This is a genomic window from Rhizobium sp. 01N424 (assembly GCF_056399485.1).
This window is the reverse complement of record NZ_JBFTRK010000017.1, coordinates 1-56049: the sequence shown is the minus strand read 5'-3', so window position 1 is coordinate 56049 and position 56049 is coordinate 1. Positions and strand designations below refer to the sequence as shown.

At 62.1% G+C, this 56049-nt stretch carries 53 protein-coding genes, 1 pseudogene and 1 riboswitch; of the genes and pseudogenes, 32 read left to right on the top strand and 22 right to left on the bottom strand.

The features are described 5' to 3' along the window. Window positions 1-260 precede the first annotated feature (260 nt). From AC1DNK_RS27715 to AC1DNK_RS27685, 7 genes are all read left to right on the top strand, one after another. Window positions 261-1163, top strand: a complete 903-nt coding sequence (locus tag AC1DNK_RS27715; RefSeq protein WP_112390410.1) for a branched-chain amino acid ABC transporter permease — start codon at window positions 261-263, stop codon at window positions 1161-1163. 5 nt (window positions 1164-1168) lie between these two features. Further along, entirely contained in the window at window positions 1169-2560 is a 1392-nt protein-coding gene (gene livM, locus AC1DNK_RS27710) for a high-affinity branched-chain amino acid ABC transporter permease LivM (protein ID WP_112516336.1), read from the top strand. Further along, entirely contained in the window at window positions 2560-3423 is an 864-nt protein-coding gene (locus tag AC1DNK_RS27705) for an ABC transporter ATP-binding protein (RefSeq protein WP_112390412.1), read from the top strand. Before livM ends, AC1DNK_RS27705 begins: the two co-directional genes overlap by 1 nt. Further along, window positions 3423-4151: an ABC transporter ATP-binding protein gene (locus tag AC1DNK_RS27700; RefSeq protein ID WP_112390413.1), complete on the top strand. Its 729-nt coding sequence runs from the start codon at window positions 3423-3425 to the stop codon at window positions 4149-4151. The genes AC1DNK_RS27705 and AC1DNK_RS27700 overlap by 1 nt, the downstream gene beginning before the upstream one ends. A gap of 24 nt (window positions 4152-4175) precedes the next feature. After that, entirely contained in the window at window positions 4176-4529 is a 354-nt protein-coding gene (locus AC1DNK_RS27695) for a DUF6867 family protein (RefSeq protein ID WP_112390414.1), read from the top strand. A gap of 229 nt (window positions 4530-4758) precedes the next feature. Further along, window positions 4759-5883 carry a branched-chain amino acid ABC transporter substrate-binding protein gene (locus tag AC1DNK_RS27690; protein WP_112390415.1) on the top strand — a complete coding sequence of 375 codons (1125 nt, stop codon included), beginning with the start codon at window positions 4759-4761 and terminating at the stop codon, window positions 5881-5883. 154 nt (window positions 5884-6037) lie between these two features. Further along, entirely contained in the window at window positions 6038-7006 is a 969-nt protein-coding gene (locus tag AC1DNK_RS27685; protein WP_477944275.1) for a 2-hydroxyacid dehydrogenase, read from the top strand. Between the two features lie 244 nt (window positions 7007-7250). Here AC1DNK_RS27685 and AC1DNK_RS27680 read toward each other — a convergent pair whose 3' ends face one another. Together AC1DNK_RS27680 and AC1DNK_RS27675 are read right to left on the bottom strand one after the other, a co-directional pair. Beyond that, on the bottom strand, window positions 7251-8168 hold the full coding sequence (locus AC1DNK_RS27680; protein ID WP_477944274.1) for a response regulator: 918 nt from the start codon (window positions 8166-8168) through the stop codon (window positions 7251-7253). Then, complete coding sequence (locus tag AC1DNK_RS27675) at window positions 8161-11547, bottom strand: hybrid sensor histidine kinase/response regulator (protein ID WP_477944273.1); 3387 nt, start codon at window positions 11545-11547, stop codon at window positions 8161-8163. Before AC1DNK_RS27675 ends, AC1DNK_RS27680 begins: the two co-directional genes overlap by 8 nt. A 216-nt stretch (window positions 11548-11763) precedes the next feature. On the opposite strand from AC1DNK_RS27675, the gene urtA reads away from it, so the two are divergent. The 16 genes from urtA (at window position 11764) to ureG (ending at window position 25491) form a co-directional block, all read left to right on the top strand. Then, window positions 11764-13056 carry an urea ABC transporter substrate-binding protein gene (urtA, locus tag AC1DNK_RS27670; protein ID WP_112538920.1) on the top strand — a complete coding sequence of 431 codons (1293 nt, stop codon included), beginning with the start codon at window positions 11764-11766 and terminating at the stop codon, window positions 13054-13056. A gap of 118 nt (window positions 13057-13174) precedes the next feature. After that, window positions 13175-14794 (top strand): urea ABC transporter permease subunit UrtB, encoded by a 1620-nt coding sequence (gene urtB, locus AC1DNK_RS27665; protein ID WP_477944272.1) that lies wholly within the window; start codon window positions 13175-13177, stop codon window positions 14792-14794. After that, complete coding sequence (gene urtC, locus AC1DNK_RS27660) at window positions 14791-15951, top strand: urea ABC transporter permease subunit UrtC (protein ID WP_477944271.1); 1161 nt, start codon at window positions 14791-14793, stop codon at window positions 15949-15951. Before urtB ends, urtC begins: the two co-directional genes overlap by 4 nt. A 6-nt stretch (window positions 15952-15957) precedes the next feature. Next, entirely contained in the window at window positions 15958-16713 is a 756-nt protein-coding gene (gene urtD, locus AC1DNK_RS27655; protein WP_112390421.1) for an urea ABC transporter ATP-binding protein UrtD, read from the top strand. Between the two features lie 215 nt (window positions 16714-16928). Then, complete coding sequence (urtE, locus tag AC1DNK_RS27650) at window positions 16929-17624, top strand: urea ABC transporter ATP-binding subunit UrtE (RefSeq protein WP_112390422.1); 696 nt, start codon at window positions 16929-16931, stop codon at window positions 17622-17624. 159 nt (window positions 17625-17783) lie between these two features. Beyond that, window positions 17784-18605 (top strand): urease accessory protein UreD, encoded by an 822-nt coding sequence (locus tag AC1DNK_RS27645; protein WP_477944270.1) that lies wholly within the window; start codon window positions 17784-17786, stop codon window positions 18603-18605. Between the two features lie 21 nt (window positions 18606-18626). Beyond that, window positions 18627-18929, top strand: coding sequence for an urease subunit gamma (locus AC1DNK_RS27640; protein WP_477944269.1), 303 nt, complete (start codon window positions 18627-18629; stop codon window positions 18927-18929). A gap of 10 nt (window positions 18930-18939) precedes the next feature. After that, window positions 18940-19194, top strand: a complete 255-nt coding sequence (locus tag AC1DNK_RS27635) for a DUF1272 domain-containing protein (RefSeq protein ID WP_477944268.1) — start codon at window positions 18940-18942, stop codon at window positions 19192-19194. A 10-nt stretch (window positions 19195-19204) separates the two neighbouring features. Further along, window positions 19205-19510: an urease subunit beta gene (locus tag AC1DNK_RS27630; RefSeq protein WP_477944267.1), complete on the top strand. Its 306-nt coding sequence runs from the start codon at window positions 19205-19207 to the stop codon at window positions 19508-19510. A gap of 33 nt (window positions 19511-19543) precedes the next feature. Continuing rightward, window positions 19544-19960, top strand: coding sequence for a lysozyme inhibitor LprI family protein (locus AC1DNK_RS27625; RefSeq protein WP_112390427.1), 417 nt, complete (start codon window positions 19544-19546; stop codon window positions 19958-19960). A 16-nt stretch (window positions 19961-19976) separates the two neighbouring features. Beyond that, window positions 19977-20600: a Urease operon accessory protein gene (locus AC1DNK_RS27620; protein WP_477944266.1), complete on the top strand. Its 624-nt coding sequence runs from the start codon at window positions 19977-19979 to the stop codon at window positions 20598-20600. A gap of 3 nt (window positions 20601-20603) precedes the next feature. Continuing rightward, window positions 20604-22313, top strand: a complete 1710-nt coding sequence (gene ureC, locus AC1DNK_RS27615) for an urease subunit alpha (RefSeq protein ID WP_477944265.1) — start codon at window positions 20604-20606, stop codon at window positions 22311-22313. A 315-nt stretch (window positions 22314-22628) separates the two neighbouring features. After that, the gene (locus AC1DNK_RS27610) at window positions 22629-23498 is read left to right on the top strand and encodes a GGDEF domain-containing protein (protein ID WP_477944264.1); all 870 of its coding nucleotides are present in this window, start codon (window positions 22629-22631) and stop codon (window positions 23496-23498) included. 81 nt (window positions 23499-23579) lie between these two features. Further along, a complete protein-coding gene (locus AC1DNK_RS27605; RefSeq protein ID WP_477944263.1) occupies window positions 23580-24125 on the top strand; it encodes an urease accessory protein UreE in 546 nt (181 codons plus the stop codon). A 6-nt stretch (window positions 24126-24131) separates the two neighbouring features. Then, window positions 24132-24803: an urease accessory protein UreF gene (locus tag AC1DNK_RS27600; RefSeq protein ID WP_477944262.1), complete on the top strand. Its 672-nt coding sequence runs from the start codon at window positions 24132-24134 to the stop codon at window positions 24801-24803. A gap of 76 nt (window positions 24804-24879) precedes the next feature. After that, window positions 24880-25491: an urease accessory protein UreG gene (ureG, locus tag AC1DNK_RS27595; protein ID WP_112390432.1), complete on the top strand. Its 612-nt coding sequence runs from the start codon at window positions 24880-24882 to the stop codon at window positions 25489-25491. A gap of 10 nt (window positions 25492-25501) precedes the next feature. Here the strand turns inward: ureG and AC1DNK_RS27590 are convergent, their stop codons facing one another. After that, window positions 25502-26443, bottom strand: a complete 942-nt coding sequence (locus tag AC1DNK_RS27590) for a LysR family transcriptional regulator (RefSeq protein ID WP_477944261.1) — start codon at window positions 26441-26443, stop codon at window positions 25502-25504. 111 nt (window positions 26444-26554) lie between these two features. On the opposite strand from AC1DNK_RS27590, the gene AC1DNK_RS27585 reads away from it, so the two are divergent. Continuing rightward, the gene (locus AC1DNK_RS27585; RefSeq protein WP_477944260.1) at window positions 26555-27307 is read left to right on the top strand and encodes an SDR family oxidoreductase; all 753 of its coding nucleotides are present in this window, start codon (window positions 26555-26557) and stop codon (window positions 27305-27307) included. A gap of 104 nt (window positions 27308-27411) precedes the next feature. After that, window positions 27412-27474, top strand: a riboswitch (Fluoride riboswitch). A 52-nt stretch (window positions 27475-27526) separates the two neighbouring features. Further along, window positions 27527-27958 (top strand): fluoride efflux transporter CrcB, encoded by a 432-nt coding sequence (gene crcB / locus AC1DNK_RS27580; protein WP_477944259.1) that lies wholly within the window; start codon window positions 27527-27529, stop codon window positions 27956-27958. A 130-nt stretch (window positions 27959-28088) separates the two neighbouring features. On the opposite strand, the gene AC1DNK_RS27575 is transcribed toward crcB, so the two are convergent. From AC1DNK_RS27575 to AC1DNK_RS27550, 6 genes are all read right to left on the bottom strand, one after another. Then, window positions 28089-31394: an efflux RND transporter permease subunit gene (locus AC1DNK_RS27575; protein WP_112445868.1), complete on the bottom strand. Its 3306-nt coding sequence runs from the start codon at window positions 31392-31394 to the stop codon at window positions 28089-28091. Between the two features lie 11 nt (window positions 31395-31405). Further along, complete coding sequence (locus tag AC1DNK_RS27570; protein WP_112516354.1) at window positions 31406-32599, bottom strand: efflux RND transporter periplasmic adaptor subunit; 1194 nt, start codon at window positions 32597-32599, stop codon at window positions 31406-31408. A gap of 420 nt (window positions 32600-33019) precedes the next feature. Continuing rightward, entirely contained in the window at window positions 33020-33991 is a 972-nt protein-coding gene (locus AC1DNK_RS27565; protein WP_477944258.1) for an ABC transporter substrate-binding protein, read from the bottom strand. A gap of 57 nt (window positions 33992-34048) precedes the next feature. After that, entirely contained in the window at window positions 34049-35176 is a 1128-nt protein-coding gene (locus AC1DNK_RS27560) for an ABC transporter permease (protein ID WP_477944257.1), read from the bottom strand. Continuing rightward, complete coding sequence (locus tag AC1DNK_RS27555) at window positions 35173-36057, bottom strand: ABC transporter permease (protein WP_477944256.1); 885 nt, start codon at window positions 36055-36057, stop codon at window positions 35173-35175. The genes AC1DNK_RS27560 and AC1DNK_RS27555 overlap by 4 nt, the downstream gene beginning before the upstream one ends. Window positions 36058-36261: 204 nt before the next feature. Continuing rightward, the gene (locus AC1DNK_RS27550) at window positions 36262-37044 is read right to left on the bottom strand and encodes an ABC transporter ATP-binding protein (protein ID WP_477944255.1); all 783 of its coding nucleotides are present in this window, start codon (window positions 37042-37044) and stop codon (window positions 36262-36264) included. Between the two features lie 99 nt (window positions 37045-37143). On the opposite strand from AC1DNK_RS27550, the gene AC1DNK_RS27545 reads away from it, so the two are divergent. Beyond that, complete coding sequence (locus AC1DNK_RS27545; RefSeq protein WP_477944254.1) at window positions 37144-37557, top strand: cupin domain-containing protein; 414 nt, start codon at window positions 37144-37146, stop codon at window positions 37555-37557. A gap of 2 nt (window positions 37558-37559) precedes the next feature. On the opposite strand, the gene AC1DNK_RS27540 is transcribed toward AC1DNK_RS27545, so the two are convergent. The 4 genes from AC1DNK_RS27540 to AC1DNK_RS27525 all read right to left on the bottom strand — a co-directional run bounded on the left by AC1DNK_RS27540 (window position 37560) and on the right by AC1DNK_RS27525 (window position 41003). Continuing rightward, complete coding sequence (locus AC1DNK_RS27540; RefSeq protein WP_477944253.1) at window positions 37560-37937, bottom strand: hypothetical protein; 378 nt, start codon at window positions 37935-37937, stop codon at window positions 37560-37562. A 5-nt stretch (window positions 37938-37942) separates the two neighbouring features. Further along, window positions 37943-39397 carry a dihydropyrimidinase gene (gene hydA, locus AC1DNK_RS27535; RefSeq protein WP_477944252.1) on the bottom strand — a complete coding sequence of 485 codons (1455 nt, stop codon included), beginning with the start codon at window positions 39395-39397 and terminating at the stop codon, window positions 37943-37945. Between the two features lie 102 nt (window positions 39398-39499). Further along, window positions 39500-39697 carry a hypothetical protein gene (locus AC1DNK_RS27530; RefSeq protein ID WP_477944251.1) on the bottom strand — a complete coding sequence of 66 codons (198 nt, stop codon included), beginning with the start codon at window positions 39695-39697 and terminating at the stop codon, window positions 39500-39502. A 52-nt stretch (window positions 39698-39749) separates the two neighbouring features. Continuing rightward, on the bottom strand, window positions 39750-41003 hold the full coding sequence (locus AC1DNK_RS27525) for a Zn-dependent hydrolase (protein WP_477944250.1): 1254 nt from the start codon (window positions 41001-41003) through the stop codon (window positions 39750-39752). 281 nt (window positions 41004-41284) lie between these two features. Between AC1DNK_RS27525 and AC1DNK_RS27520 the strand changes: the two genes are divergently transcribed. Next, on the top strand, window positions 41285-41929 hold the full coding sequence (locus AC1DNK_RS27520) for a TetR family transcriptional regulator C-terminal domain-containing protein (RefSeq protein WP_112390446.1): 645 nt from the start codon (window positions 41285-41287) through the stop codon (window positions 41927-41929). 3 nt (window positions 41930-41932) lie between these two features. Here the strand turns inward: AC1DNK_RS27520 and AC1DNK_RS27515 are convergent, their stop codons facing one another. The 3 genes from AC1DNK_RS27515 to AC1DNK_RS27505 form a co-directional block, all read right to left on the bottom strand. Beyond that, a complete protein-coding gene (locus tag AC1DNK_RS27515; protein WP_477944249.1) occupies window positions 41933-44500 on the bottom strand; it encodes an HWE histidine kinase domain-containing protein in 2568 nt (855 codons plus the stop codon). Further along, on the bottom strand, window positions 44497-45033 hold the full coding sequence (locus AC1DNK_RS27510) for a biliverdin-producing heme oxygenase (protein ID WP_477944248.1): 537 nt from the start codon (window positions 45031-45033) through the stop codon (window positions 44497-44499). The genes AC1DNK_RS27515 and AC1DNK_RS27510 overlap by 4 nt, the downstream gene beginning before the upstream one ends. Before the next feature lie 143 nt (window positions 45034-45176). Continuing rightward, on the bottom strand, window positions 45177-46076 hold the full coding sequence (locus AC1DNK_RS27505) for a LysR family transcriptional regulator (RefSeq protein ID WP_112538947.1): 900 nt from the start codon (window positions 46074-46076) through the stop codon (window positions 45177-45179). Window positions 46077-46183: 107 nt separating this feature from the next. Here AC1DNK_RS27505 and AC1DNK_RS27500 point away from each other — a divergent pair, with 107 nt between their 5' ends. Continuing rightward, a complete protein-coding gene (locus AC1DNK_RS27500) occupies window positions 46184-47197 on the top strand; it encodes a zinc-dependent alcohol dehydrogenase family protein (protein ID WP_310294025.1) in 1014 nt (337 codons plus the stop codon). Between the two features lie 37 nt (window positions 47198-47234). On the opposite strand, the gene AC1DNK_RS27495 is transcribed toward AC1DNK_RS27500, so the two are convergent. After that, window positions 47235-47642, bottom strand: coding sequence for a rhodanese-like domain-containing protein (locus AC1DNK_RS27495; RefSeq protein WP_310294027.1), 408 nt, complete (start codon window positions 47640-47642; stop codon window positions 47235-47237). Window positions 47643-47710: 68 nt separating this feature from the next. On the opposite strand from AC1DNK_RS27495, the gene ftrA reads away from it, so the two are divergent. Continuing rightward, the gene (gene ftrA / locus AC1DNK_RS27490; protein WP_477944247.1) at window positions 47711-48691 is read left to right on the top strand and encodes a transcriptional regulator FtrA; all 981 of its coding nucleotides are present in this window, start codon (window positions 47711-47713) and stop codon (window positions 48689-48691) included. Between the two features lie 221 nt (window positions 48692-48912). Here the strand turns inward: ftrA and preA are convergent, their stop codons facing one another. The 4 genes from preA to AC1DNK_RS27470 form a co-directional block, all read right to left on the bottom strand. Next, window positions 48913-50226, bottom strand: a complete 1314-nt coding sequence (gene preA / locus AC1DNK_RS27485) for an NAD-dependent dihydropyrimidine dehydrogenase subunit PreA (RefSeq protein ID WP_477944246.1) — start codon at window positions 50224-50226, stop codon at window positions 48913-48915. A 15-nt stretch (window positions 50227-50241) separates the two neighbouring features. Continuing rightward, window positions 50242-51603, bottom strand: coding sequence for an NAD(P)-dependent oxidoreductase (locus AC1DNK_RS27480; protein WP_477944245.1), 1362 nt, complete (start codon window positions 51601-51603; stop codon window positions 50242-50244). Between the two features lie 412 nt (window positions 51604-52015). After that, window positions 52016-53011 carry a sensor histidine kinase gene (locus AC1DNK_RS27475; RefSeq protein ID WP_477944297.1) on the bottom strand — a complete coding sequence of 332 codons (996 nt, stop codon included), beginning with the start codon at window positions 53009-53011 and terminating at the stop codon, window positions 52016-52018. Window positions 53012-53203: 192 nt separating this feature from the next. Further along, on the bottom strand, window positions 53204-53998 hold the full coding sequence (locus tag AC1DNK_RS27470; RefSeq protein ID WP_112390455.1) for a response regulator: 795 nt from the start codon (window positions 53996-53998) through the stop codon (window positions 53204-53206). 36 nt (window positions 53999-54034) lie between these two features. On the opposite strand from AC1DNK_RS27470, the gene AC1DNK_RS27465 reads away from it, so the two are divergent. Genes AC1DNK_RS27465 through AC1DNK_RS27455 form a run of 3 tightly spaced genes read left to right on the top strand, consistent with a single transcriptional unit; the run spans window position 54035 to window position 55031 of the window. Continuing rightward, window positions 54035-54256 carry a hypothetical protein gene (locus AC1DNK_RS27465; RefSeq protein ID WP_162702587.1) on the top strand — a complete coding sequence of 74 codons (222 nt, stop codon included), beginning with the start codon at window positions 54035-54037 and terminating at the stop codon, window positions 54254-54256. A gap of 7 nt (window positions 54257-54263) precedes the next feature. Then, window positions 54264-54467, top strand: a complete 204-nt coding sequence (locus AC1DNK_RS27460; protein WP_112390456.1) for a NepR family anti-sigma factor — start codon at window positions 54264-54266, stop codon at window positions 54465-54467. 9 nt (window positions 54468-54476) lie between these two features. Continuing rightward, window positions 54477-55031, top strand: coding sequence for an RNA polymerase sigma factor (locus AC1DNK_RS27455; protein WP_477944244.1), 555 nt, complete (start codon window positions 54477-54479; stop codon window positions 55029-55031). 147 nt (window positions 55032-55178) lie between these two features. Here AC1DNK_RS27455 and AC1DNK_RS27450 read toward each other — a convergent pair. Then, window positions 55179-56049, bottom strand: a pseudogene (locus AC1DNK_RS27450) (IS110 family RNA-guided transposase); the annotation flags it as partial.

Below are 56049 nucleotides of genomic sequence, written 5' to 3'. Positions count from 1 at the left end.
ATCACAAAAGCGCCGCAATGGTTAATCCACAGGCCGTTTCTGGCTAAATTTTTGTCATATAATGCCTTTTTAGTGTGGAAATTGATCCGTAACGCGCCATTTGCGTCCGTTTGAGCAAGAATCTGATTCAGCGCAGCCTTTTTGTCTTCACATTTTCCCTGAAAGCGCTATGCATGCGGCTACGAGGTTTCGATTTAAAAGCGGAGCCCTAACCAAAAAGAGATGCAGCCATGTTGGTTCGCATCCAGGGGAAATGACATATGGAGTACTTTATCCAGCAGCTCTTCAATGGGCTGACTCTTGGATCCATCTATGGTCTGGTCGCTATTGGCTATACGATGGTTTACGGCATTGTCGGCATGATCAATTTCGCCCATGGCGATGTCTTCATGCTTGGTGGTTTCGCTGCTCTTATCGTCTTTCTCGTTCTCACATCCATTTTCGCAGGTCTTCCGGTAGCAGTTCTTCTGCTGGCGATGCTTGTTGTTGCGATGCTGATGACGAGTTTGTGGAATTGGACGATCGAGCGAGTTGCATACCGTCCGCTGCGCGGTTCGTTCCGCTTGGCGCCGCTGATCACCGCGATCGGCATGTCGATCACGCTTTCGAACTTCATCCAGGTGACGCAGGGCCCGCGCAACAAGCCGATCCCGCCGCTGGTCACTTCGGTCTACGATATTGGCGGCATCTCGGTTTCGCTCAAGCAGATCATCATCATCGTCATCACGGTCGTGCTGCTCGCGGGCTTCTGGTACCTCGTCAACCGCACGGCGCTCGGACGCGCCCAGCGCGCGACGGAGCAGGACCGCAAGATGGCCGCTCTGCTCGGCGTCAATGTCGACCAGACGATTTCCATCACCTTCATCATGGGCGCCGCACTCGCTGCCGTCGCCGGTACGATGTACCTGATGTATTACGGTGTCGCCTCGTTCACCGATGGCTTCACCCCAGGCGTCAAGGCGTTCACGGCTGCCGTTCTCGGCGGTATCGGTTCGCTGCCGGGCGCAGTGTTCGGCGGTCTGCTGATCGGTCTCATCGAGTCGCTCTGGTCCGCCTACTTCACCATCGCCTACAAGGACGTCGCGACCTTCGCGATCCTGGCTTTCGTCCTGATCTTCAAGCCGACCGGTATTCTCGGACGGCCGGAAGTCGAGAAGGTATAATCGTCATGGCAAACATTGAAACTTCCGCAGGCAAGCCCGAGGCCGGGCTTGTCCAGAAGGGTATCCGTGAAGCTTTCTTCACTGGTCTCGTCTCGCTCGGCCTGTTCGTTCTCTATGTCGGTCTCGGCACGCAGCAGAACATCAACAACGAACTGATCATCGTCCAGCGCTGGGGCCTGCTTGCGATCTTCGTCGCAATCGCCGCCATCGGCCGCTTCGTCATGGTCGTCTTCATCCAGCCGAACATCAATCGCCGCAAGCTTGCCAAGGCAAAGCAGGGCGAGCTCGATATCTCGACGGAAAAGAGCTTCTTCCACACGCACTTCCTGAAGATCGCGCTGGTTGCTCTGCTGCTTTACCCGGTCGTGATCTACGCGCTCGTCGGTGCGCAGGGCTCGCTGAAGTGGGTCGACAACTTTGGTATCCAGATCCTCATCTACGTGATGCTGGCTTGGGGTCTGAACATCGTCGTCGGCCTCGCTGGTCTGCTCGACCTCGGTTATGTCGCCTTCTATGCTGTCGGCGCCTATTCCTACGCACTGCTGTCGAGCTATTTCGGCCTGTCCTTCTGGGTCCTGCTGCCGCTGTCGGGCATTTTTGCCGCGCTCTGGGGCATCATCCTCGGCTTCCCGGTCCTGCGTCTGCGCGGCGACTACCTCGCCATCGTGACGCTGGCCTTCGGTGAAATCATCCGTCTGGTGCTGATCAACTGGACCGATGTCACCAAGGGTACCTTCGGCATCTCCGGCATTCCGAAGGCAACGCTGTTCGGTATTCCGTTCGATGCGTCCGCCGGCGGCTTTGCCAAGCTGCTCGGCCTGCCGATGTCGTCTGCCTATTACAAGATCTTCCTGTTCTATCTGATCCTGGCACTCTGCCTGGTCACGGCTTACGTCACCATCCGGCTTCGCCGCATGCCGATCGGCCGCGCCTGGGAAGCTCTGCGTGAAGACGAAATTGCCTGCCGCTCGCTCGGTATCAACACGGTGACGACCAAGCTCACCGCATTTGCGACGGGCGCGATGTTCGGCGGCTTCGCCGGCTCGTTCTTCGCCGCGCGCCAGGGCTTCGTCTCGCCTGAATCCTTCGTCTTCCTGGAATCGGCCGTCATCCTTGCCATCGTCGTCCTCGGCGGCATGGGCTCGCTGACGGGTATCGCGATTGCCGCGGTTGTCATGGTCGGCGGCACGGAAGTGCTGCGCGAAATGGACTTCCTGAAGGTCGTCTTCGGTCCCGATTTCACGCCGGAACTCTATCGCATGCTGCTCTTCGGCCTTGCCATGGTCGTGGTCATGCTCTTCAAGCCGCGCGGTTTCGTCGGCTCGCGTGAACCGACCGCCTTCCTCAAGGAGCGCAAGGCGGTATCCGGAAGCTTCACCAAGGAGGGCCACGGCTGATGAGCCCTGTAGAAACGATGTCCAACGATACCCTGCTCAAGGTCGAGCACCTGTCGATGAAGTTCGGCGGCCTGATGGCCATCAACGATCTGTCCTTCGAAGCCAAGCGCGGCGATATCACCGCCCTGATCGGCCCGAATGGCGCAGGCAAGACCACGGTCTTCAACTGCATCACCGGCTTCTACAAGCCGACGATGGGCATGATCACCATGAACCAGAAGAGCGGAAAGCAGTATCTGCTCGAGCGTCTTCCGGATTTCCGCATCACCAAGGAAGCCAAGGTCGCCCGCACCTTCCAGAACATTCGTCTGTTCTCGGGTCTGACGGTCCTGGAAAACCTGCTCGTCGCCCAGCACAACAAGCTGATGAAGGCTTCTGGCTATACGATCCTCGGGCTGCTCGGCATCGGCAGCTACAAGAAGGAAGCTGCCGCCTCGATCGAACTTGCCCGCTACTGGCTGGACAAGGCCGATCTGACCGATCGCGCCGACGACCCGGCGGGCGATCTGCCCTATGGCGCCCAGCGCCGCCTGGAAATCGCCCGTGCGATGTGCACCGGTCCGGAACTGCTCTGCCTCGACGAACCGGCCGCCGGTCTCAACCCGCGCGAATCGCTGGCACTCAACGAGCTGCTGCGCAGCATCCGCGCCGATACCGGAACCTCGATCCTGCTCATCGAGCACGACATGTCGGTGGTCATGGAAATTTCCGACCACGTCGTCGTTCTCGAATACGGCCAGAAAATCTCCGACGGCACGCCCGATCATGTGAAGAACGACCCGAAGGTCATCGCGGCCTATCTCGGTGTCGAAGACGAAGAAGTTGAAGAGGTCATCGCGACCGTAGAAGGGGGCGCATTCTGATGGCTGGGGAACAGCTTCTTAGTGTTCAGGGTGTCGAGACCTATTACGGCAATATCCGCGCTCTCGCCGGCATCGATGTCGAAGTCAAGAAGGGTGAAATCGTCAGCCTGATCGGTGCCAACGGCGCCGGCAAGTCGACGCTGATGATGACGATCTGCGGCAGCCCGCAGGCACGTACCGGCTCGATCATTTTCGAGGGCCGCGACATCACCAAGATGCCGACCCACGAGATCGCGCGTCTGCGTATCGCCCAGTCGCCGGAAGGGCGTCGTATCTTCCCGCGCATGACCGTTCTGGAAAACCTCCAGATGGGCGCGGGTCTGGATAACCTGAAATATTTCCATGAGGACCTCGAAAAGATTTTCGTGATGTTCCCGCGCCTCAAGGAGCGCCAGACGCAGCGCGGCGGCACGCTTTCGGGCGGTGAGCAGCAGATGCTGTCGATCGGCCGCGCGCTGATGGCCCGTCCGAAGCTTCTGCTTCTCGACGAGCCGTCGCTCGGCCTGGCGCCGCTGATCGTCAAGGGAATTTTCGAGGCGATCAAGAAGCTCAACGAAACCGAAGGCCTGACCGTCTTCCTCGTCGAGCAGAACGCATTTGCTGCCCTCAAGCTTTCGCATCGCGCCTACGTGATGGTGAACGGCAAGGTGACGATGAGCGGTTCCGGCAAGGAACTGCTTGCCAATCCCGAAGTCCGTGCCGCCTATCTCGAAGGCGGGCGGCATTGATCCGGGCAGAAGGGAGACTTTGATATGCAGGGACTTTTCTTCGAACCGGATATGGGCGTCAGGACGGTTATCCGCGCGCTCGTCATGCTCATCGGTTTCTGGACCGCGTGGCGCGCGGGCAAGGCCGCGGCCGAAGGCTGGAGCGATTACCCGCTGGTGATCGCCTATACCTTCCTGCTCGCCTGGGTGATGCAGTTCCTGCATCACGCGCTGTTCAACGGCCCGATGCTGAGCGCCTTCTTCTACATCATCGATTTCGTGCTGCTGCTCGTCTTCTCGACGGCCGGCTTCCGCTTCCGCCGCACCAATCAGATGGTCAACAACTATTACTGGCTGTACGAAAAAACTTCCGCCTTCTCGTGGAAGAACAAACATTGACAGCCCGTTGAAACTAGGCATGAATTGCCTCAGCGGCGGTACCCGGAAGTCTTGGACTTAAAACGGAAATCCGCCACTGATAAGAAATCGAAGGGCATGGCTCATGGCCGGCAAGGCACAACGCCACCGGTTCATGCCCCCAGAGAGGAACAGCTTTCCCGGCGCAAACGATGGTGGGTAATGCGCTGGGTCTAGGACCGGAACCCGCCCAAAAATTGGGAGTAAAAACATGAAGAAGTATCTTCTGTCAGCAGTAGCTCTTTCCGCGATGGTTGCTTTCAGCGGCGCTGCGCGGGCTGACCTGCTTGTTGGTGTTGGTGGTCCGCTGACGGGCCCGAACGCTGCGTTCGGTGCACAGCTTCAGAAGGGTGCCGAACAGGCAGCCGCTGATATCAACGCTGCTGGCGGCATCAACGGCGAGCAGATCAAGGTCGAGCTCGGCGACGACGTCTCCGACCCGAAGCAGGGCATCTCGGTAGCGAACAAGTTCGTTGCTGACGGCGTCAAGTTCGTTGTCGGTCACTTCAACTCGGGCGTTTCCATCCCGGCTTCTGAAGTTTACGCTGAAAACGGCATCCTCGAAATCACCCCGGCTGCTACGAACCCGCAGTTCACCGAGCGTGGTCTCTGGAACACGTTCCGTACTTGCGGCCGTGACGACCAGCAGGGCGCGATTGCCGGCAAGTATCTTGCCGACCACTTCAAGGACGCCAAGATCGCTGTCGTTCACGACAAGACGCCTTACGGCCAGGGTCTCGCTGACGAAACCAAGAAGGCTATGAACGCCGCTGGTATCACCGAAGTCGTCTACGAAGGCATCAATGTCGGCGACAAGGACTTCTCGGCCCTCATCGCCAAGATGAAGGAAGCCGGCGTTTCGATCATCTATTGGGGTGGTCTCCACACCGAAGCTGGTCTCATCATCCGCCAGGCAAAGGACCAGGGCCTGAAGGCAACGCTCGTATCGGGTGACGGTATCGTTTCGAACGAACTGGCTTCGATCGCTGGCGACGCTGTTGAAGGTACGCTGAACACCTTCGGCCCGGATCCGACGCTGAACCCGGCCAACAAGGACCTCGTCGAGAAGTTCAAGGCTGCCGGCTTCAACCCGGAAGCCTACACCCTCTACTCCTACGCTGCGATGCAGTCGATCGCAGGCGCTGCAAAGGCCGCTGGTTCTAACGATCCGGAAGCCGTTGCAAAGGCCATGAAGGAAAAGGGTCCGTTCCCGACCGTTCTCGGCGAAATGTCCTTCGATGAAAAGGGCGACCCGAAGCTCCCGGGCTACATCATGTACGAATGGAAGAAGGGCCCGGACGGCAAGTACAGCTACTTCCCGCAGGCTGCGAAGTAAGCATCGCTTGCACGGTTCCGACCGTTTAGAAGAAGCCCGGTTTCGACCGGGCTTCTTTGTTTTTGGCGACGGTTTCGCGGCGGAGTGACGTTTTCAATCCAGGTGTGATGGGCTAGGTCTTGAGCCTCGCCTGGATCTAGAACGGAAGCTCATCATGTCCCGACCGCGCATTCTCGTCACCCGCCGCTGGCCCGCTGCCGCCGAGGCGGCACTCGCCGAACGTTTCGAGGTGACCCTCAACGAAGCTGACGTGCCGATGACCGCCGATCAGCTGCGCCAGGCGCTGGCCGACTACGACGCGGTGCTGCCGACCGTCTCCGACAAGCTCCCCGCCGCCGTTTTCGAGGGCGAGATCCGAACGAAAATTCTCGGCAATTTCGGCGTCGGCTACAATCACATCGACATTGCCGCCGCCAAGGCCAAGGGCATTGCCGTCACCAACACGCCGGGCGTTCTGACCGATTGCACCGCCGATATTGCCATGTTGCTGCTGCTCGATGTTGCCCGCCGTGGCGGTGAGGGCGACCGGCAGGTCCGCGCCAACGAATGGAAGGGTTGGTGCCCGACCCACATGATCGGCACCAAGGTCTCCGGCAAGACCGTCGGCATCATCGGCTTCGGCCGTATCGGCAAGGCCTTCGCCCAGCGCTGCCATTTCGGTTTCGGCATGGACGTGGTGTTCTACAATCGCTCCAAGGTCGATGAGGCCGAAGCCGCCCGATACGGCGCGCGCCAGCTCGCCACCGTCGAGGACGTGCTTGCGGCCGCCGATTTCGTCTCGCTGCATTGCCCGGGTGGAGCCGAGAACCGGCACCTGATGAATGCGGCGCGCTTCGCGGCGATGAAGAAGGGTGCGTTCCTGATCAACACGGCGCGCGGCGACGTGGTGGATGAGGCGGCGCTGGTTGCGGCCTTGCGCGACGGGACGATCCGCGGGGCAGGGCTCGATGTCTACGAGGCGGAGCCGCAGGTGCCGGAGGCGCTGAAGGCGATGGAGAATGTGGTGCTGCTGCCGCATCTCGGCAGTGCGACGGATGAGACGCGCACGGCGATGGGGATGAAGGTGGTGGAGAATGTCGCGGCGTTCTTCGAGGGCCGGGAGCCTGCGGATCGGGTGGTTTGAGGGTGGTCTTTGAGGGTTGAGCAAGAACGCCCCCCTCTGCCCTGCCGGGCATCTCCCCCACAGGTGGGGAGATGACTCGTGGCGGGCTCCCCACACTCTATGACTGAACCTATTCGCGGCCTACATCGTTAGATGTCGGGCGAGCGGGCGCGCCCAGCCAATCTCCCCACCTGTGGGGGAGATGCCCGGCAGGGCAGAGGGGGGCGTTCTTGCTCGAAGTCTCAAGACTCAAGCGACCCCACCATCACCCCTCATGCAAAACATGCGCCGCCTTCACCGCAGCAGACGCCCGGTTCTCCACCCCGAGCTTCACATAGATCTGCTCGAGATGCTTGTTCACCGTCCGCGCCGACAGCCCCAGAATCTCGCCGATATCCCGGTTGGCCTTGCCCTTGGCGATCCAGAGCAGCACTTCCGACTCCCGCTGGGTCAGCGAAAAATGCTGGCGCAGCACCGCGTCGTCGCTGCGCTGGCTGACGGCGGTGAGGCGGAAGAGGTATTCGTCGGGACCGATGGTGCCGAGGAAGGCGAGCTGCAGCACGGGTTGGCCGGCGTGGGTGACGGAGAAGGCGGTGTCGCGGCCGCTTCCCATGCGGTCCTTCATCCAGGCGGCGATATGCGCCGTTACCACCTCCATGCCGTCGTCGCTGCCCATGGCGGCGTTGACGAGCCGGGTGGCCTGAGGAGTCGACCAGTGGATGCTGCCATTGCCCTTGACCGCGAGCAGATGGCGTCCGGCGGCATCGAGGGCGACGCGGGCGCTCTGGGCCGAGCGGGCATTGCGCAGATGGACGCGGATGCGGGCGCGCAGTTCGTCGATATTGATCGGCTTGGTGAGATAGTCGACGCCACCTGACTCAAGCGCGTGGACGACATGTTCGGTCTCCGTCAGCCCGGTCATGAAGATGACCGGCACCTGGCCGACTGCGGCGTTGGCCTTCAATTTGCGGCAGGTCTCGAAGCCGTCCATGACGGGCATGACGGCGTCGAGCAGGATGAGATCGGGGGTGATGCGCTCGACGATGTTGAGCGCTGCCGTGCCCGACGTGGCGATCAGCACGGAAAAGCCCGACTGTTCCAGCGCATCGGTCAGGAAGCCGAGCGCCTCCGGGGAATCATCGACAAGCAGGACGATATCGCGGGGATGGGCCGTGTCAGCCAATGGTCTCTACCTTTTCGTCGAAGCCGTGCAGGAAGGTCATGAAGCCGTCGAGATCAAAGGCTCCGACATAGGCTCGCAGTTCATCGGTAAATGGCTGATTTGCTTCGTCCTTGGCAAGGTCATTGAGCTTGGCTTCGATCCCCCTGATGTAGCCGATTTCGCAAAGGCGCATCAGTTCCTCGATATGGGCCGCACCCGGGCTGACGAGTGGTGGCCTGGCGGGCACTGCAGGCGGCGGGACGCTATCGGCATAGACCCATTTGAGGCCGAGATGCAGCGCGAGCTTGTCGCGCAGCTGCTTGATATCGACCGGCTTGCCGATCGCGTCATTGTGGCTGTCGTCGCTTTCGGCGGTCGCCGCGGCGTCGCCGATATTGGCCGAGAGCATCAGGATCGGTGACGTCTGGCCGCTTTCGCGCAGGCGCGACGCAAGCTGCCAGCCGCTCATGCCGGGCATGGAGATGTCGACGAGGAAGAGGTCGGGCTTGATGCCCTCGATCAGCGTCAGGCAGTCCAGGCCGCTGGCCGCCGTCAGCACCACGAAATCGAGCGGCGCCAGGATCTCGCGCATCATCTCGCGGTGATCCTCGTTGTCGTCGACGACGACGACGGTGCGGCGCGGACCGTTATAGCTGACGATCTTCTTTTCCTGTGGCGGGGCGACGATTTCGCGTGTAACGGCCGAGAGCATCAGGCGAACACGGAAGGTCGAGCCCTTGTCCTTCTCACTCTCGACCGAGATTTCGCCGCCAAGCGTGTTGGTCAGGAGCCGGGTGATGGTCAGCCCAAGGCCGAGCCCCGGCATCGGCCGGATGCTTTCGGCCTCGCCGCGCTGGAAGGGTTCGTAGATGCGGCTGATATCCTTCTCGGCGATGCCACGGCCGGTATCGGAAACTGTGAAGGTGGCCACCTGGCTGCGATAGCCGATATCGAAGGTCACAGTGCCCTCGTCGGTGAACTTGATGGCGTTCGACAGCAGGTTGACGAGGATCTGGCGCAGCCGCTTCTCGTCGGTGCGCACGAATTGCGGCAGTGACGGTGAGCGATAGTGATGGAAGGTCAGGCCCTTTGCCTGTGCCTGCGGGCGGAACATGTCGACGATCTGGTCGAGGAAATCCTGGATGTTGATCTCGTTGGAATAGACCTGCAGGCGCCCGGCCTCGATCTTGGAAATATCCAAGAGCCCGTCTATCAGGCCGGAGAGATGCTCGGCCGACCGGCGGATGACCTTGATCGAGGATTGGCGCGGCGCCGGGATGGTTTCGTCGCGCTCCAGGATCTGGGCATAGCCGAGAACGGCATTGAGCGGCGTGCGCAGCTCGTGGCTGAGGCCGACGACATAGCGGCTCTTGGCGCGGTTTGCGGCTTCTGCGGTCTCCTTGGCATTCTGCAGGGCGGCGTCGGTCTTCTTGTGGGCGGCGATTTCCTTGAGCAGTAGCGTGTTTTGGCGCGAGGATTCTTCCTCGGCGACGACGCGGCTGTCGTGGGCGAGCACATAGAACCAGCAGACGACGCCGGCGATGACGGCGAAGACGAAGAACACGATCAGGATCGTGCGGTTGACGACCTCGGCGGTCTCCGGCGAGGCCGAGGCCACCTGATGGGCGATCATCGCCAGGATTGCGCCGACGGCAGTCAGCGCCAGCACGACGGCGATGCCGTAGCGTCCCAAGCGGGTGGTGAGCTTTTCGATCACCGTTTCGGGCAGCAGCGCCTTGGCGACGGTACCGATCTGCGCATTCAGCCGTGCATTCGGCTTGCACATGTCGTGGCAGCGGCTGTCGAGCGAACAGCAGAGCGAGCAGATCGGCGCGGCATAGGCCGGGCACCAGGCCATGTCCTCGGGCTCGAAGGGATGTTCGCAGACCGAGCAGGTGATGCTAGTCAGGTTCTTCCAGCTATGGCGCGGCTTGCGGGCCAGATAGTATTTGCCCTTGGTGCCCCAGGCGATCAGCGGCGAGGCGATGAGCGAAATGACCAGCGTGATATAGGGCGCCAGCGAGGCTGCGATCGGGCCGAAAGCACCGAAATGGGCGATCAGTGCGACGGTCGCCGACAGCGTCATGGCGCCGAGGCCGACAGGATTGATGTCGTAGAGATGGGCGCGCTTGAATTCGATGCCGGGAGGGGCAAGGCCGAGCGGCTTGTTGATGAAGAGATCGGCCGAAATGGTGCAGAGCCAGGCCATGGCGATGATCGAGAAGATGCCGAGCGTTTCCTCCAGCAGCTTGTAGATACCGAGTTCCATCAGCAGCAGGGCGATGGCGACGTTGAAGATCAGCCAGATGACGCGGCCCGGATGGCTATGTGTCAGGCGCGAGAAGAAGTTCGACCAGGCGAGCGAGCCGGCATAGGCGTTCATCACGTTGATCTTCAGCTGCGAGACGACGACGAAGGCGGCCATCAGCAGCAGCGCGGCATTGTGCCAGGGGATCATGTAGCCGAAGGCGGTGAGATACATCTGCGCCGGATCGGCGGCGCGGTCGACGGGCACGCCGGCGGTGAAGGTCAGCACCACCAGGAAGGAGCCGGCCAGCAGCTTCGGCGCGCCGATGATCACCCAGCCGGGACCGGCGAGGAAGACGGCGAGGCGATGACGCCACATGCGCTGACCATCCGGCGGCAGGAAGCGCAGGAAGTCGGCCTGTTCGCCAATCTGCGACATCAGCGCCAGGATGACGGCCGAGGCGGCGCCGAACTCGACGAGATTGAAATCGGCGACCGTGCCCGGCGGTCCCGAGGCATGGCGGATGCCGGCAAAGGCGCGCCAGACATCGAACTTCTCCCAGTCGAGAAAGGCGATGAAGATGAAAGGCAGGATGTTCAGCACGATCCAGAAGGGCTGGGTCATCAACTGGAAGCGGCTGATCAGCTTGACGCCGTGGGTGACCAGCGGGATGACCATCACGGCGCTGATGATGTAGCCGATCCAGAGGGGGATACCGAGCGTCAGCTCCAGCGCCCCGGACATGATCGACGCCTCGATGGCGAAGAGCATGAAGGTGAAGCTCGCATAGATCAGCGAGGTGATGGTCGAGCCGATATAGCCGAAGCTGGCGCCGCGGGTCAGCAGGTCGATATCGACGCCATGGCGGATCGCATAGCGGCTGATCGGCAGGCCGATGGCGAGCATGGCGATCGAGGCGACGATGATGGCGTAGAAGGCGTTGGTCGTGCCGTAGGACAGTGTGATGGCGCCGCCGATCGCCTCCAGCGCCAGGAAGGAGATGGCGCCGATCGCCGTCTGCGAGATGCGTTGCGAGGAGAACTGCCGGGCGCTCTTTGCGGTGAAGCGCAGCGCGTAGTCTTCCAGCGTCTGGTTGGCGACCCAGCGGTTATATTCGCGCCTGACCGGAATGATGCGTTGCCGCGCTGCCATGCGTGTGTGCCGGTCCCTTCGTTCCGTTTGTCATTCTTCCGTAACATGGATGGGCGCGACGCTTAAGGGTGCGGCGCAGCATAAGCGTGCAGATTTAGCCCCGGTGCCTACGTCATATTACGTATGTGTTTTCGCAGTGCAGCACCGGATAGTCCCTTAAGCAACAGTTAACCGCCGGTTTCGGCCTGTTGTCGAACAAGAAGAGGGGATCACAAGATGAATCTGCGATCATATGTTTCAGGTGCCGTGCTCGGCGCCGTCATGTCGGCCACGGCCGCATTCCATGGGGCAGTCGCTGCCGACGACACGATCAAGGTCGGCGTTCTGCACTCGCTCTCCGGCACCATGGCCATCTCCGAGACGACGCTCAAGGACGCCATGCTGATGCTCATCGACGAGCAGAACAAGAAGGGCGGCCTTCTCGGCAAGAAGCTCGAAGCCGTCGTTGTCGACCCGGCTTCGGATTGGCCGCTGTTTGCCGAAAAGGCACGCGAGCTGATCGAAAAGGACAAGGTCGCGGCCGTTTTTGGCTGCTGGACGTCCTCGTCGCGCAAGTCGGTTCTGCCGGTTTTCGAAGAGCTGAACTCGATCCTGTTCTACCCGGTCCAGTACGAGGGCGAAGAATCCTCGCGCAACATCTTCTACACGGGTGCTGCTCCGAACCAGCAGGCGATCCCGGCCGTCGATTACCTGATGGAGAAGGAAGGCGTGAAGCGCTTCGTTCTCGAAGGTACCGACTACGTCTATCCGCGCACGACCAACAAGATCCTGGAAGCCTATCTCGAATCCAAGGGCATTCCGAAGGAAGACATCATCATCAACTACACGCCGTTCGGCTTCTCCGACTGGCAGACCGAAGTTTCCAAGATCAAGGAATTCGGCTCGGCCGGCAAGAAGACCGCCGTCGTCTCGACGATCAACGGTGACGCCAACGTTCCGTTCTACAAGGAACTCGGCAACCAGGGCATCAAGGCAACCGACATTCCTGTCGTCGCCTTCTCGGTCGGCGAAGAAGAGCTTGCCGGTCTCGACACCAAGCCGCTCGTCGGCCACCTGGCTGCCTGGAACTACTTCGAGTCGGTCGAAAGCCCGGCCAACAAGAAGTTCATCAAGGAATGGCACGCCTACACCAAGAACGACAAGCGCGTGACCAACGACCCGATGGAAGCGGCCTATATCGGCTTCAACGCCTGGGTTAAGGCTGTCGAGGCTGCCGGCACCACCGATACCGACAAGGTTCTCGACACCATCATCGGTGTTTCCGTTCCGAACCTCTCGGGTGGCTATGCGACCGTGATGCCGAACCACCACATCACCAAGCCTGTTCTCATCGGCGAAATCCAGGGTGACGGCCAGTTCGAAATCGTCAAGCAGACGCCTGCCGTCGTCGGCGACGAATGGTCCGATTACCTGCCTGACTCCAAGGACCTGATCTCCGATTGGCGCAAGCCGATGAACTGCGGCAACTTCAACGTTGCGACCGGCAAGTGCGGCGGCAAGGGGTCTTGAGTTAGCCGATCCGATACCTGCCTGATGCCTTCCGTCCGGACCCCCATGTTCCGGGCGGAAGCTCCGTCCCAAACGGTTGGTGCCCCAGAGGCCAACGATAATCCAGGCGAGAAAGCCGATGTATCGCGCCATCAAGATCGTTCTTTTCACGCTCCTCCTCGCCCTGCCGGTCTTCTCCTCGGCATTGAAGGCGCAGGAAGACATTCACGCCCTCGTCAATGCGCTCGGTGCCGGTGACTTCGATGCCCGCGAGGCGGCCATCAAGGCGCTCGTCGCTTCCAAGGATCCGCATGTCGGCCAGATCCTGCAGCAGCTCAGCGACGGCCAGCTTTATGTGAATTCGGAAGAGGGCGGCCCGGTTCTGCTGCAGGGCGGCACGGATGACGAACCGACATTCTCCGATCCGATCAGCGGCGAAGCCGTCGCGGATATCGACCCGGACTATATGTCCAAGGTCAAGATCAACAACTCGCTGCGCGGCATCATCGCCACCAGCATGAGCACGCTGACGCTGCTGAGCCCGGATCGTTCCGCGCGGCTCGCCGCCGCTCAGGGGCTGCTCAAGGATGCCGATCCCTCCAATCTCGATCTCTTGAATTCGGCGCTTGCTACCGAGAAGGACGGCGAGGTCAAGAACACGATGGAAGCCGCCCGCGCGGTGATGATGCTGAAGAGCGATGTCAGCGCCGAGGACAAGAAGGCCGCCATCGACACGATCGCCGCCCGCGGCGACCGCAACGCCATGACGATCCTGACGACGGCGATGGAAACCGCGCCTGACGATCTGAAGCCGGCAATCCAGTCGGATATCGACGGCATCAAGCGCAGCCTGGCTGTCTGGGATGTGGTGCAGAACGTCTGGTACGGGTTGTCGCTCGGCTCGGTGCTGCTGCTCGCCGCCATCGGCCTTGCCATCACCTTCGGCGTCATGGGCGTCATCAACATGGCGCATGGCGAGATGGTGATGATCGGCGCCTACACGACCTATGTGGTGCAGGAGTACATTACCTCGAATTTCCCGGGCATGGAGACCTATTCGCTGGCCTTCTCCGTGCCGGCAGCCTTCCTCTTCACCGGCTTCGTTGGTCTCGTCATCGAGCGTCTCGTCATCCGCTATCTCTATGGCCGCCCGCTGGAAACGCTGCTCGCCACCTGGGGCGTGTCGCTCATCCTGCAGCAGGCGGTGCGCTCGATCTTCGGCCCGACCAACCGCGAGGTGCGCAATCCGAGCTGGATGTCCGGTGCCTTCGAATTCGGCGGTCTGTCGATCACCTGGAACCGCATGTGGATTATCGTCTTCTCGATGGCGGTGTTCGTGACGCTGCTGATGCTCCTGAAGCGCTCGGCCTTCGGCCTGCAGATGCGCGCCGTCACACAGAACCGCCGCATGGCGTCCTCGATGGGTATTCGCACCGGCTGGGTCGATGCCTTTACCTTCGGGCTCGGGTCCGGGATCGCCGGGATCGCCGGGGTGGCGCTCAGCCAGATCGATAACGTCTCGCCGAACCTCGGGCAGAGCTACATCATCGACAGCTTCATGGTCGTGGTCTTCGGCGGCGTCGGCAATCTCTGGGGCACACTGGTAGGCGCGCTGTCGCTCGGCGTCGTCAACAAGTTCCTGGAGCCCTTCGCCGGCGCCGTGCTCGGCAAGATCCTGGTGCTCGTCCTCATCATTCTCTTCATCCAGAAGCGTCCGCGCGGGCTCTTCGCACTCAAAGGAAGGGCGGTGGAAGCATGATTACGGCTTTCCTTTTCCGGTCTCTCGATCGCAAGATCTCGATAGCCATCGCCATTCTGCTTCTGGTCGCTGTTCTGGTGCCGGTGCTCAACCTGCTCACCGGCCCCGAGAATCCGCTGCATATCCCGACCTACATCATGGCGCTGTTCGGCAAGTATCTGACCTATGCGCTGCTAGCGCTCGCGCTCGATCTCGTCTGGGGTTTCTGTGGCATCCTCTCGCTCGGCCACGGCGCGTTCTTCGCGCTCGGCGGCTATGCGATGGGCATGTATCTGATGCGCCAGATCGGCTCGCGCGGCGTCTATGGCGATCCCATCCTGCCTGACTTCATGGTGTTCCTGAACTGGAAGGAACTGCCCTGGTTCTGGTACGGCTTCGATCACTTCTGGTTCGCGGCGATCATGGTCGTCGCCGTGCCCGGGCTGCTCGCCTTCATCTTCGGCTGGTTCGCCTTCCGCTCGCGCGTCAACGGCGTTTATCTGTCGATCATCACACAGGCGATGACCTACGCCCTGCTGCTTGCCTTCTTCCGCAACGACATGGGCTTCGGCGGCAATAACGGCATGACCGATTTCAAGGAAATCATCGGCTATAACGTGCAGGCCGACGGCACCCGCGCCTCGCTCTTTGCTGCCACGGCAATCTTCCTGGCGCTGTCGTTGATGATTGCCTCGGCGATCGTTCGCTCGAAGTTCGGCAAGGTGCTGGTCGGTGTGCGCGATGCCGAAAGCCGCACGCGCTTCCTCGGCTACCGCGTCGAGCATTTCAAGCTCTTCACCTTCGTCGTCTCGGCGATGATGGCGGGGATCGCCGGTGCACTCTACGTGCCGCAGGTCGGCATCATCAATCCCGGCGAATTCGCTCCTGCCAACTCGATCGAAGTCGTCATCTGGACGGCGGTCGGCGGCCGGGCGACGCTGATCGGGCCTATTATCGGCGCCATCCTCGTCAATGGCGGCAAGACCATCTTCACCGGCCTGTTCCCCGAGTTCTGGCTGTTTGCGCTCGGTGGCCTCTTCGTTGCCGTGACGCTGTTCCTGCCGAAGGGAATCGTCGGCACGGCCGCGCAGTATATCGGCAAGCGCAAGCCGCGGACGGAAGCGACGCCTCCCTCGCTCGAGGACGGCGTTGATGCAAAAATCCAGGCAGCGGAGTAGGCGCGGATGATCCCCGATATCAAACCCAACAGCGTGCTTTATCTGAACGGCGTCTCGGTTTCGTTCGACGGGTTCAAGGCGCTGAATTCGCTGTCGATCGTCATCGAGCCCGGTGAACTGCGCGCCATCATCGGCCCGAACGGTGCCGGCAAGACGACGATGATGGACATCATCACCGGCAAGACCCGGCCCGACGAAGGCGAGGTGTTCTTCAACGGCCAGACGGACCTGACGAAACTCGACGAAGCCGATATCGCCCAGCTCGGCATCGGCCGCAAGTTCCAGAAGCCGACGGTCTTCGAAAGCCATACCGTCTGGGACAATCTGGAACTGGCGCTGAACCGCAAGCGCGGCGTCTTCCCGACGCTGTTCTACCGTCTCTCCGGCGACGACAAGGCGCGCATCGATGAAATCCTCGAGACCGTGCGCCTGACGCATCGCCGCGATGAGTTCGCGGCCAATCTCAGCCACGGCCAGAAGCAGTGGCTGGAGATCGGCATGCTGCTGGCTCAGGAGCCGAAGTTGCTGCTCGTCGACGAACCGGTTGCCGGGATGACCGATGCCGAAACTGCTGAGACGGCGATCCTGCTGAAGGAGATCGCCAAGACCCGCTCTGTCGTCGTCGTCGAGCATGACATGGGCTTTATCCGCGATCTCGGGGTCAAGGTGACGTGTCTGGCCGAGGGCTCGGTGCTGGCCGAGGGGTCGATCGATTTTGTCAGTTCCGATCCGAAGGTGATCGAGAATTATCTGGGGCGGTGAGGGATGGTCGTCGTGAACGTCGTGGGCGTGATACCCCCCTCTGCCCTGCCGGGCATCTCCCCCACAAGGGGGGAGATCGACTCGTGGCGGGCGTCTCATCAAATAATCAACGTTGGAGCGAGCGGGTGCGCCCAGCCAATCTCCCCACCTGTGGGGGAGATGCCCGGCAGGGCAGAGGGGGGTACCCCAACCCTAAGCGATCATAGGGGACAACCATGCTGACAGTCGAAAACGCAAACCTCCACTACGGCGCGGCCCAGGCCCTGCGCGGCATCTCGATCAAGGCCGAGATGGGCAAGATCACCTGCGTGCTCGGCCGCAACGGCGTCGGCAAGAGCTCTCTTCTGCGCGCCGTCACCGGCCAGCACCCGCTGTCGGCCGGAAGCGTCACCTTCAACGATACCGCGCTCAACGGCCTGCCGCCGTTTGCCCGCGCCAAGCAGGGCATCGGTTACGTCCCGCAGGGGCGTGAAATCTTTCCGCTGCTGACGGTGAAGGAAAACCTCGAGACCGGCTTTGCTCCGCTTGGCCGCCGCGACCGCAACATCCCTGACGATATCTTCAGCCTCTTTCCGGTGCTGAAGTCGATGTTGTCACGTCGCGGCGGCGATCTTTCCGGCGGGCAGCAGCAGCAGCTGGCGATCGGCCGGGCCATGGTGACGCGGCCGAAGATCCTGGTGCTCGACGAGCCGACCGAAGGCATCCAGCCGTCGATCATCAAGGATATCGGCCGGGCGATCCGCTATCTCCGGGATTCGACCGGAATGGCGATCCTGCTGGTCGAGCAATATCTCGATTTCTGCCGCGAGCTTGCCGATTACGTCTACATCATGGACCGCGGCGAGATCGTCCACGAAGGTCTGGCGGAAACGCTGGATACGCCTGAGGCCCGCCGCCACCTGACCGTCTGAGCGGCAATTGCCGCTTTCTTCGGCAATCTCGGTTCCGGGGCGAGCCGTTCGGCTTTGCTGCGAAGGCGATTGCGGGCGGCACGGGAATTGCTTGCTTTCACTTGTTTAGCGCATTGAATGAGAACAGCCGGATGAACGGCGGATGTTCAAGGGGATGGAATGACGATCGCTGCGGCAAGCACCAGACCGCAAAGAGCCGAGGGACGCGGGCATCTGGCCGCCAAGGCCCTGGATGGGCGCACCCGGCTTCGCGAGCTCTATCAGGAAGGCGCTGCCAAGATCCGGCTACCCGACACCTTCGATGCCTCGATGGAAGCCGTCATAATCAACACCGCCGGTGGCTTGACGGGTGGCGACCGGATGAACTGGAGCGTCGTTGCCGGTCCCGGTACGCGCATCGACGTCACCACCCAGGCCTGCGAGAAGATCTACAAGGCATCGGCGGGCACTGCCGAAGTCACGACCACGATCAACGCGGGCGCCGGATCGCGGGTCGACTGGCTGCCGCAGGAAACCATTCTCTTCGACCGCGCCTCGCTGTTTCGCCGCCTCGACGTCGATCTCGGCGACACCGCCGAGTTTCTGGCCGTCGAAGCCATCCTGCTCGGCCGCAAGGCGATGGGCGAGGCGATGCAGACCGGCCTGTTCCGCGACCGCTGGCGCATCTGCCGCGCGGGCAAGCTTATTCATGCCGAGGAACTCCGGCTCGATGGCGCGGTCGGCGCGCTGACAGCGCTGCAGCCGGTTCTCGGCGGGCAGGTGGCGTTTGCGACGATGCTCTATGCCGGTCCGCTGGCCGACAGCTATCTCGCCAAGGTGCGCCCGCTACTCGAAGGGCATATGGCTGGCGCCAGCGCGTGGAATGGAAAGCTTGTCGTGCGGGTCGCGGCAGCGGATGGTTTCGCGCTCAGAAAAATCCTGATTCCGGTCATATCCGCCTTGCGCAACGGCGCGCCGGTGCCGAAAGTCTGGAACCTGTAATTCAGCTGGAATGGATGAACGATGAACCTCACTCCGAGAGAAAAAGACAAGCTGTTGATCTCCATGGCGGCAATGGTGGCGCGCCGCAGGCTGGAGCGCGGCGTCAAGCTTAACCATCCGGAAGCGATCGCGTTGATCACCGATTTCGTGGTCGAAGGCGCGCGTGACGGGCGGTCCGTCGCCGATCTGATGGAGGCCGGCGCCCATGTCGTCAGCCGTGATCAGGTGATGGAAGGTATCGCCGAGATGATCCACGACGTGCAGGTCGAGGCCACATTTCCTGACGGTACCAAGCTCGTCACCGTCCACGAACCGATCCGCTAAGGAGGCCGCGATGCTGGAACTGCGCCCGAACTGCGAATGCTGCGACAAGAACCTGCCGCCCGAAAGCCGTGAGGCGATGATCTGCAGCTTCGAATGCACCTTCTGCGCTGCTTGCGCCGAAGACGTGCTCGGCGGCAAATGCCCGAACTGCGGCGGCGAATTTACGCGCCGCCCGGTCCGCCCGGCCGGGAAGCTCGCCAACAATCCGGCGTCGACCAAACGTGTATTGAAGGCCGAAGGCTGCGCGCCCCAGAAGGCTGCGTGAGGAGAAAGACATGATCCCAGGCGAAATCATTGCCGCAAACGGCGACATCGAACTCAATGCCGGCGCACCGACCCTGACGATTGTGGTGTCGAACACCGGCGATCGCCCGGTGCAGGTTGGCAGCCATTATCATTTTGCCGAAACCAATGCGGGGCTCTCCTTCGAACGCGAGAAGGCGCATGGCATGCGGCTGGACATTCCCGCCGGCACCGCCGTCCGTTTCGAGCCGGGCCAGACGCGCGAGGTGACGCTGATCCCGCTCGCTGGCAAACGCGAAGTCTATGGCTTCCGCCAGCTCGTCATGGGCAAGCTTTGAAGCACAAAAAATAACAGAAGACGGGAGGAAATGATGCGTTTGGTGATTGGCCTGCTTGCATTGGCGGGCGGCGTAATAATGGCTTCGGGCGCATTCGCGCAGGAGGAGACCGACTGCAAGAACCCTGAGACGCAGGCGGAGATGACGAGCTGCGAACAGGATCGCTATGGCGAGGCAGACAAGGCGCTGAATGCCCAGTGGAAGGAAACGCGCACTGCGGCGGCTGCGACCGACGAGGATTTGGACGAGAACGATCGCGGCGCCGAGAAGGCGCTGCTCACAGCGCAGCGCGCCTGGATCTCCTATCGCGACGCGCAATGCGAGGCCGAAGGTTTTCAGGCCCGCGGCGGAACGATGGAGCCGATGCTGGTGGCTGGGTGCCTCGCCAATCTCAGCGACACCAGGACCAAGGAACTGAAGGCGCTTGCCGACGCATTGGGCGGCAACTGACGTGGGACAGAAGATCATGATCGTTGGCAACGGTGAGGTGGGAGACGAGGGACGCGCGGCGATCACTGCGGCCGATTTCGTCATCCGCTTCAACGAGTGCCGATCCTATGCCTCAAGCCCCGGCCGCACCGATGCGGTCGCCGTCTGCAATACCGGCCGTCCGGGCAAGGCGATGACCGGCGATACCGGTTGGCGGACACTGCCCGGCGTCGTCGAAGCGTCGGAAATCTGGTGCGTGCGCGATCCGGAAAAATTTGCGGAGATCCGGGCGCCGCTCGCTATCTCTCATCCCGAGCTCGACGACTTCTGCGACGATTATACGAGTCAGTTCAAGGCCTTCTGCAAGGAAGCTGGCAAACGGCATGTGGTCGTTGAGAAAGTGATTCATGAGGCGGTGGACGACGCGCTCGCCGCCTTTCACCCCGAGCCTTACGTCGTGCCAAGCACCGGACTGATCGCGATAGCCGAAACCTTCCGCCGGTTCCCAAGCGCCGGTATCGGGCTCGCGGGTTTCGGTCATGCAGGCTGGGACGGCCACCCTTTTGCTGCCGAGCGGCAGCTTGTCGATGGATATATCGCTGCCGGGCGGCTGAAACGATACGCCGCCGAACAATCTCATTCTTCCTCCCAAGGAGCCTGACATATGCCCCACAAGATCTCCCGCGCCGCCTATGCCAGTATGTTCGGACCGACTGTCAGCGACAAGGTGCGGCTGGCCGATACCGAGCTGTTCATCGAGATCGAAAAGGACTTCACGACCTATGGCGAGGAAGTGAAGTTCGGCGGCGGCAAGGTGATCCGCGACGGCATGGGGCAGAGCCAGGCGACCCGCGCGCAGGGCGCGGTCGATACCGTGATTACCAATGCGGTGATCATCGATCACACGGGGATCGTGAAAGCCGATATCGGGCTGAAGGACGGGCGCATCGTGGCGATCGGCAAGGCCGGCAATCCCGACACGCAGCCGGGCGTCAACATCATCGTCGGCCCATCGACGGAAGCGATCGCGGGCGAGGGCAAGATCGTCACGGCCGGCGGCATGGATGCGCATATCCATTACATCTGCCCGCAGCAGATCGAGGAAGCGCTGATGTCCGGCATCACCTGCATGCTGGGCGGCGGCTCCGGCCCGGCGCATGGCACGCTTGCAACGACCTGCACCGGTGCCTGGCATATCGAGCGGATGATCGAGAGCTTCGACGGCTTTCCGATGAACCTGGCGCTGGCGGGAAAGGGCAACGCGTCGCTTCCTGCTGCACTCGAAGAAATGGTGCTGGCCGGGGCCTCGTCGCTGAAGCTGCATGAAGATTGGGGTACGACGCCGGCGGCGATCGACTGCTGCCTTTCGGTGGCCGACGAATATGACATCCAGGTGATGATCCACACAGATACGCTGAACGAGAGCGGCTTCGTGGAAGACACGATCGGGGCGCTCAAGGGCCGCACCATCCATGCCTTCCATACCGAGGGTGCCGGTGGCGGCCATGCGCCCGATATCATCAAGATCTGCGGCCAGTCGAACGTCATCCCGTCATCCACCAACCCGACGCGGCCCTACACGGTCAACACGATCTCCGAGCATCTCGATATGCTGATGGTCTGCCATCATCTGTCGCCGTCGATCCCCGAAGATATCGCCTTCGCCGAAAGCCGTATCCGCAAGGAGACGATCGCCGCGGAAGATATCCTCCATGATATCGGTGCCTTCTCGATCATCTCCTCCGACAGCCAGGCCATGGGCCGGGTCGGCGAAGTGGCGATCCGCACCTGGCAGACGGCCGACAAGATGAAGCGTCAGCGTGGCCGCCTGCCGGAAGAAAAGGGCGAGAACGACAATTTCCGTGTGCGCCGCTATATCGCAAAATACACGATCAATCCGGCGATCGCTCAGGGCCTCAGCCACGAGATCGGCTCGGTGGAGGTCGGCAAGCGCGCCGACCTGGTTTTGTGGAACCCTGCCTTCTTCGGCGTCAAGCCGGAGATGGTGCTGCTCGGCGGCTCGATCGCGGCGGCGCCGATGGGGGATCCGAACGCCTCGATCCCGACCCCGCAGCCGATGCATTACCGGCCGATGTTTGCCGCCTATGGCAAGCTGCGCACCACCTCGTCGGTCACCTTCGTGTCGCAGGCGTCGCTGGATGCAGGCCTCAAGGGACGGCTCGGTGTTGCCAAGAGTCTCGTCGCCGTGAAGAACACGCGCGGCGGAATTTCCAAGGCGTCGATGATCCACAACAGCCTGACGCCGCATATCGAGGTCGATCCCGAGACCTATGAAGTCAGGGCCGATGGCGAGTTGCTGACCTGTGAACCGGCGACCGTTCTCCCGATGGCACAGCGCTACTTCCTGTTCTGAGGCACGGTGCGCTGCCGAAAGCGTTTCGTTAACGGCATTCTCTGCGTGGTTGCAGAAATTCCGGGAAATCTTCGTGCTCGAAACGTGGCTTTCATCAGCGCATCGGTGTGGACTGAAATGCGCGTGATATCAGATGTTTAATCAGGCGTTCAGCAGTTCTGATTCAGGTTGAGGGCGGGTGCGGCCTGCCCGTGAAAATGCAACTTCATTAATTCGGCCGAACTCGCTCAAATCTTAACGATCGGCTTAAGAACCCGGCAGCAAATGCATTCTAATCAAATGCCATGGGGGTGCCGGGGCTGGAGGTCGATTCGCATGAAAAACTGGATGATGCTCCAGATGGGGCTCGGCAATTTTCAGCATCGCGGCACCATTTTCAGCTTCGCGCTGAAGATGAGCTTTTCCGCCATCATCCTCTCCGCCGTGATCATGCTGATCGTGCTGCCGCCGCTTTCCTTCTTCGATCTGCTGCCACTGTCACTTGCCCATTCGCTGAGCCTCGGGATCGTGTTCTCATGGCTGTTCGGCGGGGCGGCCTGTGGTCTCCTGTCGTTGATCGCGGGCTTTGCGCTGCACCACCTGACGATCTCGCGGGCGGAATTCGAAAAACTCAGCCGTACCGACATGCTCTCAGGCCTGTTGAACCGCCGCGCCTTTACCGAGGCGCTGGCAACGGTGGAAGCCGATGCCTCGCTGGTCATCTTCGACGTCGATCGCTTCAAGGCGATCAACGACCGCTTCGGCCATGCCTGCGGCGATGCCGTGATCATCGCCATCTCGGCGATCCTGGCGACGGCCTTCAGCGACAGCTCGGTGGTCGCGCGCCTCGGTGGAGAGGAATTCGGCGTCATCGTCACCGGCTTTCCGCTGGCAGCGCGGCTCGAGCGCGTCGAGCAGGTGAAAACCCAGATCGCCTGCCAGCCGATCACCGCCGACGGCTGCACCGTGCCGATCACCATCTCGGCAGGTATCGCCGACCTCGAGCCGGGACGGAACAAGGAGGCGGTCTATGCCTCGGCCGACAAGGCGCTCTATCTCGCCAAGGCGCTCGGGCGAAACCGCGTCGTCCACGAGAGCGAAGGTCTGCACCACGACTGGCACAGCCGCCTGGTGGAGAACGGTCTTGCCGTTCAGGGCGACGACGATACCGGCTATGACGGCGCGCAGCGCGCCTACGGCATTTAGCCACTCCCCCGGCGGGATTGGCGCTTGCGCCGCCGCCCGCTATTTTGCAAGGTCACGGTCTCTGCAAAATGGATAAGTCCCATGCAACGCGTCACATCCTATCTCCCCGCCGGTACGCCGAACTCCCACCCGATCGAGCAGGTGAAGCTGCCGCATGATCTGCGCCACCTGCGGCGCAAGCTGCTGCATCTGGAAAGCGGCGGCATGGTGATGCTCGATCTCAAGGATCCCGTGCTCTTCGCCAATGGCGACCTTCTGGTGCGCGACGACGGCGAGCTGATCGAGATCCTGGCGGCGGATGAGAAGCTGTTCGAAATCCGCGGCAAGAATGGTGTTCACCTGATCGAGCTTGCCTGGCATCTCGGCAACCGGCATCTGGCCGCGCAGATCGAGGACGATCGCATCCTGATCCTGCGCGACCACGTGATCCGCACCATGCTGCAGGGCCTCGGCGCGCTGGTTCTCGAAGTCACCGAGCCCTTCCAGCCTGCCCGCGGCGCTTATCACAGCCATGGCCATGATCACCACGCGCATGATCATCACGATCATGACCACCATGGGCATGACCACGACCATGATCACAAGCATCACGACCATGGCGACGGGCATAGTCATTCGCACGATTGAGCCGCGATGACCGGGAACGATGATCTGCAGGCGCTGCTGCGCCTGATGGCGTGGCTCTCGCCGGCATTTCCGGTGGGCTCGTTTGCCTATTCCGGCGGCCTGGAGCGCGCCGTCCACGATGGCATGGTTGCGGACGCAGCCGGGTTGGAGACCTGGATCTCGACGCTGCTGACGCATGGCAATGTCTGGAACGACGCGGTGATCTTTGCCGCGGCCTGGCGCGGGCAGGGCGATGCAACGGAGCTGGCCGAGGTCGCTGCGCTCGCTGAAGCGCTGGCCGGTTCGCGCGAACGGCATCAGGAGACGATGCTCTTGGGCGAGGCCTTCCTGACGGCCGCACGCGCATGGCCGGGTACGGTCTTCGACCGGCTGCCCCAGCAGGCCGCGTATCCGGTCGCGGTTGGCGCTGTTTCCGGCGCGCATGCCATTGCGCTCGACAAGGCACTCGCGGCGTTTCTGCATGCCGCCGTCTCGCAGGCCGTATCGGCGAGTATCCGGCTGGGCGTGACCGGGCAGAAGGATGGCGTTGCGATTCTCGCAAAGCTGGAGCCTCTGATCTCCGGTATTGCTGCGGAGGCGCTGGCCTCCGGCATGGACGATCTCGGCTCGGCGGCCGTCCAGGCCGATATTTCGGCACTGCGGCACGAGACCCAGAGCACCCGGCTTTTCCGCTCCTGACGGCGGCATCTGCGTCATTTGCCGGTGGCGGCTGACATGGGCGGCGGCTATCATCGGGCGAACTGGAGTGAAGCATATGAAATCGAGAAACGGACCTCTCCGCGTCGGCATCGGCGGGCCTGTCGGCTCCGGCAAGACGGCGCTGACGGAGAAGCTCTGCAAGGCGATGCGCGACGATTATTCCGTCGCTGTCGTCACCAACGACATCTACACGACCGAGGATGCCGAAGCGCTGATGCGCATGCAGGCGCTGCCGTCGGACCGCATCGTCGGCGTCGAGACCGGCGGCTGCCCGCATACGGCCATCCGCGAGGATGCGACGATCAATCTGCAGGCGATCGCCGGGCTGAACCAGCGCATTCCTGATCTCGACGTCGTTTTCATCGAGTCCGGCGGCGACAATCTGGCGGCGACCTTTTCGCCTGATCTCGCCGATATCACCATCTATGTGATCTCCGTCTGCCAGGGCGAGGAAATCCCGCGCAAGGGCGGGCCTGGGATCACCAAGTCGGACCTTCTGGTCATCAACAAGAAGGATCTGGCACCCTATGTCGGCGCCGATCTGGATGTGATGGACCGGGACGCGACCCGCATGCGGGCAACCCGTCCCTACGTCTTCTCCGACATGAAGCGCGGCGATGGTATCGGCTCGATCGTCAGCTTCCTCAAGGAGCATGGCGGGCTCTGACGCGGAAGCGTTAGGGGCCGTGCTGGCCGAGGCTTCCGGTGAAGCGTTCTGCCCAGTTTTCCCGCCGCGAGGCTTCGAGAACGAAATCGATGAAGACGCGGGTCTTCAGCGGCAGAAGTTTCCTGCCCGAATAGTAGATCGAGACCGGTCCCGCATCGACATACCATTGCGGCACAACACGGATGAGGTCGCCACGTTCCAGATGCGGCAGCGCGTCCGGCTTGGCGATCATCGCCACGCCGATGCCCATCAGGGCCGCCTCGCGCATGGCTGCCGGATCATCGACCACGACCCGCTCTCTGGGCGCCGCCGTCTGCTCGTCGCCGGCGACATTGCGCATCTGCCACAGGCGGATCTTGCCGGTGCGGTTGGCACGCATGACGATGCCGTCGAGCCTGGCCATTTCCGACGGTTCCTCGGGTTGCGATCTCCCATGCATATAGGCGGGGGAGGCGACGGCGATGATGTGGGCAGGCGCAAGGGTGCGGGCGATCACGCCCGGCGCCAGCTCGAAGCCGCCGCCGATCGCCGCATCATAGCCCTCGGCGATCAGGTCGACCTGCCTGTTCTCGAACATCCATTCCGGCTGGATCAGCGGATAACGCGCCAGGAAATCCGGCAGCAACGGCAGGATATAGCCGATGCCGAGCGTCGGGCTCATGCTCACTCTCAACGTGCCCGAAGGCGCCGCTTCGTCTGATGCCGCCGAAGCGATGGCGTTCTGCAGGCCGGAGAGATTGTCGCCGATCGCCTGCAGAAAGCGCTCGCCGGCTTCGGTCAGCGTCAGGCTGCGGGTGCTGCGCTGGAAGAGCCGGATGCCGAGATTGGCCTCGAGCACGGCGACGTTGCGGCTGACGGCAGCGGGCGTCATCGCCAGCCGTCGCGCCGCGGCGGAGAAGCTGCCGAGCTCCGCGGTCCTGACGAAGGATTCCAGGTTGATCAGAGATTCCATCTCTTCACTTTCACCGATTGTTTGAAATTTCTTAAATCCATTACCCGCTAATCGCAATGGAATAGACTGGCCATATTCCGCTCCATCGAAACGAAAGCTGGAGCTCAGGAAATGACGGATCTATCGAAACCCCTGTCAGGCAAGGCAGCACTCGTCACCGGCGGCTCGCGCTCGATCGGCGCTGCCATCGCCAGGCGGCTGGCGGCGGATGGGGCGGTGGTTGCCATCACCTACCATGCGTCGCCCGACCGGGCCGCGCTTGTCGTCAAGGATATCGAGGCTGGGGGTGGACGAGCCATCGCAATCCAGGCCGATGCCGGCGATCCTGCTGCCGTCCGGGCCGCGGTGGCAAAGGCCGGGGAAGCCTTCGGCGCGATCGACATTCTCGTCAACAATGCAGGCATCGCGCTCGGCGGCGCCATCGAGGAGACGACATTTTCGGATTACGAACGAATGATCGCCGTCAACGTCACCGGCATGTTCGTGGCGACACAGGAAGCTGTGCGCCGGATGAAGCTCGGCGGCCGCATCATTCATATCGGTTCGTCGATGGTGCGTTACGCGGCCTTTCCGACCGCTTCGCTCTACACGCTGACCAAGGGCGCCGTCGCCGGGTTCAATCGCAGTCTGGTTCGCGATCTCGGGCCGAAGGGGATCACCGTCAACACCGTCCATCCCGGCCCGACCGATACCGACATGAACCCTGATGGCGGACCGATTTCGCAGATCGTCGGTCCCGGCATCGCCGTTGGCCGCTACGGCAAGGATCACGAGATCGCCAGCGTCGTTGCCTATCTCGCAAGCCCTGGCGCCGCTTTCGTCACCGGCGCCGAGATTATCGCCGATGGCGGGTTTTCGGCCTGATGCGTTCCGGCAGGTGATGTGGACGCTGTGGCCAGACGCGGCCACAGCGATGCAAAATGACGCGGCCTGAGCCTGTTGCATCTCCGGCCTGCCGCGATTAGCCTATTGGTGATGGGGATGGAGTGCCCCCGATAACCGCCGTGATGGCTGATGACTCCTACCGCGATTTCAATCGACGGTGGGAGTGTGTCTACTGCCCGCCGATATAGTGAGGCGTGCATGTCACTCTATACCTGCTTGATCATCATGGCTGGCGGCGCTCTCGGCACCCTGGCGCGATATCTGATCTCGGTCCTGGCGGCGCCGATCAGCGGCAACCTGCCCTGGGGCACGATCATCATCAACATCACCGGCTCCTTCATCATCGGCCTGTTCGGCACGCTGACGCTGGCGCATGGCCGTTTTCCGGTGTCGGAGAACATGCGGCTCTTCGTGATGATCGGTCTCTGTGGCGGCTACACCACCTTCTCGTCCTTCAGCCTGCAGACGCTCGATCTGATCCGTTCGGGCGCCATGATGCGGGCAGGGGTGAATATCGCCGTCTCGGTGGTGCTTTGCGTCGCTGCCGTTTCGGCGGGGCATTTGATTGCGTCTTATTTCAACGGCGGGGAGAAGCAGGTGGCGCAGTTGAGGGTGGAGGAAGAGGTGTGAGGGGCGGCAACCAAAATGCCCTCATCGCTGTGACGAGCACAGGGATGAGGGAAGCGTGGTGGTCTGTGCGCTATCCCGCAAACAAGAAGGCCGAGCATTGAGCCCGGCCTTTTTGTAAGAGACGTCCCCGTTACTCCGCCGCAAAGGGCGGGAGCCTCAGCACGTTCTTGCCATTGCTGTTGGCGTTCTTCTGCTTGGCTTCGGGGTTTTCGATCGCGCTCACCCGGTCCTTGAGCGAACCGACGGCTTCGGTCAGTTCCTCGCGGGACAAGGTGGGCTCTTCCACATCCTTCTTGCCGACGAGGCGGCCGAACATCCAGCCGAGCAGGCGGGAGAGATCGTCCATGATCAGGAAGAAGGAGGGGACGACGACGAGCGACAGCACTGTCGAGACGATGATGCCGCCGATGACGGCGATGGCCATCGGCGCGCGGAACGAGCCGCCTTCGCCGACGCCCATGGCTGACGGCAGCATGCCGGCCGACATGGCGATCGAGGTCATGATGATCGGGCGGGCGCGCTTGCGGCCGGCCTCCACCATGGCTTCGACACGCGACAGGCCGTGACGGCGCATCTCGATGGCGAAATCGACGAGCAAGATGGCGTTCTTGGTGACGATACCCATCAGCATCAGGATGCCGATCAGAACCGGCATCGACAGCGGATTGTTGGTGACGAGCAGGCCGACTGCCACGCCGCCGATTGCCAGCGGCAGCGAGAACAGGATGGTGAAGGGCTGGATCACGTTCTTGAAGAGCAGGATCAGCACCGCAAGCACCAGCATCAGGCCCATCAACATGGCGTTGACGAAACTCTGCTGCATTTCCTTCTGCACCTTGGTGTCGCCGCTTTCGACGAGCTGCACCGTGGACGGGATCTTGGTATCCTTGACGATCTCAAGGAAGCGGGCCGAGGCCGTATCCAGCGCCACGCCCTGCGGGAGGTCGGAGCCGATCGCCACGACGCGGTAGCGGTTGTTGCGCTTGATCGAGCTGACACCTTCCGAATAGTCGATGTCGGCGACCGTCGAGAGCGGCACGCTGCCGCCGCTGGCGGTCTGGATCTTCAGGGCGCGGATGGCCTGGAGATCGCGGCGCATGTCGAGCGAGGCCTGGACGCGGATCGGGATCTGCCGGTCGTCGAGCGAGATCTTGGCGAGTGCGGCATCGACGTCGCCGATGGTGGCGACGCGGATGGTCTCGGAGATCTGCTGCGGCGTGATGCCGAGGCGGGCGGCCTGATCCTTGCGCGGGCGGACCTGCAGTTCCGGACGGGGCAGGGCGCCATCGGCGCTGACATTGGCGAGCAGCGGATCGGCGCGCAGCTTCGATTCCAGAAGACCGACGGCCTCGTTGAGGTCCTGATCGTTCTTGGAGAGGAAGTTGAACGACAGGTCGCGTTCGCCGCGGTCGTTGAGCTTCAGGATGCGGACGTCAGGAATGTCCTTCACCTTGGCGAAGACTTCCTTTTCGATATCCCACTGCGGACGGACGCGGCCGTGAACCTCGACCTTCGGCAGATGCGGGCCGATGACCGGGATGGAGCCGAGCACGTCGTTGACGAGCTTCTTGACCAGCGACTGGTCGAGCTTGTGGAGCGAGAGGGTGATCGTCGCGCGGCGCAGCTCGAGGTCGCCCTTTGGCGAAGCGCCGCCGAGCACGAAGACACTTTCGACGCCGTCGATATCCTTGACGCGCTCATAGATGGCGTTGCTGGTCTTGTCGGTGTCATCGAGTGTCGCATTCGGCGGCAGCTCGACCGAGAGCACAATGCGCGAGGCGTCTTCCGGCGGCAGGAAGCTGCCCGGAACCTGCGACAGCAGGAAGACCGATCCGATGAGGAAGCCGATGGCGGCGATCAGCGTCGCATACCGGCTCCACCAGTGACCGGTGGTGGCGCGGATCAGCCGGGTATAGCCCCGGAAGAAGGCGCCATCGTTATCGTGGTGATCTTCCTGGCCGTCTTCGGCGCGCATCAGATAGGCGGCCATCATCGGCGTGATCAGACGCGCGACGACAAGGGAGAAGAACACCGAGAAGGCGACGGTCAGGCCGAACTGGATGAAGTACTGGCCGGGAATGCCCGGCATGAACGACACCGGCACGAAAACCGCGATGATCGTAAACGTCGTGGCGATGACGGCGAGGCCGATTTCGTCGGCCGCCTCGATGGCCGCCCTATACGGCGTCTTGCCCATCTTGATATGGCGGGCGATGTTTTCGATTTCGACGATCGCATCGTCGACGAGAATACCCGTCGCCAGCGTCAAGGCCAGGAAGCTGACGAGGTTCAGCGAGAAGCCCATCAGGTCCATGATCCAGAAAGTCGGGATCGCCGACAGCGGCAGCGCGATCGCCGAGATCAGCGTTGCGCGCCAGTTCCGCAGGAACAGGAAGACGACGATGACGGCGAGCAGCGCGCCTTCGAGCAGCGTGTGGATGGCTGCTTCGTAGTTGCCATAGGTGAAATAGACGGAATCGTTGATCAGCTCGATGCCGACATTCGGATTCTCGGCCCGCACCTTGTCGAGGCTCTGCGCCACCGTTTCGGCGACGCTGACTTCGCTGGCGCCCTTGGAGCGGAAGACGCCGAAGGTGACGACGGGCGTATCGTCGAAGCGCGAGAAGGATTTCGGCTCCTGATAGGTGTCCTTGATGGCGCCGAGATCGGTCAGCTTGACGAAGCGGCCGTTCGGTAGTGCGATGGTGGTGTTGGCAAGTTCGGCGACATTGCGGGCATCGCCGAGGACGCGGATCGCCTGCTCGCTGCCTGCCACCTGGCCGCGGCCGGAGCCGAGATCGACATTGGTGCCGCGCAGCTGCTGGTTCACGCTGGCCGCGGTGATGCCATAGGCGTTCAGCTTGTCGGGGTTGAGCTCGATGCGCACTTCGCGCTCGGCGCCGCCGTAACGGTCGACGCGGCCGATGCCACTCTGACCCTGCAGCGAGCGCTTGATCGTGTCATCGACGAACCAGGAGAGTTCCTCGAGCGTCATGTCGGGCGAGGAGACGGCGAAGGTCTGGATCGCCTGTCCCTCGACATCGACCTTGGAAACGATCGGCTCTTCGACATTGGCCGGAAGATCGCTGCGGATGCGGTCGATCGCGTCCTTGGTGTCCTGCACGGCCTGTTCGGTCGGCACTTCCATGCGGAACATGACAACGGTCTGCGACTGGCCGTCCGTCACCGTCGACTGGATTTCATCGATGCCGGTGATCGAGGCGACCGCGTCTTCGATCTCCTTGGTCACCTGCATTTCGAGTTCGGCGGGCGAAGCGCCGCTCTGGGTCACGACGATCGAGACCAGCGGCACGTCGATATTCGGGAAGCGCGTGATCGGCAGCTTGTTGAACGACTGGATGCCGACAAAAAGCAGCAGGCCGAAGAGCAGCAGCGGCGCTACGGGGTTTCGGATGGACCAGGCTGAAAAGTTCATCGGGCCGTCTCTCAGTTGGAAGCAGCAGGCTGTTCGCGGACAGGGGTGATGTGATCACCGTCGCGAACATAGGCACCGGCCTTGGCAACGACTTCCTCGCCGTCCTTCAGGCCCTTCGTAATCTCGACAAAGGCACCGTCCTGGATGCCGGTCTCGACGGCGGCGAATTTCACCACGCCGTTCTCGACCTTGCGGGCGGACGAGCCCTCGTTCGTCGTCAGCACGGCAGACAGCGGCAGCGCCACGTTCTCAGCCGTGTTGACGATGATTTCGGCGCTGCCATACATGCCGGAGCGCGCCTTGTTGTCGTCGTCGATCAGGATATGCACCAGGCCGAGCCGGGTGGTCGGATCGACGGTCGGGGAGACCAGGCGTACGGAGCCTGCGAGTTTCTCGCGGCTGCCGGCAAGCGAAATCGTCGCCTTCTGGCCGTGCTGGATCTTCATGATGTCGTTTTCGCCGACTTCGGCGACAAGTTCGATATCGTTGTCGCGAATGATGGTGAACATCGGATCGCCGGTTCCGGATGCGATGGCGCCGACATTGGCGTTCTTGGCCGCCACCGTGCCTGCAACGGGCGTCTTCACGTCGGTGCGGGCGAGCTTCAGGTCGGCATCGGCTATCTGACTGTCGGTGACCTTCAGATCGGCCTGGGCGACCTCGATCGCCTGCTCCGCGGAGCTGACGCGGGCATTGGCGGAAGCGGCGGCCGCGTCGGCCTGCTCGACCGTCGCGGTCGAGACGGTGCCCTTCTTGACCATTTCCTGGGCGCGGTCCTGTTGCTGGCGGGCCTGGGAGGCGTTGGCCTGGGCTTCGACCAGCTGGGCGCGAAGCTGAGCAAGCGATGCCTCGCCCTTGGCCTTGGTGGCCTGCATCTGGCTCTTCTGCAACAGCAGAGAATCGGGGTTCAGCGTGGCGATCGTGCTGTTGGCAGCGACCTTGTCGCCGACATCGACATTCAGCGAGCTAATCGACAGGCCCTCGACCTGCGGCTGGATATAGACTTCCTCGACGGCCTTGACGGTGCCCGTCGCGACGACGCGATCGACGAGCGCGCGGGTCTTCGCCGTGGTGACGACGATCGCCGGAAGGTTTTGCTTCGGCTTCGTGGTGGCCGTTTCGGCCTCCTGGGCAAAGACCGGCGATACCGCCATGATGGCGATCAAAAGGGTGGAGGCGCGTAGTATTTCAAGCGTGCGTGCCATGCGTCGTCATCCAATTATGTCAAAATGTCCGGCCAAAATCGGCGCAGCGATGCTGCAGCTTGCGAACAGGCCATTCCCGTCTCTGTCTAACTACTCAGAGGTATTCCCGCATTTGCCGTCTCTCATACAGAGAAGTCCCCGGTCCGGCAAATCTGGTTTTGTACGTGGTATCGGTTTGCGCGACGTACAAGACCGCTAGAAAACAATTCCCCATGAGTGGCACATTAATTACCGTTTACGTATAGATCAATCACCGTCAGGTTATGTTTGCATTCCGATGATTGATCGCAACGTATAATCTGAAGACGATCGAGACATGGCAGATGCGACACGCGCACGCCAAATAATTTCAATCGGCGTTAAAAAAGCAGAAAACGCGCGGATCTCTCCGCGCGTTGGCCATGGTTTTGACTGTTCCGCTTACTTGGAAGCCGCGTCGGTGATGTCGTGCGTCCAGGCGCCGGATGGCTCCTTGGTGATGATCTTCTGGTTGAGAAGAGCCTTGGCGGTGCGATCGTAGAGCGTTGTGTCGAGCTTGCCGCTGCCGTCGCCGATCAGCTTGGCGACCTCGCCCATCATCCGCTTCTGGTGGTTTTCGTCCTGGCCGCCGGCATCGACGACGATGCCTGCTGCTTCATCCGGGTTCTCGGTGGCATATTTCCAGCCCTTCATCGAGGCCTTGACGAACTTGACCATCTTTTCCTTGAAAGCCGGGTCCTTCAGCTTGTCCTCATTGGCGTAGAGGCCGTCTTCCAGGAGATCGTTGCCCATGGCGCTGTAGTTGAAGACGATCAGGTCTTCAGGCTTCAGGCCGGCATCGATTGCCTGCCAGTATTCGTTATAGGTCATGACGGAAATGCAGTCGGCCTGCTTCTGCAGCAGCGGCTGGACGTCGAAGCTCTGCTTCAGCACGGTGACGCCATCGGCGCCGCCTTCGGTCTTCAGGCCGAGCTTGTTCATCCAGGCGAAGAACGGATATTCATTGCCGAAGAACCAGACACCGAGCGTATGACCCTTGAAATCGGCTTCGGTCTTGATCGGGCCGTCCTTGCGGCAGATCATTTCCATACCCGACTTCTGGTAGGGCTGGGCGATGTTGACGAGCGGAACGCCCTTCTCGCGGGCAACCAGGGCGCCGCCCATCCAGTCGACGATGACATCGGCGCCGCCGCCGGCGATCACCTGTTCCGGGGCGATGTCAGGACCGCCCGGTTTGATATCGACGTCGAGCCCTTCTTCTTCGTAATAGCCCTTGTCCTTGGCGACGTAATAGCCGGCGAACTGGCTCTGCGCGACCCACTTCAACTGCAGCGTCACCTTGTCGGCCGCCATCGCATGAGCGGCGGCAAGCGACATGGCGCTCGCCATCATTGCAACCATCAACTTCTTCATTTTGTTTTTTCCCTCTGAAGTTATGCCCCAATCCCATTTGCGGGAACAAAGCGACGCCTAGCCACCACGGATAGACGGATGCCAGAAAGTCACCGCCCGTTCGGCAAGGGCGACGACGCCGTAGAAAACCGAGCCAGCCACCGCCGCGACGGCGATCTCGGCCCAGACCATGTCGACATTCATGCGGCCGATCTCGGTGGAGATGCGGAAGCCCATGCCGACGATAGGGGTTCCGAAGAATTCCGCAACGATGGCACCGATCAGCGCCAGCGTCGAGTTGATCTTCAGGGCGTTGAAAATGAACGGCATTGCCGCGGGAAGCCGGAGCTTCAGCAGCGTCTGCCAGTAGTCGGATGCGTAGGTGCGCATCAGGTCCCGCTCCATGGCACCGGAGGCGGAAAGGCCCGCCACCGTGTTCACCAGCATCGGGAAGAAGGTCATGATGATGACGACGGCAGCCTTCGACGGCCAGTCGAAGCCGAACCACATGACCATGATCGGCGCCACGCCGATGATCGGCAGGGCCGAGACCATGTTGCCGATCGGCAGCAGGCCGCGGCGCAGGAAGGCGACGCGGTCGGCGAGGATCGCGACGATGAAGCCGGAGGCGCAGCCGACGACATAGCCGAACAGCACGGCCTTGAAGATCGTCTGGCGCACGTCCTCGCCGAGGATCGGCAGAGAATTGGCGATCCGCACACCAATGGTGCTCGGCGGCGGCAGTATGACGAAGGGGATGCCGCCGCCGCGCGTTGCCGCCTCCCAGAGGATCAGGATCCAGGCGCCGAAGATCGCCGGGATCAACAGCCGCAGGAAGGATTTGCCGGTGTTCGACAGCGGCTGCAGATCCGACAGCAGCGTGACGCAGCGCCAGGCGAGCAGCCAGGCGGCAGCGATCAGCAGGAGGAAGGCTTTCGTCGCCATGCCCTCGTTGCCGGTAATGCCCGATAGCAGCAGCCAGGCGGCGTCGAAGGAGGCCAGCAGCAGCACGGTCGCGGAATAGAGCGGTGGCAGCGCCGTCAGCGAAATCAGCGCCGCGGCGGCGATGATGATGACGACAAGCGTCGTGGTCTGGCTGCTGAACGGGGCGGGGGCGCCGTCCGCCAGCAGCGGCAGCGAAACGATGGCGCCGAGACAGAAGAGCAGCGCCAGCGCGCTTTGCCAGGAGAGCGTCAGATATTTCATGCCGGCCTCCCGCCCATGGCGCGATCGACGATCTTGGCGGCGAGCCCGACGACCGCGACGAGCAGTGCCGCCAGCACGGAACCCGCCACCAGCGCCGCCCAGATATCGATGGTCTGGCTGTAATAGGAACCGGCGAGCAGCTTCGAGCCGATCCCGGCGACGGCACCGGTCGGCAGCTCGCCGACGATGGCGCCGACGAGGCTGGCGGCAATCGCCACCTTCATCGAGGTGAAGAGGAAGGGGACCGAGGCTGGCACCCGCAGCTTCCAGAAGGTCTGCGCGGCGCTGGCATTATAGGTGCGCATCAGGTCGAGATACATCACTTCGGGCGAGCGCAGCCCCTTCACCATGCCGACGGCGACCGGGAAGAAGGACAGGTAGGTCGAGATCAGCGCTTTCGGGATCAGCCCGGTGATGTTGATCGATCCGAGCACGACGATGACCATCGGCGCGATCGCCAGGATCGGCACGGTCTGCGAGGCAATGATCCACGGCATCAGGCTGCGGTCCAGCGCCCTGATATGGACGATGCCGACCGCGATCAGGATGCCGAGCATGGTGCCGAGCGCGAAACCGAGCGCCGTCGAGGAGAGCGTCACGCCGGCATGATAGACGAGGCTGCGGTTGCTGGAGAGCTTTCTGAGGAAGGTGTTTTCGAAGACGTTCTGCGCCACCTGATGCGGGGCCGGCAGGATCGGCTTCGGCTGGGAGAGCGTGGCGGAGATGAATTCGGATGTTGTCGGCGTGATGTTGTTTCGCTGGTCCATGTCGCGCTGGAACGGCGCGTTCATGAACACGGCGGCGATGTACCAGATGACGACGAGGGCGGCGAGGATGGTCAGGACCGGGACGATCTTGTCCTTGAGGGTGTCGGGTTTCATGCGGACATCCTCTTGGCTCTGAGGGTGGGGTTACCCCCCTCTGTCCTGCCGGACATCTCCCCCTCAAGGGGGGAGATCGACTCGTGGCGGGCTTCGCGCCAGACATCAATGTTGGAACGAGTGGGTGCGCCCAGCCATTCTCCCCACCTGTGGGGGAGATGCCCGGCAGGGCAGAGGGGGGTAACCACGGCCCGAAACATCATATCACTCATAACTATGCCCCGCTCTCAACCCCTCGCGCACCCGATGCGCGATCTCCAGGAATTCCGGCGTCTCGCGGATGCCGAGCGGGCGCTCCGTCGGCAGCGTCGAGTCGATGATATCGGTGACGCGGCCGGGGCGGGGGGACATGACGACGATCTTGGTGGAGAGGTAGACCGCTTCCGGAATGGAGTGGGTGACGAAGCAGATCGTCTTGTTGGTGCGGGCCCAGAGCTTCAACAGAGCGGCGTTCAGATGGTCGCGGACGATTTCGTCCAGCGCGCCGAAGGGCTCGTCCATCAATAGCAGGTCGGCGTCGAAGGCGAGTGCGCGGGCGATCGAGGCGCGCTGCTGCATGCCGCCGGAGAGCTGCCAGGGGAATTTCTTGTCGAAGCCGGCAAGCTCGACGAGCTCGAGAGCCTCAGAGATGCGCTTCTTCTGGTCGGCCTTTGAGTAGCCCATGATTTCAAGGGGAAGGGCGATGTTCTTCTCGATCGTCCGCCAGGGGTAGAGCGCGGCCGCCTGGAAGACATAGCCGTAGGCGCGGGCCTTGCGGGCTTCTTCCGGCGTCATGCCGTTGACGCTGATCGCGCCTGATGTCGTCTTCTCCAGATCGGCGATGACGCGGAGGAACGTCGTCTTGCCGCAGCCGGATGGGCCGATGAAGGAGACGAAGTCGCCCTTGTTGACGTCGAGATTGACATTGCTCAGCGCATGCACCGGCCCGTCATTCGTCTGGAAGGTGAGACAGAGATCCTTGGCGGATACGACGGAGGCTGCTTGCATCGAGATGTTACCAGTCCTGTTTTCCCCGCGCCTGCGCGGTTTGCATGTTATGCTGCCGCCCGGTTTTACATGCCGCGGCAAAGTCCATGGAGGATGAGAATGGACGCTAAGTCAAAGCCCACCTGCCACATTGTTCGCCCCAGCCACGCCTATGACGGCAAGCAGGGGCTCAGCTATTTCGAAGGCATTGCCGCGGAAACGGTCGGCGCCAAGGGCATCTGCATGCATCTCCTGACGATCCCGCCGGGCGTGAGGGCCAAGGCGCATCTGCATGAGGCGCACGAGACTGCGATCTGCATGCTCTCCGGCGAGGCCCATACCTGGTACGGCAACAATCTCGAGAACCATGTCATCGTCCATGCTGGCGAGCTTTTCTACATTCCGGCCGGCGTTCCGCATCTGCCCGCCAATCTGAGCAGCACGCCCTGCACGGCGATCATCGCGCGGACAGATCCCAACGAGCAGGAGAGCGTCGTGCTCTTGCCCGCGCTCGACAGTATCGTGCCGGATTGAGGCTACTTGCATAGCGGCAGCGGCCCCCACTTGATGGCGGCGTCCGAGGTGAAGCCGATCGTGTAGCCCTTGGGGCCGGAGGTGATCTTCGCCGTGTCCTCGCTCTCGCCTTCCTCACCCTCGGCCTGACAGGAGACCGTGGCCGTAAAATTCTTGCCCTCGGTCTTCACGAGCTTCTTGATCTCACAATAGGAGGCGGCGGTGGTGATCGCCTCGGAGGTCAGCAGGAAGAAGTTATCGGAGCCGGTGCTTTCGCCCGACTTGGCGTAGGCGCAGCCATCCTTGTTGCCGTAGCTGCCCTTGATCGGCAGCGTATCGCCGAAAGCCGCGGTGGAGAGCGCGGCCAATGAAACAATCGTCAGAATGACTTGGCCGCGCATTGATGTTACACCCCGCTCGCCGGGATGCCGGTGCGTTCGACCTTGCGGGGAGCGGTCAGCTCCTTCCAGGTGGAGAGCGCCTTGTTGGCGGCCTGGAAGGGTTCGCGCCTGACGAACTCGCCGTGGCCCTCCTGGGTCTTGATCGTCGATTCCTCGATGGCGACGACACCGCGGGTCAGCGTGTAGCGCGGCAGGCCGGTGACCTCCTTGCCCTCGAAGACGTTGTAATCGATCGCCGACTGCTGGCTCTTGGCCGAGATGGTCTTTGAGCGCTTCGGATCCCAGACGACGATATCGGCATCGGCGCCGATGAGGATCGCGCCCTTCTTTGGATAGACGTTGAGGATCTTGGCGATATTGGTCGAGGTGACCGCCACGAACTCGTTCATGGTGATGCGGCCGGTCGCGACGCCATAGGTCCAGAGCATCGGCATGCGGTCTTCGAGACCGCCGGTGCCGTTGGGGATCTTGCGGAAGTCGCCGAGGCCGGTGCGCTTCTGGTCGGTGGTGAAGGCGCAGTGGTCGGTCGCCACCACCTGCAGCGAACCGGCGGAAAGGCCGGCCCAGAGACTGTCCTGATGCTGCTTGTTGCGGAAGGGCGGGGACATGACGCGGCGGGCGGAGTGGTCCCAGTCGCGGTTGAAATATTCGGTCTCGTCGAGCGTCAGGTGCTGGATCAGCGGCTCGCCATAGACGCGCATGCCGTTCTGGCGGGCGCGGCGGATCGCTTCATGAGCCTGTTCGCAGGAGGTGTGGACGACATAGAGCGGGACGCCCGCCATGTCGGCGATGATGATGGCGCGGTTCGTCGCTTCGCCCTCGACCGAGGCCGGGCGCGAATAGGCGTGTCCCTCGGGCCCGTTGTTGCCTTCGTCCATCAGCTTCTGCTGCATGGCGGCGACGACATCGCCGTTTTCGGCGTGGACGAGGGGGAGAGCGCCGAGTTCGGCGCAGCGCGAAAACGACGCAAACATCTCGTCGTCGTTCACCATCAGCGCGCCCTTATAGGCCATAAAATGCTTGAAGGTGTTGATGCCCTTTTCCTGCACGATGGTCTTCATGTCGTTGAAGACCTGCTCGCCCCACCAGGTCACCGACATGTGGAAGGAATAGTCGCAATTGGCGCGGGTCGACTTGTTGTCCCAGCGCTTCAACGCATCGAGCAGCGACTGGCCGGGATCTGGCAGGCAGAAATCGACGACCATCGTCGTGCCACCGGCCAGAGCGGCGCGCGTGCCGCTCTCGAAATCGTCTGAGGAATAGGTGCCCATGAAGGGCATTTCGAGGTGTACATGCGGATCGATGCCGCCGGGCATGACGTAACAGCCCGTGGCGTCCAGCACCTCGTTGCCCGAAAGATTCGGCCCGATCTCGACGATCTTGCCACCTTCGATCTTCACGTCGGCCTTGTAGGTCAGGTCGGCGGTGACGATGGTTCCATTCTTGATGACTGTGGTCATGGCTGTTCCCTGTTCTTATTGAGTCAGGTGACCGATCGCATCCCCTAGTGGAGAGGTTGCGTGCGAAGCAGTCGGGTGATGTTCGGTAAATGCTCGAGGGGGCTATGCCTCGACGAGATCAAGCCGCTTTTCGATCCGCGAGACGCGTTCATCGATGCGGTCGAGCCGTGTCGAAATGGTCGCATATTGATGTTCGAGTATGCCGAGACGCTGCTTGACGACCTGCATGTCGTCGGCGAGCCGTTCGACGGTGCCCCGGATGGCACGCAAGTGCTCAAGTATGAGGTTGTCGGTCGACATTCACCGGCCTCCGTTGGCGGCAATTTTCCTTCGGAATATAGGCGCAATTGTTTCACACCACAATCTCCGCCGTCTCGACCACCGCATGGAACAGCACATCGGCACCCGCCGTTGCCCATTCCTTGGAAATCTCTTCCGCCTCGTTGTGGCTGAGGCCGCCGACGCAGGGGCACATGACCATGGTGGAGGGCGCCACCTTGGCGGCCCAGCAGGCGTCGTGGCCGGCGCCGGAGATCACGTTCATGTGGGAGTAACCCAGCTTTTCAGCGGCATCGCGGACGCGGCCGACGAGGACCGGGTCGAAGGTGACGGGGTCGAAATGGCCGACGGCCTCGATCGAACAGCCGACGCCGAGTGCTTCGCAGATCTTGGCGGCTTCGGCCTCGATCCTGGCGCGCATGCGGTCGAGCTTGGCCTGATCAGGCGTGCGGATATCGACGGTGAAGACCACCTTGCCGGGCAGCACGTTGCGCGAATTCGGCGAGAAAAACACCTGGCCGACGCCGCCGACGGCGCCGGGCTGTTCGCCCATAGCAACACCCTGGACCATCTCGATGATCCGCGACATGGCAAGGCCGGCATTGACGCGCATGTTCATCGGCGTCGAGCCCGTATGAGCTTCGCGTCCAGTCAGGGTGAATTCCAACCACCACAGGCCCTGACAGTGCGTCACGACGCCGATCTGCTTGTTTTCGGCTTCGAGGATCGGGCCCTGTTCGATGTGATATTCGAAATAGGCGTGCATCTTGCGGGCGCCGACTTCCTCGTCGCCCAGCCAGCCGATGCGCTTCAGCTCGTCGCCATAGGTCTTGCCCTCGGGGTCCTTGCGGCCATAGGCGTAATCGATGCTGTGGACGCCGGCGAAGACGCCGGAGGCAAGCATGGCGGGCGCGAAACGCGCGCCTTCCTCGTTCGCCCAGTTGGTGACGACGATGGGGTGCTTGGTCTTGATGCCGAGGTCGTTCATCGTGCGCACGACTTCGAGGGCGGCGAGGACGCCGAGCACGCCATCATATTTGCCGCCGGTCGGCTGGGTGTCCAGGTGAGAGCCGACGTAAACCGGCAGGGCGTGAGGATCGGTGCCGGGGCGGGTTGCGAACATTGTGCCCATCTTGTCGACGCCCATGGTCATGCCGGCGGCATCGCACCAGGTCTTGAAGAGGCTGCGTCCTTCTGCGTCCGAGTCCGTCAGCGTCTGGCGATTGTTGCCGCCGGCAATGCCGGGACCGATCTTTGCCATGTCCATGAGACTGTCCCACAGACGGTCGCCGTTGACGCGCATGTTTTCGCCTGGTGCTGCCACCATATCTGAAGTCCTCGCCTGTTTTCATCAGTCATGCGCTGAGCATGTCCGGTCTGTTCCCTTGGTCAATTCCCGGCGCGATTGTTTGTTTTCTTTGCGCTGGAAAATCCGCCGTTGCCTTTATTTTGCATCTGACGGATAATTTGACCGATTGGTAAACATTACAGCTTCCGGCGCCGGGCTCAAGACGTAAAACAGCAAAAATACTGACAAATTTGCGAGCCGGAAACTGCTTCTGAAAACTTGAGTGAAGCAGTTGAATTTGTGAGGGAAACGAGAGCCATATGGCCATTCCGAGAGCAGCGAGGACCCAGCGCCGGACGCGAATCCAGGAGGAGAAGGAAGAGCAGATCCTCGAAGCGGCGCTGGATGTGTTTTCGGTCAGCGGATTCCGCGGCTCGACCATCGACCAGATCGCTGCCGCCGCGGGCATGTCGAAGCCCAATCTGCTCTATTATTTCCGCACCAAGGAAGCGATGCACCGGGCGCTGATCGACAGGGTACTCTTCACCTGGCTGGAGCCGCTCAGGGCCTTCAATGCCGAAGGCAATCCGGAATCCGAAATCCGCAGCTACATCCGGCGCAAGCTGGAGATGGCGCGCGATTTCCCGCGAGAAAGCCGGTTGTTCGCAAACGAGGTTCTGCAGGGAGCGCCGCATATCGAGGACGAGCTGAAGGGGCCGCTGAAGAGCCTGGTGGACGAGAAGGCGGAGGTGATCCGCGTCTGGGCCAAGGCCGGCAAAATCGCCAAATGCGATCCCTATCACCTGATCTTCTCGATCTGGTCGACGACCCAGCACTATGCCGACTTCGACGTGCAGGTGAGGGCGGTGCTCGGCCAGGAACATTCCGGTGCCGGGCGCTTCGAGGATGCCGCGCGGTTTCTGGAACAGCTCTTCGTCGGCGGGCTGATGGTGCAGCCGGTCTGAGCGTCAGACCTTCTTCAATGGCATCATCTTGTCGAGCGCCGCCGCGACGCTTTCGATCGTATAGGGCTTCTGCAGGATGTTGGCGCCGCTGAAGTTCTTGGCGACCGCTTCGCCGTACCCCGTTGCAAAGACAAGCGGCGTGCCTGCCTGCACCAGTTTCTCGGCGACCGGGAAGCTGGTTTCGTCGCCGAGATTGACGTCGAGCACGGCGAGATCGAAATGCTTCTCCGCCACATATTCGAGAGCCTGATAGACGCTCGGTGCAAGCGTCACATCCTTGGCGCCGAGCTGCAGGAAGATATCCTCGCCGTCCATGGCAATGATCAGGTTATCTTCGACCAGCAGGATGCCGCAGCCCTGCAGCGGTTTCTCGGAAATGATCGTTGCGGTCTTAGCCGCCGGTTGCTGACGCACTTCCGGGACGATCGAGACCGGTCCGTCGGCGAAGGTAACATATTTCGCCGGGATGGTGAAATCCGCCTGCAGCCCCTTGGGCTCATAGCGCACCTCGGCCTTACCGCCGAGATCGTAGGGGATCGAGTGGCGGATGATGGTGGTGCCGAAGCCCTGCCGTTTCGGCGCCTTTACCGGCGGACCGTCGCTCTCGCGCCATTCGACCAGCAGATTGCCCGTGTCGTCCTCGGTCCAGGCGACGCTGACCGTTCCGCTGTCGCAGAGGCTGCCGTATTTGGCGCTATTGGTGACGAGTTCGTGGAAGACAAGGGCAGCCGTCGAGAAGGCCTGCGGGCCGAGCAGCACTTCTTCGCCGCGCATGACCACGCGCGCAGCATTCTTGCCGAGATAGGCGGCGGCTTCTGCCTGCAGCAGCGAGCGCAGCGAAGCCGGGGCCCAATGATCCCGGGTGATCTGGTCGTGAGCGCGTGACAGCGCCTGAACGCGGCCTTCCAGCTGGCCGACATATTCGCCGATATCGCCATCGCTGGTGCGCGACTGGCGGATCAGGCCGCTGATCAGGCTGAGGATATTGCGGACACGGTGGTTCAGCTCGGCGATCAGGATCTCCTGGCGCTCGTTGGCCTGCTGGCGCACGGCGCTCGCCTCGTCGGCAAGGCGCAGGATGACCTCGATCAGTGTGACGCGGATCGTATCGGCCACACGTTTTTCAGCCGGGGTGAAGGGGTGCGAGCGTCCCCGGACGAGTTCCGACCAGCTTTCGAAGCTCTTGCGCGGTGTCAGGCGCGGGCCGTTCGGGCCGTATTCGACCGGCTTGTGCGGGTCGCCCGCCCAGCGGACGGTGCGGACGATCTCCTGGCGGAACAGGATCACATAGTCACGCGGCGAGCGCGAGATCGGGATCGCCATCAATCCGGCGACAGTGCCGTCGATATCGCTGTCTGGCCAGAGTTCCTGCAGATGGTCGGTGGTGAAGACACGGCCCGACGAGGTGCGATTCAGCACCTTTACCAGCCCGGAAAACTGCTCCTGCGTCGGCGAAAGCCCGGTCAGCGCCGAGCGGCCGTTGATCCAGACGCCGATGCCATCGGCGGGAATGGCGTCCGAGAGCGCGTCGATCAGCCAGGTCGGGTCGTCGAGCAAGCTGGCATTGTCGGCGACCGAGGTCAGCAGTCTGTCGGCGATCTGGCGGGCCTTGGTTTCGAATTCCAGCGCCAGCCGCCGTTCACGGCTTTCGAGGCGAGAGGCGAACATCTGACCGAAAAGCTCGGAGGTCGAGCGGCGCTCGAAGGACGGCAGACGGGCGGAATAATGGTGGCAGGCAAACAGGCCCCAGAGCTTGCCGTCGACGATGATCGAGATCGACAACGAGGCGCCGACGCCCATGTTCTTCAAATATTCGATGTGGATCGGCGAGACCGAGCGCAGGATCGACATCGACAGATCCAGCGGGCGGCTGTGCTCGTCGAGCTCTGGATGGATGGCGACAGGCGTCGCATCGATATCGGCAATGACGCGGAAGAGGTTGCGGACATAGAGCGCGCGGGCCTGAACCGGGATGTCGGAGGCCGGATAGTGCAGGCCGAGGAAGGAGCCTATGCCGGGGCGCGCCGCTTCGGCGACGACTTCGCCCGATCCCTTTTCGTCGAAACGATAGACCATGACGCGGTCGAAACCGGTCAGCGCTCGGGCCTGGCGGGCGCCTTCGCGGTAGAAGGCTTCCAGCGTCTGCGCCTGGTCGAGACGGGCCATCATGCTGCGGATCGACATGGTCGCGCCGCCCTGGGCACCGTCCTGCGAGGGCTCGGCCTCGATGATGACCTGACCGTCGCTGATGTGGAGCGCCACGTCGAAGGCGGGGCCGTTCTCGGAAAACTGCACGCCGAAAAGACGTTCGACTATATCGGGACCCCTGATGACGGCGAGGCGGTTTCGAAGCGTATGCAGCGTCTGCGGCATGATCACTTCGGACAGTGGGCGGCCGAGTACATCCTTGTAGCTGACGCCGATGAACTGTTCGAGATTTTCGGAAGCGCGGGCAACCAGCCAATCGGCCGAGGAAACGAGCAGGAAGCCGAACGGCTGGATGGCGCCGAGGCGGTGGATCGGTTCGCGGTCGCAGTTCGTCAGGTCGACGCGGTCGAAGGTTTCGCTCACGAGGCGGCCATCTCCAGTTCCATCTCAGCAGCCTTGCGGAAGAGTGCAAAGACGGCGCGGGCGGCCTCAACGGCACCCGCTTCATCGGCGCCTGCATTATCGAGCATATCCATGAAGGCCTTCATGCCGCCCTTGGGGCCGAAGGGGCTGAGATAGGCGGATGGCAGCCCTTTGCCGACGGCCTTGGCCAGCATCGCGCCGCCGAGCTTCGAGCCTTCAAGCACATAAACGGCGCCGAGAAGCGCTGCATCGTCTTGCATCGGAGGCGCATCGAGGGCGGGCGGCAGCGGAACATTCATGGCCGCGAGGTCGTCGAGCAACAGATCGCGGCGGCGGCGCTCCGCCCAGTCGGGGATCAGCCGCTCGATGCCGGCTTTTTCCAGCGCTATCTCGACGGCTGGAACGGCGCGGGCGTGGGCGGAGAGGAAGGCCCTGTAATCTGCTTCACGTCCGAGATCGAACCGGCCGAAAATTTGATCGACATCAGCATGGCAATCGCTGGTGCCGGCGCGCAGCGCAGTTCGAAGTGACATGGTTATTGCAATTCCGGTTGATGGTGGCCGATGCACCGCCCCGTACGGCGCATCATCATGGCGATATACGGCAGCATTTCATGATTTCCAGTGAATACAATAAAAAATTCAGCCACTTCAGCGGCTTGGTAAATTTCAAAACGTCACTCCATCAGGCCGGGCAATCTCGCAACCAGCGCATCGATGGCGAGGCGGACTTTCGGCAGCATGACGGGTGAGCGCGGCCATATCGCGTGCGATTGGAAAATGACGGGACGCACGTCTTTCAGCACCCGCACCAGGCGCCCGGCGGCAACGTGCTCGCGCACCATCCAGCAAGGCAGCCAAACGAGGCCGGCACCTTCGATCGCCACGTCGCAGATGGTGGCGAGATCGTCGAGCCGCATCCGCGATTTCGGCAGAACCTGCCGCCAGGGTTCGTCGTCGGTCGGGAACACCCAGGTGCGGTGCTTGTCCTGCCGGCCATAGATGATGCCGACGTGTTTGGGGATATCTTCCAGCGACTGCGGCGTGCCGTGTTTGGCGAGGTAATCGGGCGAGGCGCAGACGGTCAGCCGCTGGTGGGCGACGAGTCGCGCCATCATGTCCTGATCGTCTTTGAGCGGCCCGTTGCGGATCGCCAGATCGTAGCCGTCTTCAAGAAGATCGATGATCCGGTCGTTGAAGGACAGGTCGAGTTCCAGTTCGGGATGGTCGTCGAGCAGTGAAATCAGGATCGGCGCAATGCATTGCCGACCGAAGATAACTGGCATGGACACCCGCAGTTTGCCGCGCACGGTCTGCTTGCCGGCCTCCAGAAGCGCTTCGCCGATCTTGATCTCTTCCAGAGCCTTCAGGCAGCGCTCGTAAAAGAAGCGGCCTTCCTCCGTCAGGCTTTGCGAGCGGGTGGTGCGGTGGAAGAGACGGACGCCGAGGCGCTCTTCGAGCCTGGCGATCGTCTTGCCGACAGCGGATCGCGTCAGGTTCAGGCCGCTGGCGGCGGCTGAAAATCCGCCTGCTTCGACGACCTCGACGAAGACGGAGATACCACCAAGCTTTTCCATAATTGTATCCTCAAGGGAACCTATCTTGGGAATTTATATCGCAACTGCCGCCATCATTTCAACGATAGCATGGCTCTCTTCGCTGAATATGCAAAGGAGCACATGCGATGACCAAGATAAGGCGGTGGACGATCGACGGCATCGGTCCGCAGAACCTGACGATATCGGAAGGACGAATGGACGATCCCTCGGGGCGCGATGTCCTGGTGCGGACCGAGGCCGTCTCGCTGAATTATCGCGACAAGCTGGTGCTCGAAACCGGCATGGGGCTGCCGCTGCAATTTCCCTTCGTACCGGCCTCCGATATGGCGGGTGTCGTCGAAGCCGTCGGCCCCGGTGTGACGCGCTTCAAGCCGGGAGACCGGGTGATCTCGACCTTCTCTCCCGGCTGGATCGACGGCACGAATGCCGGGAATGCGCGCAACCCGCCTTACCGCACGCTCGGCGGCTTCTATCCCGGCGTGCTCTCCGACTATCTGACCTTTTCCGAAGACTGGTTCGCCAGGGCGCCGGACAGCCTCGATGCGGCCGAGGCCAGTACCTTGCCCTGCGCCGGCCTGACCGCCTGGTTCGCGCTGATCGAGCGCGGCCATCTCAAGGCCGGGCAGAAGGTGCTGATCCAGGGGACCGGCGGCGTTGCGCTGTTCGGCGTGCAGATCGCCAAGGCGCATGGCGCCGAGGTCTTCATCACCTCAGGCAGCAAGGACAAGCTCGAGCGTGCCCGGGCGATCGGCGCTGATCACGGCTTCGGACGTGAGAACTGGGTAGAGACGCTTTATGGCCTGACAGGCGACTACGGTGCGGATCACATTCTGGAAATTGCCGGTGGCGCCAATTTTGGCGAGGCGCTGAAGGCGGTTGCCGTCGGCGGGCATATCCATGTCATCGGCGTGCTCGACGGGTTCGAAGTGTCCGGCCCCGTCGGGCCGCTGCTTCTGAAATCACCGACGGTGCAGGGCATCAGCGTCGGCCATCGCCGGGCTCTCGAGGATCTCGTCCGCGCCGTCGATGTTTCAGGCATCAAGCCGGTCATCGATCATCGCTACGCTTTCGAGGAACTGCCGGAGGCGCTGGCGCATCTCGACCGCGGCCCGTTCGGCAAGCTCGTTATCGAATTCTGAAAACCGGCTCCCGCAATCGCGCGGGAGCCTTCCATCCTCACGCCGCGGCCGCTTCGCTCTCGAAGCGGAAGCCTTCATCGGCCCAGCCGGTCATGCCGCCGATCATCACCTTGACCTGCTTACCGAGCCGGGCGAGGCGGAGCGCTGCCTTGTCGGTGCCGTTGCAATGCGGCCCGGCGCAATAGACGACGAAGAGCGTATCCTCCGGCCATTCCGACATGCGATGCGCCGTCATCTTGCCATGCGGCAGGTTGATGGCGCCGGGGATGTGCGAGGCGGCAAACATTGCGGGCGAGCGGACGTCGAGCAGCACGAAATCGGCATTTCCTGCAGCAAGCGATGCGTGGACATCCCAGCAATCCGTCTCGAAAGCGAGCTTGCGGGCATAATAGGCGGTGGTGGCTTCCCGCGAGGCGGCTGGGGTTTCGCTGACGTGGCTTGGCATGGGCGGTTCCTTTCGTTCGGGTTGCCGCCCGTTATCGCCGATGCTATGGCTTGGCGAAATTGGCCAGGATGACGATGAGCGTAAAGATCATGCCAAAAGGACCCCATGTCGCAGTGCTGGCCTATGACGGGCTCTGCACCTTCGAATTCGGCATCGCCTACGAAGTCTTCGGCCTGCCGCGTCCGGAGATGGGTGAAGGCTGGTACCGCTATTCGGTCTGCGGCATCGAGCCGGGGCCGCTGCGGGCTGCCGGAGGCCTGACGGTCTCTACCGATCACAGCCTCGACGTGCTCGAACATGCAAACCTGATCGTCGTGCCCGGCTGGCGGGCGATCGATGCGCCGGTTCCTGCCGGTCTCGTTGCGGCACTGCGGGCTGCCCATCAGCGCGGCGCTCGCATCATGTCGCTCTGCTCCGGTGTCGCGGTGTTGGCGGCATCAGGGCTGCTGTCCGGGCGCCGGGCGACGACGCATTGGCGCTATGTTGCCGCGATTGCGGCGCGCTATCCCGATATCACCTTCGACGCCGGCGTTCTCTACATGGACGAGGGCAGCATTTTGACGGCGGCGGGAAGCGCGGCAGGCATCGATCTCTGCTTGCATGTGGTGCGGGGCGATTTCGGTGCGGAGGCGGCCAACAGTGTCGCCCGCCGCCTCGTCCTGCCGCCGCATCGCGAGGGCGGACAGGCGCAGTTCATCCATGCGCCGGTGCCGCAGGAGCGCGAAGGCATCCGGCTCGGGCCGCTGATCGAATGGATGCGCGAGAGGCTCGATACCGAACAGCCGATCACTCTGCTCGCCGAAAAAGCCGGCATGAGCCAGCGCACCTTCCAACGGCGTTTCGAAAAAACGACAGGCCTCAGCGTCGGTGAATGGCTGCTGAAGGAGAGGCTGCGCCACGCCCGGGAGCTGCTGGAAAAGCCGGCCGCCACCTCGCTCGACGACATCGCGGCCGCCAGCGGGTTTGGGACGCTGGCAACGATGCGGCACCATTTTCGCAAGCGGCTGGGAACGAGCCCGGGGGCGTACCGGAAGACGTTTGCCGGGTGAGCGCTCCCCGGCCACCGTCATTCCTGTGGCCTTAGGGCTTAGCCCACGGGATGTCGCAGGAAACCAGCCACGGCGCGTCTGCGCCGTGAATGACTCTCGTGCTTTTGGGAAGAGGTCTCCCCGCCGCGCGGACGCGCGGCGACTGGATTCCTGTGACGAGCACAGGAATGAGGGAGGTGGAGGGGAACGCCGCGGAGTAAAATTCTACGCGGCGCCAATCTCTATTCCGCGGCCTGTCTCGCCATCGGATTGTTCGGATGCGTCGTCCAGTTGGCATAGTTCGGATCGACGGTCTTGCCCGTGCGTTCGTCCAGCGCGCCTGCTGGCAGGGCTTCCATGGTGATGCAGTTCTCGACGGGACAGACGTTGACGCAGAGATTGCAGCCGACGCATTCGTCTTCCATGACCTCGAAGTGGCGGAGGCCGTCAACGAACTGGGTGATCGCCTGGTGCGAGGTGTCCTCGCAGGCGATGTGGCAGCGGCCGCATTTGATGCAGGAATCCTGATCGATCTTCGCCTTGGCGATGTAGTTTAGGTTCAGATACTGCCAGTCGGAGACGTTCGGGACGGCACGGCCGGTAATGTCGTCGAGGGTGCGGTGGCCCTTGGCGTCCATCCAGTCGGAGAGGCCTGAGATCATCTCCTGGACGATCTTGAAGCCGTAGGTCATCGCTGCGGTACAGACCTGCACGTTGCCGGCGCCGAGAACCAGGAACTCGGCGGCATCGCGCCATGTCGTCACCCCGCCGATGCCAGATATCGGCAGGCCGTAGGTTTCAGGATCGCGGGCGATCTCGGCTACCATGTTGAGGGCGATCGGCTTGACGGCCGGGCCGCAATAGCCGCCATGGCTGCCGCGTCCGTCGATCGAGGGTTCCGGCGAGAAGGTGTCGAGATTGACCGCGGTGATCGAGTTGATCGTGTTGATCAGCGAGACTGCATCGGTGCCGCCCGATTTCGCAGCGCGAGCCGGTTTGCGGATGTCGGTGATATTAGGCGTCAGCTTGGTGATGACGGGCATGCGGGTATATTGCTTGCACCAGCGCACTACCATCTCGATATATTCGGGCACCTGTCCGACCGCGGCACCCATGCCGCGCTCGGACATGCCGTGCGGACAGCCGAAGTTGAGTTCGATGCCGTCGGCGCCGGTTTCTTCCACGAGCGGCAGAATCGCCTTCCAGCTCTCCTCCTCGCAAGGCACCATGATCGAGGCGATCAGGGCGCGGTCCGGCCAGTTCATCTTCACCTGCTTCATTTCTCGCAGGTTGGTATAGAGGTCGCGGTCGGTGATCAGCTCGATATTGTTGAGGCCGAGCAGGCGGCGGTCGGCGCCCCAGATCGCGCCGTAGCGCGGGCCGTTGACGTTGACGACGGGCGGGCCTTCCTCGCCGAGCGTCTTCCAGACCACGCCGCCCCAGCCTGCCTTGAAGGCGCGCTCGACATTGTAGGCCTTGTCGGTCGGCGGCGCGGAGGCCAGCCAGAACGGGTTCGGAGACTTGATGCCGACGAAATTATTGCGGAGATCAGCCATTGTTCATTCTCCCCTTCACGCGACGGCAACGGCCGGCTGCAAACCTGCAGTCAGCATGCGGTTGATCGATTCGGCGGCATCGCGGCCCTGCGCCACGGCCGAGACGGTGAGGTCGTCACCGCCGAGCACGCAGTCGCCCCCGGCCCAGACGCCTTCGATCGAGGTTTGCCCTTCGGCATCGATGGTGATGCGGCCGTTTTCCATACGCAGTGCGCCGAGACCGGAGGCCTCGAAGGTCTGGCCGATCGCCTTGAAAATCTGATCGGCGGCGATGACACCGGTCTCGCCCGTTGTCACCAGACGGCCCTCGGCAAGCGCGGTATATTCGACCTCGATACCGGCGACCTTGCCGTTGTTGGCGACGATCGATTTCGGCGCCAGCCAGTGGCGGATGATGACGCCCTTGGAGCTTGCGAGATCCTGTTCGAATTCCGAGGCGTTCATGTGTTCCTTGCCGCGGCGGTAGCAGATCGTCACCTCTTCGGCGCCGAGCAGCTTTGCCTGGACGGCGGCGTCGATCGCCGTCATGCCGCCGCCGAGAACGACGACGCGGCGGCCGATGGCGATCGCGCCCTTGTCTGCAGACTGGCGCAGACCGGCGATGAAATCGACGGCGTCTTCGACACCCGGCAGGCTCTCGCCATCGACCTTCAGGGCGTTGACGCCCGCCAGGCCGAGGCCGAGGAAGACGGCGTCATATTGCTGCTGCAGATCGGAGATCGAGAAGTCGCGGCCGAGCTGCTCGCCGTTCCTGACCTCGATACCGCCGATCGAAAGGACGTAATCGACTTCTTTCTGTGCGAAGTCGTCCACCGACTTGTAGGTGGCGATACCATATTCATTGAGGCCGCCGGATTTCGGCTTGGCGTCGTAGATGACGACGTCGTGGCCCTTGATCGCCAGACGGTGGGCAGCGGCAAGCCCGGCCGGGCCGGCGCCGACGACGGCGATCTTCTTGCCGGTCGCGGCGGCGCGATCGTAGAACTGGCGGCCGGCGTTCATCGCCGTATCGGTGGCGTAGCGCTGCAGGCGGCCGATTTCCACGGGCTTTTCTTCTGCCGTGTTGCGCACGCAGGCCTGTTCGCAGAGCTCTTCGGTGGGACAGACGCGGGCGCACATGCCGCCGAGGATATTCTGGTCGAAGATCGTCTTCGCCGAACCCAGCGGGTTGCCTGTCGATATCTGCCGGATGAACAGCGGGATATCGATGGAGGTGGGACAGGCCGTCATGCACGGCGCGTCGTAGCAGAAATAACAGCGGTCGGAAGCGACCAGCGCCTCATGCTTGTCGAGGCGCGGATGAAGATCGGAAAAGTTCGCGTCATACTCGGCGGGCGAAAGCCGGCGGGCATGAATCCCAGTTTCCAGACGTTCCATTTGAAGTTCCCTCATTATTGGTAAACGGCCTGTGAGGGAAGCGTAACTCAGGTCTAAAAATTTATCAAATGGTAAAATTTTGGAATATTTTGCAGGCTATCCGGCTGATTTCATGTTATTTTTTGTTTTGGTATCGTGAGCGGAAATGCTGCCTGGGACTGGGCGTTCGGGGCTAGGCAAAAAAAGATTCACAAAAGTCCACTTTTTTTCCGCAGCGTTGGAACCAAAGGTTAACGGCGCCGTTATTGGGATATCCAGATGATGACCGCATCGACCCAACATGCGCGCCCCCAACCCATCATCCGGATCTTACTCACGGTCCCCTCCCGGTGAGTAAAAACAGCCAGTGCGCCGCCCTCGCACTGGCTGTTTTACTTTGTCCGGTTTGCGGTCACGGGAGACGGGGGCTATCTCACGCCCGCTTGAGGATTTCGAATTCGGTCTCGGGGACGAGCAGCGAGTATTCGATGCGCCCGGGGATCAGCTTCAGTTCTGCCTTGCCGTTCATAGAGGAAGGCACCACGCGTTCCAGAACCGTCTTGCCGAAGCTGTTTTCGCTGAATTCATGGATCTCGGTCTTGTCGGGCAGCGCTTCTGCCCACGTGACTTCGATCGCCCGCCTGCCGTTCAGTTCCGCCTCGCGGCAGTTCAGCGTGATCGACGCCGCGCCGCCGGCGATTGCGCCGAAGGAGGCGGAGTTGACGATCAGCTCGTGCAGCGCCAGTCCGAGATGGACGGCAGCGTTCGGCGTCATATGGGCGTTGATCCCATAGATCGGCAGCGAGCCAGCAGTCTCCGGCCAGTAGGGCGCGAACTGCTTTTGGGCGAGTTCGAACAGATAGGCGCCGCGCCAGCTGGAATCGGTGATCAGGTCCTGCGAATTTGAGAGAGACTGCAGGCGGCCGCGGAATTTTACCAGGAAACCATCGAGCGACAGCGTGTTTCGCGCCGTCTGTGTGGCGATGCCCTGGATGATCGCCAGCAAGTTCTTGGAGCGGTGCGAGAGCTCGCGCAGCAGCGACTTCAGGACCTTCTCGCGGTGGCGGGTTTCGGTCACTTCGGAAACCACCGTCAGCACGCCATGGCTGTCGCGTTCGCTGGCGCGCTCGACCTTCAGCTCGTAGCTGCGCATCTCGCCGCCGACATTGACTTCGATCTCAGCGGTCGTGGCGAGCCCGGTGTCGAGCACCTTCATTTTCAATGCATGCAGATACTCGCCATAGGCGCTGCCGAACAGATCGGCGTCCGTCATGCCGGGTCTGAATAAATCCTGGAAATGAGCGGGGAGATTCTCGGCATAGGCCATCTCAAGCCTTGAGTCCTGGAAGACAATCGAGATTCCGGCGCTGCGCAGCGCCCGCTCCATCATTGCGGCCTTGCCATCCGTGCGGAACGGCTTGCCGGTCAATGGTTCTGTCGTATTCACCAAGCCGCCTTTCCTTCGATCCGTCTGGTGCAGCTGGATAGAAGTTGGCCCATCAGCCAACCCGCCGGTCAGTTTATAACCAAGCGTTGCAGAAACAGTTAAAGCCGCCGGAGCGCACCAGTCATGCTGGAACGCCCCGGCTATTGCTTTGTTCCGTCATCCGGAAACCCGGTATCAGGCTGCAACCTTGGTGGATTCATTGAAGAACAGCGCCTGGCTGATCAACGCCTTGACCATGTCGGGGTTGAAGGGTTTCGTGACAAGGAATGTCGGCTCCGGACGCTCGCCGGTCAGCAGGCGTTCGGGGAAGGCGGTGATGAAGATCACCGGCACGTTCGAGGTCTTCAGGATGTCGTTCACGGCATCAATGCCGGAACTGCCGTCGGCAAGCTGGATATCGGCGAGAACCATGCTTGGCTTGGTCTTGTTGTAAAGCGCAACCGCCTCGGTATGCGTCCGGGCAATGCCGGTGACGCGGTGGCCGAGGCTTTCGACCATCTGCTCGATATCCATGGCGATCAGCGGTTCGTCTTCGATGATCATGATGTCGGTCGCCACCTGGCGGGAAATTTCCTGCGAGGCAGTGTCCAGAAGGCCCATCACGTCCTGTTCGGCGATCTCAAGGATCTCGGCGATTTCGCCGACGCGGAAGTTCTCGACCGATGCGAGAATGAAGGCTTGGCGGGCGCGGGGAGAAACCTTGGCAAGATTGACGGTCGCGCGCTGTTCCCAGGCGTAGGGAGACGCGGGTTCCGGAATCTGGACTGCCGTGGAACCAAACAGTTTGGTGAACAGTTTGTAGAGTGCAACACGGTCGTTCGCGGTATCCGGGAAAATGGATAGGTCGGCGATGATTGCCTCAAGCACGGCGGCCACATAGGCGTCGCCAGAGGTCTGAGTGCCGGTAAGAGCCCGGGAATAGCGACGCAGATAAGGAAGGTGCGGCGCAATTCGAGTAGAAAGTGTCATTAAAAACTCCCGTCTGTAGGCCGGTAACTGGCGCTAATGAGGCAGAAACGTGAGACGGGTAAAAAAGTTCCGGAGCTTGCGGAACTTTTTTCAGACAGCCGCATTATCCTGCCGACGAATAAAGGGCGCACCAGCTTGAAGCAGGACTTAGGCAGCGTATCGGCATCAACTGCCCAACAGGCAGCTGGTGCTATCGGTGTCGATAGCCGCTTTCAACGGAAAAGCTGCCCGGTTTTACAGACAACAGGCGAGAAGTGACGATTTAATGGCTACACAGCAGAATGAAGAAAGAGATCAGCAGCGGCTGGATGTAAGGGCGAGCGATATTCTCGATCCCAACAACCAGATCGGTGTGAAGCTTCGCTCGCTTTACGCGGCGGCGCAGGATGAGGCCATTCCAGACCGGTTCCTTGATTTGCTCGAAAAGCTCGACCAGGCCGAAATGGCCTCGGCGAAGTTGGCAGAATAGGGTGAGCTGATGGAAAAAGAGCAACCGAGCTTCAAGCGCGAGATGCTGGCAGCCCTGCCAAGCCTGCGCGCATTCGCCATCTCGCTGACCGGCCGCCACGACCGCGCCGACGATCTCGTTCAAGACACCATCATGAAGGCCTGGGCCAAGCAGGACCATTTCGAGATGGGCACCAACATGAAGGCCTGGCTGTTCACGATCCTGCGCAACGAGCTTTATAGCCAGATGCGCAAGAGCGGCCGCGAAATCCAGGACAGCGACGGCCTGTTTACCGAGTCCATGGCGATGCATCCGTCGCAATATGGCGCGCTCGATCTGCAGGATTTTAAGAAGGCGCTCGATCAGCTGCCGCCGGACCAGCGTGAAGCGATCATTCTCGTCGGCGCTTCGGGCTTTTCCTACGAAGAGGCCGCGGAAATCTGTGAATGCGCCGTCGGCACGATCAAGAGCCGCGTCAACCGCGCCCGCCAGCGGCTGCAGGAACTGCTGCAGATCACCGGCGAAGCCGACTTCGGCCCGGATGCAACATCGGCGCCACTGACATCGAGGGCCTTTGCGTTCTAACCAAGGGATACTTGGGAGGAAAAAGCCGGTCGCCTGAAAAGGCGCCGGCTTTTTTGTTTTGCGTCGATTGGAAAGGTTTGCGCCCGGGGGCCCCCCTCATCCGGCTGCCGCAACCTTTCCCCGAGGGGAGAGCGACTGTCTTTGGCGTCAAGCGTTTTGCCATGGTTTTGCGTCCCGGATGATAGCGTCGAGGATGGTGAGGAGCTTTCGCATGGTTGCGACGATGGCGACGATCTTCGGCTTGCCGGCTGCGACGAGCCGGTCGCGGAAGGCCTTGAGGCCCGGGTTGTGACGGCTTGCGACGAGAGCAGCCATGAACAGACGGCGCGCACCTTGCCTCTGCCGCCGCCGATGAAGCTCTTGCCCTTCCATTTGCCCGACTGCCGCGTCCAGGGCGCCAGCCCTGCCAGTGAGGCGATCTGACGCCGGTCGAGGCTGCCGAGCTCCGGCAGTTCGGCCAGCAGCGTGCGGGCCGTTGTCGGCCCGACGCCTGGCACGGAGACCAGCAGCGTCTCGCGCACCCGCCATATCGGCGACTTGCGGATATGGTCGTCGAGATCGGCATCGAGGCTGTCGAGTTCGCGCCGCAAGGCGGCGAGCAAGCGCTTGATGCTTTTCTGCGCCTGTCTTGCCAACACCATACGCAACCGGTTCTCCTCCGCCACGATCATCTGCACGATCTGGCGCCTGCGGGCGACGAGTTCGGAAAGAGCCTGCGTCTCGGCATCGCTCAGCGGCCGGATCTCGGGCTTGGTCGCCAGCACGAAGGCGGCAATGACGGCGGCATCGATCGGGTCGGTCTTGGCCTTGCGGCCGATGGCATTGGCATAGGCACGCACCTGCGCCGGATTGACGACGAGCACCGTCAGTCCTGCCGATGACAGTCCGGCCACAGCCTGCGTCTCGAATCCGCCGGTCGCCTCAAGCGCGATCGCATCGGCCCCGATCGCCTTCAGTCGGCCGGTCAGCTCGCCAATGCCGGCATCGTCGTTGTCCACCGCAAAAGCCTCGCCCTGCG

What these genes read in the sequence shown, in the direction of transcription:
- AC1DNK_RS27715 (WP_112390410.1), top strand. Translation starts at nt 261, where the DNA reads ATGGAGTACTTTATCCAGCAGCTCTTCAATGGGCTGACTCTTGGATCC.
- livM (WP_112516336.1), top strand. Translation starts at nt 1,169, where the DNA reads ATGGCAAACATTGAAACTTCCGCAGGCAAGCCCGAGGCCGGGCTTGTC.
- AC1DNK_RS27705 (WP_112390412.1), top strand. Translation starts at nt 2,560, where the DNA reads ATGAGCCCTGTAGAAACGATGTCCAACGATACCCTGCTCAAGGTCGAG.
- AC1DNK_RS27700 (WP_112390413.1), top strand. Translation starts at nt 3,423, where the DNA reads ATGGCTGGGGAACAGCTTCTTAGTGTTCAGGGTGTCGAGACCTATTAC.
- AC1DNK_RS27695 (WP_112390414.1), top strand. Translation starts at nt 4,176, where the DNA reads ATGCAGGGACTTTTCTTCGAACCGGATATGGGCGTCAGGACGGTTATC.
- AC1DNK_RS27690 (WP_112390415.1), top strand. Translation starts at nt 4,759, where the DNA reads ATGAAGAAGTATCTTCTGTCAGCAGTAGCTCTTTCCGCGATGGTTGCT.
- AC1DNK_RS27685 (WP_477944275.1), top strand. Translation starts at nt 6,038, where the DNA reads ATGTCCCGACCGCGCATTCTCGTCACCCGCCGCTGGCCCGCTGCCGCC.
- AC1DNK_RS27675 (WP_477944273.1), bottom strand. Translation starts at nt 11,547, where the DNA reads ATGGCAGCGCGGCAACGCATCATTCCGGTCAGGCGCGAATATAACCGC.
- urtA (WP_112538920.1), top strand. Translation starts at nt 11,764, where the DNA reads ATGAATCTGCGATCATATGTTTCAGGTGCCGTGCTCGGCGCCGTCATG.
- urtB (WP_477944272.1), top strand. Translation starts at nt 13,175, where the DNA reads ATGTATCGCGCCATCAAGATCGTTCTTTTCACGCTCCTCCTCGCCCTG.
- urtC (WP_477944271.1), top strand. Translation starts at nt 14,791, where the DNA reads ATGATTACGGCTTTCCTTTTCCGGTCTCTCGATCGCAAGATCTCGATA.
- urtD (WP_112390421.1), top strand. Translation starts at nt 15,958, where the DNA reads ATGATCCCCGATATCAAACCCAACAGCGTGCTTTATCTGAACGGCGTC.
- urtE (WP_112390422.1), top strand. Translation starts at nt 16,929, where the DNA reads ATGCTGACAGTCGAAAACGCAAACCTCCACTACGGCGCGGCCCAGGCC.
- AC1DNK_RS27645 (WP_477944270.1), top strand. Translation starts at nt 17,784, where the DNA reads ATGACGATCGCTGCGGCAAGCACCAGACCGCAAAGAGCCGAGGGACGC.
- AC1DNK_RS27640 (WP_477944269.1), top strand. Translation starts at nt 18,627, where the DNA reads ATGAACCTCACTCCGAGAGAAAAAGACAAGCTGTTGATCTCCATGGCG.
- AC1DNK_RS27635 (WP_477944268.1), top strand. Translation starts at nt 18,940, where the DNA reads ATGCTGGAACTGCGCCCGAACTGCGAATGCTGCGACAAGAACCTGCCG.
- AC1DNK_RS27630 (WP_477944267.1), top strand. Translation starts at nt 19,205, where the DNA reads ATGATCCCAGGCGAAATCATTGCCGCAAACGGCGACATCGAACTCAAT.
- AC1DNK_RS27625 (WP_112390427.1), top strand. Translation starts at nt 19,544, where the DNA reads ATGCGTTTGGTGATTGGCCTGCTTGCATTGGCGGGCGGCGTAATAATG.
- AC1DNK_RS27620 (WP_477944266.1), top strand. Translation starts at nt 19,977, where the DNA reads ATGATCGTTGGCAACGGTGAGGTGGGAGACGAGGGACGCGCGGCGATC.
- ureC (WP_477944265.1), top strand. Translation starts at nt 20,604, where the DNA reads ATGCCCCACAAGATCTCCCGCGCCGCCTATGCCAGTATGTTCGGACCG.
- AC1DNK_RS27610 (WP_477944264.1), top strand. Translation starts at nt 22,629, where the DNA reads ATGAAAAACTGGATGATGCTCCAGATGGGGCTCGGCAATTTTCAGCAT.
- AC1DNK_RS27605 (WP_477944263.1), top strand. Translation starts at nt 23,580, where the DNA reads ATGCAACGCGTCACATCCTATCTCCCCGCCGGTACGCCGAACTCCCAC.
- AC1DNK_RS27600 (WP_477944262.1), top strand. Translation starts at nt 24,132, where the DNA reads ATGACCGGGAACGATGATCTGCAGGCGCTGCTGCGCCTGATGGCGTGG.
- ureG (WP_112390432.1), top strand. Translation starts at nt 24,880, where the DNA reads ATGAAATCGAGAAACGGACCTCTCCGCGTCGGCATCGGCGGGCCTGTC.
- AC1DNK_RS27590 (WP_477944261.1), bottom strand. Translation starts at nt 26,443, where the DNA reads ATGGAATCTCTGATCAACCTGGAATCCTTCGTCAGGACCGCGGAGCTC.
- AC1DNK_RS27585 (WP_477944260.1), top strand. Translation starts at nt 26,555, where the DNA reads ATGACGGATCTATCGAAACCCCTGTCAGGCAAGGCAGCACTCGTCACC.
- crcB (WP_477944259.1), top strand. Translation starts at nt 27,527, where the DNA reads ATGTCACTCTATACCTGCTTGATCATCATGGCTGGCGGCGCTCTCGGC.
- AC1DNK_RS27575 (WP_112445868.1), bottom strand. Translation starts at nt 31,394, where the DNA reads ATGAACTTTTCAGCCTGGTCCATCCGAAACCCCGTAGCGCCGCTGCTG.
- AC1DNK_RS27570 (WP_112516354.1), bottom strand. Translation starts at nt 32,599, where the DNA reads ATGGCACGCACGCTTGAAATACTACGCGCCTCCACCCTTTTGATCGCC.
- AC1DNK_RS27565 (WP_477944258.1), bottom strand. Translation starts at nt 33,991, where the DNA reads ATGAAGAAGTTGATGGTTGCAATGATGGCGAGCGCCATGTCGCTTGCC.
- AC1DNK_RS27560 (WP_477944257.1), bottom strand. Translation starts at nt 35,176, where the DNA reads ATGAAATATCTGACGCTCTCCTGGCAAAGCGCGCTGGCGCTGCTCTTC.
- AC1DNK_RS27555 (WP_477944256.1), bottom strand. Translation starts at nt 36,057, where the DNA reads ATGAAACCCGACACCCTCAAGGACAAGATCGTCCCGGTCCTGACCATC.
- AC1DNK_RS27550 (WP_477944255.1), bottom strand. Translation starts at nt 37,044, where the DNA reads ATGCAAGCAGCCTCCGTCGTATCCGCCAAGGATCTCTGTCTCACCTTC.
- AC1DNK_RS27545 (WP_477944254.1), top strand. Translation starts at nt 37,144, where the DNA reads ATGGACGCTAAGTCAAAGCCCACCTGCCACATTGTTCGCCCCAGCCAC.
- AC1DNK_RS27540 (WP_477944253.1), bottom strand. Translation starts at nt 37,937, where the DNA reads ATGCGCGGCCAAGTCATTCTGACGATTGTTTCATTGGCCGCGCTCTCC.
- hydA (WP_477944252.1), bottom strand. Translation starts at nt 39,397, where the DNA reads ATGACCACAGTCATCAAGAATGGAACCATCGTCACCGCCGACCTGACC.
- AC1DNK_RS27530 (WP_477944251.1), bottom strand. Translation starts at nt 39,697, where the DNA reads ATGTCGACCGACAACCTCATACTTGAGCACTTGCGTGCCATCCGGGGC.
- AC1DNK_RS27525 (WP_477944250.1), bottom strand. Translation starts at nt 41,003, where the DNA reads ATGGTGGCAGCACCAGGCGAAAACATGCGCGTCAACGGCGACCGTCTG.
- AC1DNK_RS27520 (WP_112390446.1), top strand. Translation starts at nt 41,285, where the DNA reads ATGGCCATTCCGAGAGCAGCGAGGACCCAGCGCCGGACGCGAATCCAG.
- AC1DNK_RS27510 (WP_477944248.1), bottom strand. Translation starts at nt 45,033, where the DNA reads ATGTCACTTCGAACTGCGCTGCGCGCCGGCACCAGCGATTGCCATGCT.
- AC1DNK_RS27505 (WP_112538947.1), bottom strand. Translation starts at nt 46,076, where the DNA reads ATGGAAAAGCTTGGTGGTATCTCCGTCTTCGTCGAGGTCGTCGAAGCA.
- AC1DNK_RS27500 (WP_310294025.1), top strand. Translation starts at nt 46,184, where the DNA reads ATGACCAAGATAAGGCGGTGGACGATCGACGGCATCGGTCCGCAGAAC.
- AC1DNK_RS27495 (WP_310294027.1), bottom strand. Translation starts at nt 47,642, where the DNA reads ATGCCAAGCCACGTCAGCGAAACCCCAGCCGCCTCGCGGGAAGCCACC.
- ftrA (WP_477944247.1), top strand. Translation starts at nt 47,711, where the DNA reads ATGACGATGAGCGTAAAGATCATGCCAAAAGGACCCCATGTCGCAGTG.
- preA (WP_477944246.1), bottom strand. Translation starts at nt 50,226, where the DNA reads ATGGCTGATCTCCGCAATAATTTCGTCGGCATCAAGTCTCCGAACCCG.
- AC1DNK_RS27480 (WP_477944245.1), bottom strand. Translation starts at nt 51,603, where the DNA reads ATGGAACGTCTGGAAACTGGGATTCATGCCCGCCGGCTTTCGCCCGCC.
- AC1DNK_RS27470 (WP_112390455.1), bottom strand. Translation starts at nt 53,998, where the DNA reads ATGACACTTTCTACTCGAATTGCGCCGCACCTTCCTTATCTGCGTCGC.
- AC1DNK_RS27465 (WP_162702587.1), top strand. Translation starts at nt 54,035, where the DNA reads ATGAGGCAGAAACGTGAGACGGGTAAAAAAGTTCCGGAGCTTGCGGAA.
- AC1DNK_RS27460 (WP_112390456.1), top strand. Translation starts at nt 54,264, where the DNA reads ATGGCTACACAGCAGAATGAAGAAAGAGATCAGCAGCGGCTGGATGTA.
- AC1DNK_RS27455 (WP_477944244.1), top strand. Translation starts at nt 54,477, where the DNA reads ATGGAAAAAGAGCAACCGAGCTTCAAGCGCGAGATGCTGGCAGCCCTG.